Consider the following 56,121-nt stretch of genomic DNA (forward strand, 5'->3'; position numbering starts at 1 on the left):
CACGCTCCTCGAGTGCAACCTTGGGTCGAATTCGATGCATGCCTGAAATACCCAGCGCTTCATCGAACTCTGGGGCGTCGAACTCCACGTTCTCGAAGTCATGCCCATCGAACCAGGGTTCTTCGACGAACTGATACACGAGTCGCAAGACCTGAGCCGGTGCGCGCGCCAATAAATCATAGTCCACCAGCAGCAGATTGCTTGCGTGAGGGCCGTAGTAAGCCTCCTTCAAGGCTGCCCAAGGAAACCCAATGAGGCGGTCATGCCGCGCCAGTGCAGCCATGCGGCTGTAAACGGTCATTCGTTCGGATTCACTGGAGAACAGCTTGGTATTCTCGAACGGGTTCTGCTGCAGCAGACGTTCGATACTGTCCATGATCCACGGCACGTCGCGCACGCAGGCGATGACTTTGGCCTGCGGGAACATCTCATGGATTAGCGGCATCCTGGCGCACCACATGCGGTTGGTGTCGAAGACGACTTCCTGCGTCCGATCGCCGTGGTAGGAGTCAAACATCCCTGCGAGGATTTTGCGGCGCTGCTGCGCATCGACCAGCAGGCCGACCTCGCCACCGCTGCTCATAAGCTTGATGTTGGCCGACACCAGCGCGCCCACGGGGCTGCTCATGCTCGCGTGAAAACGAGGGTTCTGACGCAGCAGCGCCGACAGTAGTGTGCTGCCCGAGCGAGGCAAGCCAGAAATGAAGTGGTAGTGGGGTAAGTGCTTCATAGGGGAAGTGTTCGCCGGAAAGGTCAATGGTCAGACCGCGAGTAGTTGCTGCACGGCCATGTGTGGTTCGGTCTGGCTGGTGTCGATGCGCAACATAGGTGCCAGGGGGATTTCATAAGCAGCGTGCACTCCCGTCATCTGCGCCAGCTGATTGTTCCGGGCGCGGGCATACAGCCCCTTGGGGTCGCGCTGTTCGCACACGTGCAGTGGAGTGCTGACGTGGATTTCCTTGCAGCGCTGTAAGCCTATGGTTCTGTAGGCCGCTTCACGCGCGCGCGCAGACGGAGAAACCATGGCGACTATTGCATGGATGGCATTGGCATTGAGCAACCGCGCCATGTGTGCGGCACGGCGTACGTTTTCTGCGCGGCTGGCGTCATCAAAGCCCAGGTCTTCGCAAAGGCCGGCGCGCAGTTCATCGCCATCGATGACACAAGCGGCATCTCCGCGCTCACGCAAGGCTGTCGCCAGAGCCTGGGCAAGGGTGCTTTTACCTGCACTCGGTAGGCCTGTAAGCCACCAAGTCGCAGCTTTTAGTTGTGCCATGAAAGAAGTTCCGGGAGAGCACTTATTTATTTTTTGTGTGCTTGAGGTTTAAGCGAAAGTATCCTTTTCTCATGACATCTTTCAATATTGATCGTGTATCCGCCGTCTGCGAAAATGTACCTGGCCTCTTTTTTCTCAGTCACTGATATGACGATAAACATCCAGGGTCTGGCCAGCGCAGCGCGCCCAGGAAAAGGCCTTCGCTCGCTCAAGCCCTGCGGCGGCAAAGGCCGCGCGGGCGTCGTCGTGCTCCAGCAGCCATTGCATGTATGTTGCGAGCTGTTCCACTGAACCGTGCTCGACAAGCAAAGCGCTGTCGCCGGTTATTTCGCACATGGAGGTGTCCTGGGTGCAGATCACCGGTACGCCACTGTTCATGGCTTCCAGTACGGGCAGGCCAAAACCTTCGTAATGTGAGGGGTAGACGAATGCCTGGGCGCCGGCATATAGCGCCGGCAGGGCGCTGGCCGCTACGTAGTTCAGGTGGCGCAGGCCGCGTGTCTGCTGCAAGTGGGCGATGCGCGCTAGTGTATCGGCGTTGCCCCAGCCGGGTGAGCCGGCAAGTACCAGGGGGAAAGCTTCGGTAAGCGCAGACGGCAGGCTGCTCCAGGCATCAAGCAGGGTGTCTAGACCTTTGCGAGGCTCCAGCGTACCGACGAAAAGCAGGTACTGCCCGTGGCGTAGTTTGAAGCCGCTCAGTACCTCCTGTGTCTGCTGCGCATCTTGTGGGGTGTAACAGGCTGCAGCGCCCAGATGAATGGTGTGAACGCGCTGTTCATCCACGCCGTACAGTTCGATCAGTTCCTTGCGAATGTATTCGGAATCGGTAATCAGCGCATCCGCCCGCGCCAGCGTTTTCGGCAGTTCGCGGCTTAGCCACGCGACGCGTTTGGCTGGGTGGAACTGCGGATGGTGGATAAAGGACAAGTCATGAATGGTGGCGACACATGGCCCCTTATGGGCGCGCAGAATGAAATTCGGTTCGTGATAGACGAGGTCTTTCAACCGCGCTGACTGCAATCGAAGCAGGTTGTTTCGCAGCACTTCGCGTGCGCGGTAGGCCAGGCTCGAGTTGCGCAGCAGGCGATGCAGGTGGCCCTTCGACGGGAGTGAAGACGCGTCGCCCGATAGTGCGCGGGCATGACAGTCATGCAGGGTCTGTGTGGCCGAGGCGAAGTGGTGTCCAGAGAAGCATTCGATGCTTTCAAGCGCCCGCATCGCGACGAACTGTTCAAGCAGGTTCTGAGTGTAGGTACCAATACCTGTCAAGGGTGGTAGCAGCGATTCGGTGTTGATCAACAGCTTCATTGGGTGCTTTACCTAAGGCGTATCGTATGGCGAGCATGTGAGCTTGGGGGTTGTATCAGCCTGGTTCGCGGGTCAGGCACACGAACGGAGCCATGTCGATGGCCGGGGCATGAGTTGTTGGGCGTAGCCGGCTTAAGCTGAAGCCGGCCTGCCGAGGCGGGTAACGATATAGGGGTGAGTGACCACGGTCAGCGGCCAGCGGCTACCTCGGCGCGCCAGTAGTCGAGCAGCGCCTTCAGGGTTTGCGATAACCCTATAGAGGGCTTCCAGCCTAGGTTCTGACGTAGGCGCTGGCTATCCCCAGCTGCGTATGGGATATCCGAGGGACGCATTCTTTCCGGGTCCTGTTCGATCCTGATCGTGGCGCTGCTCATTATCAGCATCATCTCCAGTACCTTGGCGATCTGGTGGGTCTGGCCCGAAGAGATATTGAAGCAACGCTGATGTTCGCCGGAGCTGTCGGCAAGTGTCAGCAGCAGTTCGTATGCCCGACAGACATCGGCCACGTCGAGGAAATCGCGGCTGGCTTGCAAACCGCCGACTTTCAGTACCGGTTCCTGCTTGCTCGCCTCGATCAGAGCGATCTGGCGAGCGAAGGAGGCCGTTACGAAGTCAGGCGACTGATGCGCGCCGATATGGTTGAACGGTCGTGCCACCACTCCACGTGTTCCTCGACGGAAATACTCGTTGAACGCCGTTTCGGCGGCAAGCTTGCTTGCGGCATAGGGGTTCTGCGGCAGGCAAGGAACATCCTCTCCGAGCGGGATGTTCTGCTTGAAAGCGGCCCCGTAAACGTCTGCTGAGCTGACGAACAGGATGAAGCATTCCGGAGCGAATGTGCGCATGGCTTCTAGTACGTTGATGCTGCCCATCACGTTGGTCTGCCATGTGAGTTGTGGCGCCTCGAAACTTTTTGGAATATGCGTGATAGCCGCCAAGTGCACGATTTGAGTCGGAGAGGTGTCACGTATGATTTGCGCAATGCTTTCGGCTTCGCGAATGTCACAACTGACCGTTTCGTTGGCAAAGGCTACGGGGTGGTCCGCATGTGACGACACAGCAATCACATGCTGCCCGGAGTGCTGGAGCGTTCTGCAGAGCTGCCGTCCAACGAAACCGTTGGCACCTGTAATTAACGTGCGATGCATGATCTTCTCTCTGGCCCACGAGCGCGGAGGGTAGTTTACAGAGTGTGCAGTGGGCATGCGAGCCGGAAGTCAAGTCGCCGTTATTAAGTTGACGTAGATAAGCAGTAGGACGGGCCTTGTTCGCGGGCGTGGCCCGCTACTAACTAAGGGGCGACGTGCCGCGCTGCGCACGGACGTTGCATCATCGCGGGGTCGATTCGATAATGCGAGACTTTTTCATTGACGGCTTCTTGGAGTTTTTATGTTCACGCCCGTAATCCTCGCTGGCGGCAGCGGCTCGCGCCTTTGGCCGCTATCGCGCCAGCGTTTCCCCAAGCAATTTTTGGAGCTTGACGGCGAGCTTAAAGGAACTATGTTTCAGCGTACTCTGGCCCGGTTGGACGGGCTGGCACATGCGTTGCCGCTTGTTGTGAGTAATGAAGAACATCGTTTTGTAGTGGCCGAGCAGTTGCGTCAGGTGAAGCGTTCGAGTCGGCGTATTATCCTTGAGCCTATGGCTCGCAATACGGCTCCTGCCATTGCATTGGCGGCGCTGGATGCCAGCCGCAACGGTGACGATCCGGTATTGCTAGTACTCGCAGCGGATCACTATATCTGTGACGAGAGCGCTTTTCGGGAGGCTGTCAATCTTGCGCAAATCCAGGCTCGTGAAGGGTGTCTTGTGACCTTTGGTATTACGCCAACTCAGGCAGAAACAGGGTTCGGATACATCCAGTGTGGTAATGAGCTGCAAGCTGGGGGGTTTAGTATTGCAGGCTTCAAGGAAAAACCTTCTACAGAGTTGGCTGAGCATTATTTAGCTGCGGGTAACTACCTTTGGAACAGCGGCATGTTCATGTTCCGCGCTTCACGCTTTCTAGAGGAGTTGGAGCGTTTTCGCCCGGATATTCTTGCTGCCTGCCGCTGCGCTCTCGACGGTTCTGAGGAAGACAGTCATTTTTTGCATATACCCCCTGAGCAGTTCGCCCTTTGCGATGATGAATCGGTGGATTATGCGGTGATGGAACATACCGACGTTGGTGTGGTTATACCCTTGGATGCTGGTTGGAGTGACCTGGGTAGTTGGGCGGCGATATGGGGTGTCAGAGCGCAGGATTCTGAAGGCAATGTTTTGCAGGGTGATGTCCTGTCGCTCGACACTCATAATACGTTGGTGCAATCGCATCATCGTTTAGTGGCTGTAGTGGGCGTCGAGAATTTGGTGATTATCGAAACCAAAGACGCTCTGCTGGTTGCGCATCGCGACAGGTGCCAGCAAGTCAAAGAAGTCGTTCAGCAGCTGCAGGCCGAGCAGCGTGAGGAGTTCATTAGTCATCCGTTGGTTAGTCGCCCTTGGGGTCATTACGACACAGTAGATCGTGGCGAGCGCCATCAGGTTAAGCGCATAACCGTGGCGCCTGGCGAGTGTCTGTCATTGCAGTTGCACTACCATAGGGCAGAGCACTGGATTGTGGTGTCCGGTACAGCCAAGGTGGTCTGTGGCGAGAAAGAGCTGATTCTTTCAGAGAACCAGTCCACTTATATTCCGTTAGGGGTCAAACACTCACTTTCCAACCCCGGTAAGGTGCCGTTGGAGTTGATTGAGGTTCAGTCGGGTGTTTATTTGGGTGAAGACGACATTGTGCGTTTCGAGGACCGTTACGGGAGACGCTGAGTGTATGCTCACGCTTTGACTTTTGAGGGGGCGATGATGTGTTTCCCTTTTAATGTTGAGCGCTGCTAAGCGCAGGCCGTTTCTCTCTGACGCCACCCTTGAAAATAAAATTCAAAAGACCATTTATGCGACCGATTGTGCATGCAATCAGCTCTTACATTTGGTCCTTAATTTGCAGCTGGGTACTTTTAGAACAGGATGAGTTTAGTAGAGCCGTATTGGTTACCGGTGCAACGGGCCGGGATGCAATCCGAGAGGGCCATTTCTGCGGTCGATTGTACCGGATTGCTTCCTTACTACGGATTGGCTGCATTCATGCAGTTGTAGCCGCGACAATAGCGATACAGCTCGCCGCTAAAGCGCCTCCCACACCGGTGCGTAGCGCGGATCAGCTACGCCGTTCGACGATATAACGCGCCAGCTCACGCAGCGGCTCGGCGGCTTGGTCGAAGGGGCGCAGAGCATGCAGCGCCTGCTCGCACAGCTCTTGGGCGTAGACCTTGGCGGCGTCGAGGCCGAGCAGGGCGGGGTAGGTGGGCTTGTCGTGGGCCTGATCCTTGCCTTGGGTCTTGCCCAGGGTTGCGGTGTCGCTTTCCACGTCAAGGATGTCGTCTTGCACCTGAAACGCCAGGCCAATCGCGCGGGCATAGCTGTGTAAGGCTTTCAGGGCATGTTCGTCAGCCTGGCCGCTGGCTAGCGCGCCGAGCTGCACGCTGGCCTCGATCAGCGCGCCGGTCTTGTGCCGGTGCATGGTTTCCAGGGCGTTTTGGTCGAGTGCTTGGCCGACCGAGCCGAGGTCGATCGCCTGGCCGCCCACCATCCCCGCCGGGCCGGCTGCACGCGCCAACGCGCTGAGCATGGCCAGGCGCAACTGCGCGTCATGCGGGTTGTGTGTGGCGTCGGCGAGCACTTCAAAGGCCAGGCTCTGCAGACCGTCACCGGCAAGAATTGCGCAGGCTTCGTCGAAGGCTTTGTGGGTGGTCGGTTGACCGCGGCGCAGGTCGTCATCGTCCATCGCCGGCAGGTCGTCATGCACCAGGGAATAGGCATGGATCAGTTCTACGGCGCAAGCGGCCGCATTGGCACGTTCCGGCTCGCCGCCAAGGGCTTCGCAGGCGGCGTAGGCGAGTAGCGGGCGCACGCGTTTGCCGCCATTGAACAGGCTGTAGCGCATGGCGGCATACAGGCGTTCCAGCTCCGGGCGTGGGCTGCTCAGGAGGGTTTCCAGGGCGCTATCGACGCGCCGTTGGCAGTGGCTTTGGTAGGTCGCGATCATGCCTGCTGATCCGCGTCGAAAGGGGCTTCCTCCAGCGCGCCGTCACGTTCCATGAGGATTTGCACTTTCTGTTCGGCCTGAGCCAATGCCGTTTGGCAATCGCGGGTCAGGCGTACGCCTTGTTCAAAGGCAGTCAGCGAGTCTTCTAGCGACAGCTCGCCGTTTTCCAGACGTTCGACCAGGTTCTGCAGATCGGTCAGGGATTGCTCGAAGTCGAGCGCGGCTTTTTTGCGGGCGGCCATAGCGAATTTCTCGGGGGCGGATCGGCGGAATCGGGGGATATGCAACCGCGCGACACTAGCAGAGCGGGGCCGTGCGGGCAAATCAGCGGGCGGTATCTGGACGTGTGGGCGGCGTTTTAGCGGCGAGCGACTATCGCGGCTAAAGCCCCTCCCACAACACGGTTGCTTAATTAGCTGGCAGTCAGCTGCTTACGCCATAGCCGCGGGCCATCAGCACCGCCAGTAATGGGATCACCAGCAGCAACAACAGTTCCAGGCGAATCACCCCAATCACCAGGCGAGCCTGGCGGTTGCTGACCTGTGGCACTTCGCCGGCCTTGAGGCTGTTGCGCCAGTTGAGGAAAACAAAGGTCGGCACCACGGAAATCAGCCCGATGAAAATAAACAGGCCGACTTTGGCGTGAAACAGGCTGTTGCCCAGGTAGTAGTCCAGGCCCTTGCCATACCAGAGCACCCGCGCCAGGCCGCTGAATAACACCAGCCCGGCACACACGCCGTAGGCGATGTCGGTGATGATCAGACCACGTGCCCGGCGCAGATCCAGCGGCAATTTAAATTGCACGTGTTCGATGCTGAGCAGGGCGAACAGCAGGAAGATCGACAGGTAATGCAGGTAGGCAACAAGTGCTTGGCCCATGCTGGCGTCCTTTCACAGAGGGGATTCAGTTAGCGAATTCGACCCGGTTACGGCCATTGCCTTTGGCCTGATACAGCGCCTGGTCGGCGCGCTTCAGGGCATCGTTCGGCGCATCTTGAGCGGTACGCAGGGTGGCGCCGATGCTGATGGTCAGCTTGATGTACAGGCCATCGATATCCAGCGGCTTATTGCTCATGGCACTGCGAATGCGCTCGGCAATCTGCAGCAGTTCTTGCTGGTCGTGCACCTGCAGCACCACCACGAATTCTTCGCCACCGCTGCGTGTGACCACGTCCTGCGGGCGCACGGCGGCGCTGATGCGTCGCGCGGTTTCCCATAGCACCTGGTCGCCAGCGGCGTGACCATGGCTGTCGTTGATCTTCTTGAAGTAATCCAGGTCGCAAAACAGCACGCCCAGTTGCAGGCCTAGGTCGTCGGCCTGTTGCTGGTGCCGAGGCAGAAAGTGGTTAAGGCCGGCGCGGTTCCACAGCTGGGTCAGGGGGTCGAGCATGGCCTTGCGTTGTTCACGGCTTAGCGCCGCGCGTAACTGCGCGGTTTGCTCACTGTCGTTACGCAGTTTCAGGTAGCCCTCGACCAGTGCGGCCATGTCGCTAAACAGGCTTTGTTGTTTGGCCGTGAGTTTCTGTGGCTGCGGGTCGATCAGGCACAGGGTACCCAGTGCCTGGTTTTCCGCGGAGAACAGGGGGTGCCCGGCGTAAAAGCGGATATTGGGGTTGTTGAGCACCAGCGGGTTGTCGTTAAAACGCGGGTCGTTATGGGTGTCTTCGACAATAAGTGCCTGGGTACCCAAAATTGCGTGGCCGCAGAAAGAGATGGCGCGTGGGGTCGCGTCTGCTTCCAGGCCGATGCGCGCTTTAAACCACTGGCGATCATGGTCGATCAGGCTGACCAAGACGGTCTTGACCGCAAATACCTCGCGCACCACCCGCACCAAGGTGTCCAGGTAGGGATCGGCCGGCGTGTCGAGTAACTCGTTATCGTCCAAGGCCTGCTGGCGCAGCGCTTCATCGCTGGGTATTTCAGGGCTGAGCATGGGGAGCTCCTGATGGGCTGGGGGCGAACCATTGATCGGCCTTGGTCAGACGGTAAGCATAGCCCCCAAGGCACAGGCTGCGCAGCGCCATAAAACTGAGAAAGGCCAACCACAAGCCCTGGTTGCCCAGCGGTTGCAGGGCCCAGGCCAGTGGCAGGCTGAGCAGCAGCGCCAGGAGCATGGCGTCGCGCATTTCGCGGGCGCGGGTGGCGCCGATAAACAGACCATCGAGTAGGTAGCTCCAGACCGCGATCAAGGGGAGCAGGGCGAGGTACGGCAGGTAGATGAATGCCGCTTCGCGCACCGCGTCGATATTGGTTTGCAGTTGAATAAACCACTGCCCTCCGAGCAGAAAGAACAGCGCGAAACCGCTGCTGGCGAGTAGCGACCAACCACCGGCCACAATCAGCGTGCGCCGCAACGCATGGCGATCACGGGCACCCAGCGCATGCCCGCACAGGGCTTCCAGGGCATGCGCCAGGCCATCAAGGGCGTGGGCGGCCAGCAGCAGGCCGTTGAGTAGCAGGGCGTTGGCCGCCACGGTGGCATCGCCCAGGCGCGCACCCTGCACGGTAATCAGGAAGAACACCGCCTGCAGCGCCAGGGTGCGGATAAAGATGTCGCGATTGACGGTCAGCAACGGTCGCCAGTTCAGCCAGCGGCGCAGCGCGGCCCAGTCCAGCGTGCCGGCATAGGTCCGCAGTGCGCGCCGCGCCAGGAACAGGCCGAGCAGCGCGCCGCTCCATTCGGCAAGCACCGAGGCCCAGGCGGCGCCCGCCACGCCCCAGTGCAGGCCGAGCACAAACAGCAGGTCGAGGGCGACGTTGAGCAGGTTAGTGGTCAGCAGAATGGCCAGCGGGCCACGGGCGTTCTGCGTACCGAGCAACCAACCGACCAGGGCGTAGGTGGTCAGCGCGGCGGGCAGGCCGAATAGGCGGATATGCAGGTAGTTGCGCGCCAGCTCATCGAGTTGCGCCGAAGGGTTCATCAGGCTCAGTGCGGCGCTGCTCAGGGGGATGGCCAGGCTGATCAGCAGTGCAGCCAGCAGCACACCAAGTAGCAAACCTTGCACCAATACCTGGCGCAGCGCACCGCCATCCTTGCGCCCGGCCGCCTGAGCACTGAAGCCGGTGGTGCCCATGCGCAGAAAGCCCACCGCCCAGGTCAGGAGGGTATACAGGCTGCCGCCCACGGCCACTGCGGCCAGTTGGTGAGCATGCGGCAAATGGCCAATCACCGCACTGTCGACCAGCGCCACCAAGGGCACGGAGAGGTTGCACAGGATCATCGGTGCAGCCAGCGCCCAGACTCGACGATGAGTGGGGGCGTGCTGCCAGGCATCGCGTACGGCGTTTATCAATGCGCTTCTCGGTCTGAAAATTAAAATGCCTGCAACTCAATGCGCGAGCGTGTGTCACAGACGGGCTATTAAACACGGATCGGCCGGCGCGCGCTGCTGAGCCGTTTTGCGTGCGCAGGCTTAGTTGTGGGTGAGTGCCTCGACTATAGTGTCAGGCCTGTGCATCTACCCCTGTTGGAGCCCGCAATGCCGAAGAATGGACTGCTTCTGGCACTTGTTCTGAGTCTGCTCAGTGCCTGTGATTCATCCACCCCTGGGCCGGCCGAAGTGACGGCCAGCCAAACCCCGCCGGTGATTAGTCCGGCGGCCAAGCCTGAGGTTGACCGCGCGGCGCTGGCCGAGCGTTACGCCGGCCGTGAGCTGAGCGTGGTGGATGTCTCGGAAGTGCAACTGGATGGGGCGAGTACCTTGTCGATCAGCTTTTCGGTGCCGCTCGACCCCGAGCAGAAGCTCGTCGAGCGTTTGCACCTGGTCGATAGCAAGAGCGGCAAAGTGGATGGCGCTTGGGAGCTCAGCGACAACCTGATGGAGGTGCATCTGCGCCACCTGGAGCCGCAGCGCAAGCTGGTGCTGACGGTGGATGCCGGTCTGCTCGGGCTGAATGGCAAGAGCCTCGCCGCCGAGCAGGTCACCCGCCTGGAAACTCGCGACCTGCAGGCCAGTGTTGGCTTCGCCAGCCGTGGTTCCTTGCTGCCCACGCGCCTGGCCGAAGGACTGCCGGTGATCGCGCTGAACGTCGACAAGGTGAATGTCGAGTTCTTCCGCATCAAACCCGAATCGCTGCCGGCCTTTCTCAATCGTTGGGGCCGTTCGAGCAATCTGGATAACTGGGAAGCCCGCAGCCTGCTGCCGATGGCCGATCTGGTCTACGGTGGCCGCTTCGACCTGAACCCGGCGCGCAACACTCGCGAAACCCTGCTGCTGCCGATTGCCGGCCTGGAGCCGTTCAAGCAACCCGGCGTTTACCTGGCGGTGATGCGTGAAGCGGGCAGTTACGCCTATTCACAGCCCGCCACGCTGTTCACCCTGAGTGATATCGGCCTGTCCGCGCGGCGCTACCAGAACCGTATCGATGTCTTCACTCAAGCCCTGGCTGGCGGCGCTGCGCTGGGCGATGTACGCCTGGAAATTCTCAATGGCGAAGGCCAGGTGCTGGCCGAAGGCAAGACCGATAGCGCCGGCCATGGCGAACTGCCGCTGCCACCGAAGGCCGAAGTGCTGCTGGCCCATCAGGCGCAGCAGACCAGCTTGCTGCGCTTGAACAGCTCGGCGCTGGATCTGGCCGAGTTCGATATTGCCGGGCCTGCCGCCCACCCGTTGCAGTTCTTCGTGTTTGGCCCGCGTGATCTCTATCGCCCGGGTGAAACCGTGCTGCTCAATGGCCTGCTGCGCGATGCCGATGGCCGCGCGGTAAAAGCCCAGCCGGTGAATGTTGAAGTGCGCCGCCCGGACGAACAGGTCAGCCGCAAATTCGTCTGGCAGGCCGATGACGCCGGTTTGTATCAGTACCAGCTGCAACTGGCTGACGAAGCCCCGACTGGGCGCTGGCAGCTGCTGTTTGAGCTGGGTGATGGCAAACCGCAATTGTATGAATTCTCTGTGGAAGACTTCCTGCCAGAACGTATGGCATTGGAAATTAAAGGCAGCGAAGAACCCTATACCCCAGCGGAAAACGCACAGTTCGAGGTCACCGGACGTTACCTGTACGGCGCGCCGGCGGCGGGTAATCGCCTCAGTGGTCAGCTCTATGTGCGCCCGCTGCGTGAGGCGGTGGCCAGCCTGCCGGGCTACCAGTTCGGCTCGGTCACCGAAGAAGAACTGAGCGAGGACATCGAGCTGGATGAAACCAGCCTGGACGAGCAGGGCAAGGCTAATCTGGATATCGAAAGCCGCTGGGCCGATGCCAAATCGCCGCTGCGTTTGATTCTTCAGGCCAGCCTGCAGGAGTCTGGTGGTCGTGCAATTACCCGGCGAGTGATTCAACCCGTATGGCCCGCCGACCGTCTGCCGGGAGTGCGCGGGCTGTTTGATGGCGAGGAGGTGGATGCCGACAGCCTGGCTGAGTTCGAAGTGCTGGTGGCCGACGCCGAGGGCAATAAGCTGGCCGCAGATCAGCTCAGCGTGCGCCTGATTCGTGAGCGTCGTGACTACTTCTGGAACTTCTCCGAGAGCGATGGCTGGAGCCATAACTACACCGAGAAATTCCTCACCCTCAACGAAGAAACCCTCAAAGTCGCGGCTGGCGGTACCGCCAAGATCAGCTTCCCGGTGGAGTGGGGCCCGTACCGCCTTGAAGTTATCGATGCGCAAACCGGCCTGCTCAGCAGCATGCGGTTTTGGGCGGGTTACCGCTGGCAGGACAACGCCGACGGCGGCGCGGTTCGACCGGATCAGGTCAAGCTGGCGCTGGATAAACCGGCTTACGCCGATGGCGAAACCGCCCAGGTAACCGTTACCCCGCCGTCTGCGGGCAAGGGCTACCTGATGGTGGAGTCCAGCGAAGGGCCGCTGTGGTGGCAAGAGATCGACGTACCTGCCGAGGGTAAGACTTTCGACATTCCGATTGCCAAGGATTGGGCGCGGCATGACCTGTATATCAGCGCACTGGTGATTCGCCCCGGCGAGCGCAAGAGCAACGCCACGCCAAAACGCGCGGTCGGCTTGCTGCATCTGCCGCTGGATCGCGCGCCGCGCAAACTTGCACTGAGCCTGACCAGCGCCGAGAAAATGCGCCCCAACCAGCCGCTCAAGGTCAAGGTACAGGCGCGTAATGCCGATGGCAGTATCCCGAAACAGGCGCAGGTGCTGGTGGCCGCGGTGGATGTCGGCATCCTCAATATCACCGAGTACGCCACGCCCGATCCATTCGCCAACTTCTTCGGCCGCAAGGCCTATGGCGCAGACCAGCTGGATATCTATGGGCAACTGATCGAAGCCGGGCAAGGCCGTGTGGCCAAGCTGGCCTTCGGTGGTGACGCCGCGCTGGCCGCTGGCGGCAAACGTCCGGACACTAGTGTGCTGATCGTCGCCCTGCAGAGCCAACCGTTGCAGCTGAATGAGCAAGGTGAAGGCGAAGTCAGCCTGGATATTCCGGATTTCAACGGCGAACTGCGGCTGATGGCGCAAGCCTGGACCGATGACGCTTACGGTATGAGCGAAGGCAAAACGGTGGTCGCCGCCCCGCTGATCGCCGAGCTGTCGGCCCCGCGTTTCCTCGCCGGTGGCGATGAAACCACTCTGGCCCTGGACCTGAGCAACCTGTCTGGGCGCGAGCAGAAGTTGGATGTGCAGCTAAGCGCGGAAGGCCAGCTACGTCTGGCGCAGAGCCCAGGCACGGCGGTTGCACCGATCACCCTGGCCGATGGCCAGCGCAGCATCTTGCGCATCCCGGTGACCGCCCTTGGTGGTTATGGCCAGGGCCGCTTTACGGTCAAGGTGAATGGCTTGAGCCTGCCCGGTGAAGAGTTACCTCCGTTCAGCCGTGAGTGGACCCTGGGCATTCGCCCGGCCTACCCGGCGCAGCTGCAGCACTTCCGTGCGGTGCTAAAAGGTGACAGCTGGCTGCTGCCAGCCGATGCTCTGAGCCGTTTTGAGTCTGCCGGCCTGGAAGCGCGTCTGGCGATTTCCAGCCGTCCGCCGCTCAACCTTGGCGAGCAGATCCGCGCACTCAAGGCGTATCCCTACGGCTGCCTGGAGCAGACCACCAGCGGCCTGTATCCATCGCTGTACGCCGATGCGGCAACGCTGAAGCGCCTGGGTGTGGAAGCCGAGCCCGATGAGCAACGCAAACGCTCCATCGAGCTGGGCATCGAACGTCTGCTGAGCATGCAGCGTTACAACGGTAGCTTCGGCCTGTGGGGCGCGGACAGCGATGAGGAGTACTGGCTGACCGCGTATGTCAGCGACTTCCTCCTGCGTGCTCGCGAGCAAGGCTTCGGCGTACCCGAAGAGGCGTTGAAAAAGGCCAACGAACGTCTGCTGCGCTATTTGCAGGAGCGCCAGCTGATCGAGGTCAACTACAGCGATAACGCCAACCACAGCCGCTTTGCCGTGCAGGCTTACGCCGGTTACGTGTTGGCGCGCAGCCAGCAGGCGCCGCTGGGTGCCCTGCGCAGCCTGTATGAGCGACGCAGTGATGCACTGTCCGGTTTACCGTTGGTGCACCTGGCCGTGGCCCTGCAGAAAATGGGTGATCAGCCGCGAGCAGATGAGCTGCTGACCGCAGGCCTGGCCCGTGGGCGCGAGAGCAATACCTGGTTGGCGGATTACGGCAGCCCGTTGCGCGACCAGGCGCTGATTCTGTCGCTGTTGGAAGAGCATGATCTGGCCGGCAATCGCCGCGAAGAGCGCCTGTTCAACCTCGCCGATGAAGTGGCCAGCCAGCAGTGGCTGTCGACCCAGGAGCGCAATTCGCTGTACCTGGCCGGGCGTAACCTGCTGAGCAAGCCAGAGCCTAACTGGAGCGCCGACCTGCAAAGCGGCAGCCTGGCCTTTGAACTGAGTAATGCCCAGTCGGGCCTCAAGCTCGATGGCAGTGACCTGGCTGCGCCGCTGAGCATCAGCAATTCCACCGACAAACCGGGCGATACGCCGCTGTATCAGCAACTCACCTTGTCCGGCTACCCAAGCCAGGCGCCTGCGGCGGGAGGTGAAAACCTCAGCATCTACCGCGAATACCTGGGCATGGATGGTCGCAAGCTTGATCTGAGTAACCTGCAGAGCGGCGAGCTGGTGCTGGTGCACCTGGCTGTGGAGGCCAAGCAGCGGGTGCCGGATGCTTTGGTGGTCGATCTGCTGCCGGCGGGCCTGGAGCTGGAAAACCAGAACCTGGCACAAAGCTCGGCCAGTCTGGACGATGCCAGCAGCGCGGTGAAGGAGTGGCGTGAGTCTATGCAGAACGCAGCAATCAAGCATCAGGAATTCCGTGGTGATCGTTACGTCGCGGCGCTGGATGTAAACGGCTACGACACCACCCACCTGCTGTATCTGGCCCGCGCGGTTACGCCCGGCAGTTACCGCGTGCCGCCACCGCAAGTGGAGTCGATGTACCGTCCGAACTGGCAGGCACTGGGCGAAAGTCCGGGTCGTCTAGTGGTTAAAGAACGCTAGAAACAACAAGGCCCGCCAATTAGGCGGGCCTTGTTGTTTAGTCAGTGTGTCTTAGCTGATCAAGCCACTGAGCAACCACAGCCCCAGCACCAGCCAAACCATTCCGGCAATGATCGAGCGGCGGATAAAGGCGCGTACTGCCAGGTACAGCAACCACAGGCCGACCACCAGCACCACAATGCTGAGCAATGACGGCGTTACCCCTAAGGCCTTGGACATGCCCGCGATAAAGCTGCTGACTGCACCGCCGAGCATGCCGAAAAAGCCGCTCATGCCCTCGACGATAAAGCGAATCACCGAGCCAACTGCCTCGCCTAGCGATTCAAAAAAACCTTCTACACCCATATTTCCCGTTCCACCCGAATCGGCTTTGATTGCTGCTGCGCGCCAGTGTGCCAGTCATTTGGCAGAATGGCAGCGCTGTTGGTTAGGCGCGTCGCTAATTAGCAGAACACGTCCGCGATGCAAGGAATGGATCAGCGCATGACCCGCGTTAAGCAGTTCTACCTATTGGCCTTGTCGGTTTGGCATAACCGCGTGTGGCCGTTGCTGCGCCGCCCCTGGCTGGGTGTTGCGCTGTGCCTGGCGTTAGCGCTGGCGCTGGCTGATCGACTGTTCCCGTTGCCTTTGCCGGCGGATGACCTGGCTCGCGTGGTGCTGGCCAAGGATGGCACGCCGCTGTGGCGCTTCGCCGACCATGACGGTGTATGGCGTTATCCGGTACGCCCGGATCAGGTGTCGCCTTATTACCTAGAGGCGCTGCTGACCTATGAAGACCGCTGGTTTTATCAGCATCCCGGGGTCAACCCGCTGGCGCTGGGCCGCGCTGCCTGGCAGAACCTGCGGGGCGGGCGGGTGCTCTCTGGCGGCAGTACCTTGTCGATGCAGGTGGCGCGCCTGCTTGATCCGCACGCGCGCAGCTACCCCGGCAAACTCAAGCAGCTGTGGCGCACGCTGCAGCTGGAGTGGCATCTGTCCAAGGATGAAATCCTCACCCTGTACCTCAATCGCGCGCCCTTTGGCGGCACGTTGCAGGGGGTGGCGGCGGCCAGTTGGGCGTATCTGGGCAAATCCCCCCGCCAATTGACTCGTGCTGAAGCCGCGTTGCTCGCGGTGCTGCCGCAAGCCCCCAGCCGCTTGCGTCCGGATCGTCATCCCGAGCGCGCGCAGGCCGCGCGAGACAAAGTGCTGAAGCGCCTGGCCGATTTTAGCGTATGGCCGCAGGCATCGATTGATGATGCCCTGGAGGAACCTGTGCTGCTTGCGCCGCGCCAGGAACCGCGTCTGGCTCCGCTGCTGGCGCGGCGGCTGAATACGCGCGACAGTCCGCCGCTGATTCACACCACGCTTGATGCGGCCTTACAACGTCGCCTGGAAGACCTGCTGCTCGGCTGGCGGGCGCGTTTGCCGGAGCGTACCTCGGCCGCGATTCTGGTGGTTGAGCAGCCGAGCATGGCGGTGCGGGCCTACCTGGGCTCGGTGGATATCAGCGACGCCAAGCGCTTCGGCCATGTCGACATGATCAGCGCGGTGCGCTCACCGGGTTCGACGCTGAAACCGTTTCTCTATGGCATGGCCCTGGATGAGGGGCTGATTCACTCCGAGTCCTTGCTGCAGGACGTGCCACGGCGCTACGGCGATTACCGGCCGGGGAATTTTGCCAGTGGATTCAGCGGCGCGGTGTCGGCCAGCCAGGCGTTGGCCACCTCGCTCAACCTACCCGCCGTACAACTGTTGGAAGCTTATGGGCCGAAGCGCTTTGCCGGTGAGTTGCGCAGCGCCGGGGTGCCGTTGTTGTTGCCACCCTTGGCTGAGCCTAACTTGGCGCTGATTCTCGGCGGCGCCGGCAGCCGCTTGGAAGAACTGGTCAGCGGTTACAGCGCTTTTGCCCGGGGCGGTATGGCTGCGCGATTGCGCTTTCAGCCACAGGCGGGCCTGCATGAGCGGCGTTTGTTGTCGCCTGGCGCCGCCTGGATTGTGCGGCGGATTCTCAGCGGCCAGGCTCGCCCGGACCGTGATCCGCGTGCGCAGCTGGTGCAGCGCCCGAGCCTGGCCTGGAAGACCGGCACCAGCTACGGCTTTCGTGATGCCTGGGCGATTGGTGTGGCGCCGCGCTACCTGATCGGTATCTGGATTGGCCGCCCGGACGGTACACCGGTGCCGGGGCAGTTCGGTTTGGCCTCGGCCGCGCCCTTGCTGCTGCAGGTGCATGATCTGTTGGTCAACCGCGACAGCCAGCGCGGGATTGCTCAGCCGCTTGATCCGCAACCGGCTGAGGTAGGCGTGGCGGCGATCTGCTGGCCGCTGGGGCAACCCATGGACTCACAGGACCCCAACTGCCGCCGCCAGCGTTTTGCCTGGACCCTGGCGGGTACCACGCCACCGACCTTACCGGCACCAGATCAGCCATTGGGTTTGGGGCTGCAGGAACGTATCTGGACCAATGCCGCCGGGTTGCGCGTGGATGCCAGTTGCCCCGGCGCCACGTTGCAGCGCCTGGCCTTGTGGCCGGCCCCGCTGGAGCCCTGGTTGCCCCGGCGTGAGCGGCGCAGCGCCCGTATGCCAGCGGTTGATGTGCAGTGCCCGCCGCAGCATGTGCCCGCCACCGCGCCGCTGTCGATTGTCGGCGTGCGTGAGGGGGATCGTTTACGTCGCCCAGCCGGCAGCGCCGAGCCGCTGCGCTTGCGCTTGTCGGCCCTGGGCGGCAGTGGCCGACGCTGGTGGTTTGTTGACGGTCAACCGGTGGCCGAAACCAGTGCCGACGCGCCGATTAGCCAAAGTTTTGCGCGTGCGGGGCGTTACCAGCTCAGCGTGCTCGACGAAAGCGGGCAGACCGCCCAGCTGAGCTTCAGCCTGCAGAACTAACGGCGGGCCCTTATGGCGGAGGTCATGCTGCTCGACGCCTGTCCAGCCCCGCCTGCGCCGTCTCGGCGGCGGCGATTAAAGCCGGCACGCTGGTTGGCCGATAGCGGTTATACGTCGGTAGAAATTGAATTTGTATACAAAATTGTATTCAATTGTGTTCTTCCAATAATAACTAAAAGGTAACCTCCATGGGCTTGTGGAAACGCAGCATTCAGTGGCAGCTGATTCTCAGCATGGGCACCGCCCTGCTGGTCAGTATCCTGATCGTAGTAGGCGTCTACTCCGCGGTGGTTAATCGCCTGAGTGAGCGCTTTCTGGTCGAAGAGGCCTTGCCGGCCAAGGTACTGGCAATTCGCAACGATCTGGAGCGCGTGCTAACGGCCCCGATCACGGCCAATGCCGGGATTGCCGCCAACGTGTTTATTCAGGACTGGCTGGGCGCGGGCGAAGACCCTGGGCTGCGTGATGCCGTGGCGCGCTACCTGGAGGGGGTGCGTCAGCAGCAAGACGCCATGACCACTTCGGTGGCCGTATTGGCCAGCGGTAACTACTTCACTGGCGATGGGCTGAGCCGGGTGATTAATCGCAATCAGCCCGAGAATCAGTGGTTCTACCGGCTGGTCGATGGCAGCCGTGACCAGGTCATGGAAGTGGATATCGATAAGGCCACGCGCTTGCCGACGCTGTTTATCAACCAGCGGATCAAGCAGGACGGCAAAGTGCTTGGTGTAGCTGGCCTGGGCTTTAGCCTGAAAGCTATGTCTGAAATGATTCGTGACTTTCGTTTTGGCGAGCGCGGTCAGGTATTTCTGACCGACGCCAAGGGCGCGATCAAGGTGCACCCGCAAGCTGAATTGAGCGGCAGTGGCAGCCTCGCTGCGTTATTCGGCCAAGAGCCGGCCGAGCAACTGCTGAACACTGAGGGCAAGGCGGTGCGCTTCGAGCGTGACGGTGAGGTCTACCTGGCGCTGACGCAGAAACTTGGCAGTATCGACTGGCTGCTGGTGAGTGAAGTGCCGGAGGCGGAAATCTATGCCGAAGCGCGTCAGGCGCTGTTGATGACCAGCGCCATCGGCGCGGTGGTGGCGTTGTTTTGCCTGGGCCTGGTGGTGCTGCTGGCGCGGGGTTTGGTGCGGCCGATCCGCCAAGTGACCACCGCATTGGTGGAAATTGGTGGAGGCGGCGGTGACCTGACTCGGCGCCTGGATGAGTCGCGCGAGGATGAACTGGGCGATCTGGCGCGCGGTTTCAACCGCTTTATTGGTGGTCAGCGCAACTTGATCAGTGCTGTGCTGGCCACCAGTGAGCGCCTGCGTGCTTCGGTCGGCCAGGTGGCGCAGGTGGTCGATAACACGGCCGCGCGTTCCAGTCAGCAGCAGGAAATGACCGACATGGTGGCCACCGCGGTTCACGAAATGGGCCTCACCGTGCAGGAGATCGCGCGTAATGCCAGCAGTGCCGCACAGGCCTCGCAAACCGCGCGGAGCGAGGCGCAGGGTGCGCGCAATGAAGTTGGCCAGTCGATTGGTCATATCGAGAGCATGTCCACCGATATTGGCGATGCGGCGGCTGCCGTGAGCGAGTTGGCCGAGCAGGTGGCATCGATTGACCAGGTGTTGGCGGTGATTCGCGGCATCTCCGAGCAGACCAATTTACTGGCCCTCAACGCCGCTATCGAGGCGGCGCGCGCTGGGGAAATGGGCCGGGGCTTTGCTGTGGTGGCCGACGAGGTGCGCACCCTGGCCAGCCGTACACAAAGCTCCACCGATGAAATTCAGCAGATGATTCAGCGCCTCAAACAGGGCGCGGAAACCGCCGTGAGTTCCATGCATGCCGGGCAGAATGCCACGGGTACCGGCGTTGCGGCGAGCCAGCGCACTGGGCAATCACTCAGCGCCATCACCGAGCAGATTGAGCGCATCAGTGACATGAACACCCAGGTGGCCACCGCGACGGAAGAGCAGTCCTCGGTAACCGAAGAGATCAACCGTAACGTGCAGGGCATTGCCGACCTGGCGCATGCCACCGCCGGTGAGGTCGGGGTGTGTAAAGAAGACTGCAAAACGCTGCGCGGTCTGGCAGATGACCTGGCTCAACAGATGGGCAGCTTCCGTCTGTAAGTGAGGGAGTCGCGGCCAAGGCGCTCATTGGCCCGCCAGCAAGGGCGGGCATTGCTTTGGCTAGGTTGCCTTAAGCAACATCCGCCTGCCTGTGCCGCCGAACTCAGGCCAGGTTCAGGCGGTTGCGACCTGCCGCCTTGGCTTGATAGAGCGCGTCATCGACCCGCTTAAAAAATCCTTCGGCACTGTCGTCGCGGTGTGTGTCGTAACAGCCCACGCCCAGGCTGGCGGTCAGCGGCAGGGTTGCGCCCGGTACATCAAAGGCTTCACGCTCTAGCGCCTGACGAAACTGCTCGGCCAGCAAACGCGCCTGTTCCAGCGGGGTGTTGGGCATCAAAATACCGAACTCTTCGCCGCCGAGGCGCAGCAAAGCATCGCTGTCGCGGCGGAAGTTCTGGCGCATGCGCTCGGCAAAGTCGCTCAGGCAGCTATCGCCACAGGCGTGGCCGTACTTGTCATTGATCCGTTTGAAGAAGTCGATATCCAGCAATACCAGCGACAGCGGCTGGCTCTGCCGTCGGGCGTTGGCCACCATCACTGGAAACAGGTTATTGAATTGGTAGCGATTGCCCAGTTGGGTCAGGCTATCGGTGCGGCTGAGGTGTTCGAGGCGTTCCTGCTGGTCGAGCAGTTGCAGCTCCAAGGCTAGGGTGTTGTGGTACTCACGATGGCTGCGGTTCAGTGCCAGCAGCAGGTAGCTCAGATAGATCGCCAGGGTAATCACCATGGCGTGATGGGTATGCCAGTCCAAGGCCAGGCCAATTAACCCGGGCAGGTAAAGCAGCAGCAGGGCCAGGGTCGCGCGACGCTTGCGCATTGAGAAGGTAAATACCATCGCAGTGCTGAAGGCGATGGTGCTGAGGGTGGCGATGATTGTCGAACTGCTGAATGCTGGGTGTGTCTGCGCCAGCGCATGGGCCAAGCCCCAAAGAAGTGCGGTGCTGAGAATCAGCAGCCAGTGGTAGTTGAGCCAGCGCTTCAGCGCTGCGGGCGTTTGCTCGTCTGGTAGGCGATGGAGCAGGCGCAGCGCCAGCAGTAGCGCGAAAATGGCGACGCCGATCAACCCTATCGGCAGCTGCTGTAGCGGGTTGTTGCTGAACCCCCAGGTGAGCAGCCAGGCCAGCAGGTAGTAAATACCCCCCAGTGGCGTACGGGTGCGCGTGTCTTGGGCTTCACGCCAGAGTGAGAAAGCCTGCGGCTGATGGGGGACGTTGGAGTCAGTCATAGCTTGTGATCACAAAAACAACGTCACTGCAGCATAGCGCGTTCCTCGTGAAAAAAACTGTCAGAGTGCCAGTATGTCGTGCGGGCGACGACGAGGGGCGTACCAGCCTTTTTGCACTGTTACGCCTGGGCGTTAACGCAGGATCAGCAGTGCACTGTTGCTGGTGCGTAGCAGGGTGCTGGTGGTGCTGCCGACGAGGAACTGACGAATCCGCGAGTGGCCGTAAGCGCCCATGGCCAGCAGGTCGATGCCTTGTTCACTCTGATAGGCGTGCAGCGTGGGTTCGACTTCGCCGGCGCGAATGGCTAGATGTACTTCGCTGGCCGAGTCTTGCACCACGCGGGCTGCCGCCTTCAATTGTTCGCGGGCATCGTTGGTATCGGCGCCGACCATCACTAGGTGACATGGCAAGCCTTTGAGCAGCGGGCTGGCGGCGATCATCTCCAGGCTCTTGTGCGCGGTGGCGCTGCCATCATAGGCGAGCATGTAGCTTTTCGGCGGCGTGAACGCGCCACAACTGACCAAGATTGGCCGTTGCACGGTGCGAATCACGTTTTCCAGATGGCTGCCCACCAGTTGGCTAAGGCTGTCGCTGGTCTTGCCCTGGCGGCCGATCACCAGCAGGCGGATATCGGCCTCCAGCTCGTGCAGACAATCCACCAGATCACCATGGCGCTGGCGCAGTTGTGCGGGCTCGACGCCATCGGCTTGTACCCGCTCGCGCGCGGCTTCAAGCATCAGACGGCCTTGCTCCATGGCTAGCGCGTGGCGTTGCTGGTCGAGGCTGGCCAGCTCTTCGAGCAAATGCTCGCGGCTGCCCAGGCCGATAGCGCCGGACAGGTCCGCATGAACGGGGTACTGAACCTCGCCCAGTACGTGCAGCAGGGTCAGTGGCGCACTCAGGCGCTGGCTGGCCCAGGCTGCGTAATCGCACACGGCGCGGGTGGATTGCGAACCATCAATGCATGCCATTACGTGAGTCATAGAACGCTCCTGTTAGTGGCCGGACAGCAGGTCGGTGGCGTTGTCCTTGTCGTGTACCCCGAAGCGGTCGACGATGGTGGCGCTGGCTTCGTTAAGGCCCAGCACGTCGACTTCGGTGCCTTCACGGCGCAGTTTGATCACCACTTTGTCCAAGGCCGCGACGGCGGTGATGTCCCAGAAGTGTGCGCGGGAGAGGTCGATGGTGACCTTGCTCACGGCCTCCTTGAAATCAAACGCCGCCACGAACTTGTCGGCGGAACTGAAGAATACCTGGCCAACCACGGTGTAAGTGCGATGGCTGCCATCACTGCTGGCGTCGGAGTTGATATAGAGGAAGTGGCCGATCTTGTTGGCAAAGAACATCGCCGCCAGTAGTACACCGACGAATACACCGTACGCCAGGTTGTGGCTGTAGACGGTCACCGCCACGGTGGCGAGCATCACCAGGTTGGTCGACAGTGGGTAGTTTTTCAGGTTACGAATCGAGTCCCAGCTGAAGGTGCCGATCGACACCATGATCATCACCGCCACCAGTGCCGCCATAGGGATCTGGCTGACCCACTCGGACAGAAACACCACCATCAGCAGCAGCACTACGCCGGCCACCAGGCACGACAGGCGGCCACGGCCACCGGATTTCACGTTGATCACCGACTGACCGATCATCGCACAACCGGCCATACCACCCAGCAGGCCGGAGGCGATATTGGCCACACCCTGGCCTTTGCATTCGCGGTTCTTGTCGCTGGTGGTGTCGGTCAGGTCATCGACGATGGTGGCGGTCATCATCGATTCCAGCAGGCCGACCACGGCCAGTGCGGCGGCGTAGGGGAAGATGATACCCAGGGTTTCCAGGTTCAGTGGCACGTCTGGCCAGAGGAAGATCGGCAGCGTGTCCGGCAGCTCGCCCATATCACCGACGGTGCGGATATCCAGGCCGAAGTACATCGCCACGGCGGTCATCGACAGGATGCACACCAGCGGCGAGGGGATCAGCTGGCCGAGCTTCGGCACATAGGGGAACAGGTAGATGATGGCCAAACCCGCGGCGCACATGGCGTACACGTGCCAGGTGACGTTGGTCAGCTCCGGCAGTTGCGCCATAAAGATCAGAATCGCCAGGGCGTTTACAAAACCAGTGACCACCGAGCGCGAGACAAAGCGCATCAGGCTGCCGAGCTTGAGGTAGCCGGCGCCAATCTGCAGCACACCGGTCAACAGCGTGGCGGCCAGCAGGTATTGCAGGCCGTGTTCCTTAACCAGCGTGACCATCACCAGCGCCATGGCCCCGGTGGCCGCGCTGATCATGCCCGGGCGGCCGCCGACGAAGGCAATCACCACGGCGATACAGAACGAGGCATACAGGCCGACTTTGGGGTCGACGCCAGCGATGATCGAGAAGGCGATGGCTTCCGGGATCAGCGCCAGCGCCACCACCAGACCGGCGAGCACATCGCCGCGGATATTAAAGAACCAGGTGTTTTTCAGGCTTTGTAGCATCGTGGGTTCCAAGGGCTGGAGTCCGCAGGTGCATGCAAAGGCAGAGCGGACCGGCTAATAAAAGACTGGGTGCGTCGAGCTTAGCGCAGCCTATAGGCCAGTATGTTTAAGTGCGGGCCTACGCGCGGGTTTAAGCCTTGCAGGCGCTGTGCAGCAGGACGAGGTGCTAGGGCGTGCCGGCAGCCCGCGTGATGCTTGACGCGTGGGCCCGCTGCCGCTATCCAGTCGGGCAAACAAGGCGGTCACCTTAACATAGCGCCCCTGCAGCCACCCTTGCCTGCCGGGGGCCTAGCCGCGCCGGATCAGCCAGATGCCGGCGACGATCAGCAGCAGGCCGCCGACTTTACCCGCCGTAATTGGCGCCTCACGGAAACCAGCCCAGCCGAAGTGGTCCAGGGTCAGGGCCATGCTCAGTTGCCCGGCGATCACCAGGGCCATAAACAGCACCGCACCGACCTTGGGGCCGGCAAAGGCGGCGGTGGCGATAAACATCACCCCCAACAGGCCACCGCTCCAGTGCCACCAGGTCAGGCCTTTTAATGCGCCGAGGCTGGGGAATTCACGTTGAGCGAGTACCAGGAGTAGTAATGCCAGGGTGCCGACCGCAAAAGAGACCAGCGAAGCGGCCAATACACTCGACACCTGTTTGGCCAGCTGGCCGTTGATCCCTGCTTGTAGCGGCAAGCAGGCGCCAGCGACAAAGGGCAGGGCAAGTAACCACCAGATTGGGGCGGGCATGGGCATCTCCAGGCAGGTACAGGGCCAGCGATTATGCCGCAAAAGCAGCTTGCCCCGTCTGTTGTGGGCTGCCCGCGCGAGCTGTCGGCTGTTAGGTGATGCCTGGGTGCTCATGCTTCGGCGGAGTTAGCTATATAGGCTCCGCCGCGTCAGCGTTGAAACGTCGCGACGTTAACGCGGCGGGTATTGGCTTAAGACTTTGGCCACCGTGCTGCGAATCGATGCTTCGCGCTCGCTCGGGCTGGGCTGAGAGTTGCGTAGTACCTGTTCGGCACTGCCGCGCCAGACCAGCTTGCCGTCTTTGCCGTCGAGCAAATCGATCTGCAGGGTGCCGACCTGATAGTCCAGGGTGCGGGTTTCCACGTAACTCGGGCCTCCCCAGAAGCCGCCACCCCAGGGGTTGCCCCAGGCGCCGCCCATCTGTGTGCTGACCTGCTGCTGGCGGTTGTCGACGATCAGCCAGACCTGCACCTTAATGTCGCCAGGGGTGGCTGCAGTTGCGGCGCGGAGGCCGCGTTGTTCGAGTTGCTCGCTAACCGCTGCGCGAATGCGCTGGCTGGTCAGGTCGCTGTTGATGCGCGGGTCATTGGGCTTGAACTGCACGGCGGGTTCTTGCCAGCTCCAGCTGCGGTAGGCGGCAAAGTCTCGGCTGGGATCGAAGTCGCGCTCCAGTCGTGGCGTTTGGCAGGCGCTCAACAGCAGTAGCAGGGGCAGTAACAGCAGTGATGCACGCATGAGTGTTCTCCTTGGGGCCGCAGTCAGTTCGGTGGATAGGCTGCCAGTGCTTGCTGTAGCGCATTGCGCAGGGCGGTAGCGCGTTCACTCTGGCTGCCGCTGCTGAGGGTTTCGGCGCTGGCGCTCCAGATCGGCTGGCCGTCCTTGCCATCGAACAGCTCGATGCGCACCACCATCACTTCTTCGGTATAGCTGCGCACCAGCGGCGCGCGGCCCCATAGCCCGTATTGATTGCCATAACGGTTGTTGCCGTAATAGCTGCCGTAGTTCTCTGTCACTTGGCGAATGCGTTGCTCCAGGCGTAACTCGGCGCTGACGTGCAGATCAGCCGTTGCGCCGCTGCGATGCGGGCGCAGGCCGCGTTGGTCGAGGGCATTGCTCAGCGCTTCCTGAACCTGCTCCGAGCTGGCCCATGCCGTGCCAGCAGGTAGGCGTTGCCAGCTCCAGGTGCGGTATTGGCCGTAGTCGCGCGGTTTTGCCGGGTAGGCGCTGAGGTCCAGTTGCTGGGCCGCCTGCACGGGCGCTGGCGGCAGCGGTTTGCTGTCGGCGACATAAGGGTTCTGGCTCTGGCAGGCGGCGAGTGTGGCCAGCAGCAGTAAAATGCTGAGTTTGTGCATGCGCTACCTCCTGAGTCGCGAGCGTTAAATCAATGGGGTCGGCAGATCCAGTGTAGATAACGACCCAAACCGGCAAAGCTGGGGTGACGGCGGTAGGCCAGTTCCATTTCCAGCAGATCAATCAGCTCGGCCTTGGCTTGAAACGGCTGCGGCATGTAGTCGTGGAACACCCGCACACCACTCTGGCTTTCGACCTGCCAATTGGGCTCAAGTTGCGCCGCCAGCTCGCGCGGATCAAGCGGCATCTGCGGAGTGAGGCTTTGTTTTTCTCCGGCGAACTCGGCTTTGCGCAGTTTGCGGAAATGCCCCTTGAGCAGGTTGCGGTAGATCAGCGCGTCTTTGTTGTAGAACGCCAGCGATAGCCAGCCGCCGGGCGCGCACAGCTGGTGCAGCACGGGCAGGATGCTGTGGGGTTCGGCCAGCCATTCCAGCACCGCGTGGCAGATCACCAGGTCATAGGGCTGTTCAAGTTGGCCGAGCAGGTCCTGCCAGGGCGCTTGAATAAAGGTGGCCGGTTGCCCGGCCGTGGCAAAGCGCTCGCGCGCACCGGCGAGCATGGGGGCGGCGGGTTCTGCCAGGGTTACCTGATGGCCGCGCTCGGCCAGCCACAGCGACATATGGCCTAGCCCCGCACCGATATCCAGCACCCGCAACGGGCGTTCAGGCAGGGCTTCGGCCAGGTCGGCCTGGAGCACGGCGAGGCGAATGGCGCCCTTGGCACCACCATAAATCTTCTCGGCGAAGCGGGTGGCCAGTTCATCGAAGTGCCGATCAGTCATGGTGAGTGGCTCCTAGAAAGCGTTTTTCGTTGTCGGCCAGTTTGGCGCGCACCACCTGCTCCATATCCAACCCCAGCTCACTGCACAGCAGCACCAAATAGAGAATGACATCGCCGACTTCTTGGCCGGCGTGAGCGAGTTGCTCTGCCGGCAGTTGGCGCGACTGCGCCTCGGTCAGCCACTGGAAGATTTCCACCAGCTCGGCCATTTCCACGCTGGCGGCCATGGCCAGGTTCTTTGGGCTGTGGAATTGCCGCCAGTCGTTGTGATCACGAATAGCGTGCATGCGGGTGGTCAGTTCGGCGAGGTTCATCAGGCGCTCCAATCAACAGGCGCATAGCTTCGAGGGTTCACCCCCGCTGTGCAAGCGGCGCTGGAGCGGCGGCCAAGTATCTGCTGTGGCATGCACCGCGAGGGAGGGCGAGTGCGGCGGTGGAGCGGCGCCTAACGCGCACGGTTATGCGCTCAGACGCCGGGTTGGCGAAACACCGCTGGTGTTTGGCTAACCCGGCAAGGCAGGGCCCTGATTAATGGGCGAAATAGGTGGTCCAGAAGTAATAGGCGGTCATGCCGCTGCCCACCGCGATCACGAGTGCGCGCAGAAAGCTGGCGGGTAAGCGCTGGCCCAGTGCGCCACCGACATAGCCGCCGACAGTGGCGCCGACCAGCAGAATCACCAGCTCATACCAGCTGACCCGGCCGGCGATGATAAAGGTGGCGGTGGCCACGCTGTAGATCACTGCCGAGATCAGATTTTTCAGGGCGTTGGAGCGTGCCAGTGGGTGGCCTTCGATGGAGAAGGCCGCCAGTTGCAGGATGCCCATGCCTGCGCCGAAGTAGCCGCCGTAAATCGACACGCCAACGTGGGCCACCAGCGACAGTGGCGAGTGCGGTGGCTGCGCCGCCTCGCCACGCCGCGCGGCCAACCAGCGGCTGAGCCAGGGGCTGGCGGCAAACAGCGCGGTGGCGAGCAGTAGCAGCCAGGGAATCAGCTTGGCAAATACCGCATCACCGCCCACCAGCAGGAGCAAGCCGCCGAGCAGGCCGCCCGCCAGGCCGGCTATCAGCAAGGGCACTAAATAACCGCCCAAGGGCCGCAGTGAGGCCCGTGCCGCCCAGGCGCCCGCCAGGCTGGCGGGCCACAGCGCCACGGCATTGGTGGCGTTGGCCGTGACTGGCGGCAGGCCGGCGGCGAGCAAGGCCGGGAATGAGAAAAACGTACCGCCGCCGGCCAGCGCATTCATCCCACCTGCCGCAAAACCGGCAAGCACCAATAGCAACATATCGGAAACAGGCATGGCTATCCCTCGCACAATAAAGGGGCAGCATACCCAGGCCGGGGATGTTCGGCCATGTCGATCAAGGTCTTAGAGGGGTGACTCAGCTGCGTTTGTGCAGGACATACAGGCGCCGCATGGCCAGGCCGGGAATGAAGTCACGGTGACCGGTGATGTGAAAACCTGCATCGGTGAACTCGCGCTCGATCTGCGCCCGCGCGTGAACCGGGCCGTTGCGCCGGGTGAGGGCTGTTTGGCGTGCGGCTTCAAGGTTGCCATCGACCCAGACTGAAACGATCACGCAGTCGCGCGTAACCCGGTTGAACTCGCGCAGCGCGGCCATCCTGCGCAGTGGGTCGTCGATTTGCTGCAGGCCGTGCATGGAGAAAATACAGTCCACCGCATTGGCACCCAGATCAATCGCGAACAGCGAGGTTTGCAGCGGGTGCACCCGCTGGGTGAAGGCCGCGTGCAGCCCTGCCAGTGCCGCTGCCAGGTGTTCGGCATGGCTGTTGGCGGCAATCACCACACGGCTCTCGCTGGTGCTCAGCAGCGGCCATAAACCCTCGGCGGCGCAGGGTAGGTCGAGCACCAGGCTGGGTTCGCCGGCCAGTTTCAGCGCGCTGTTGATCAGCTGCCCGGCGCGCCACTGGGCCACGCGCTGGGTAATGCTGCTCAGCATGCGCCCGGCGGGCGGCTTGCCCACCTCGATGTGCGGTCGCTGCGGTGTGCTGTGCGGGTGGCTCGACATAGGGCTGTCCGGGTTATCTCGATCACGGCGACGTTATGGGCTGTTTTTTGCGGCGGTCTGGCGCGTGTTGGGTTGCGTATCGCCGACCCCCGCGGTGTTGCCCAACAGGCTTTGCGTGGCGACCTGCAAAAAGGCCTGCAGGCGCGACAGCAGGTGATCTTGCAGTGCGGCGTTGTCGGTGGGCTGTATGCCTGCATTCTCATGCAGCTGGTAGTCATACAAGCGCGGCGCGCCGTCACGTGGCTGAATCAGCAAGTTGCTGCCGGAAACCAGGGCGACGGTTTGATCGCTGCCGGAGGGCTTGATCACGCCAATGCCCGGGTCAGCCGAGTCCAGCGCCAACAGGTCACGGCCCCAGCATTGCTGCTGCACGGGGCCGCCAAGCCGGCCCATGATGGTGGGGACGATATCCAGCTGAGTGCCGGCAATGTCATTGCGGGTGCCGAATTGTTCTTGAACCCCGGGGGCAATCACCAGCAGCGGCACGTGGAAGCGGTACAGGTCGATGTCGCTGAGCTGCTCGGGGCTGCCAAAACCATGGTCGCCGACGATCACGAACATCGTGTCTTTAAAGTAGGGGGCTTTGCGCGCCTTCTCGAAAAACTGGCCCAGGGCCCAATCCGAATAGCGCATGGCCGTGAGGTGTTCGTCGTTGGAGCCGAAACCGCTGACCGGCTCGACCGGCAGTGGGTCGGGCAGGGCGTAAGGCGTGTGGTTGGACAGGGTTTGCAGCAGGGCATAAAACGGCCGCTGGCGGTCCAGCTTGCGCAGCTCTACGTCGGCGCGGTCAAACATGTCCTGGTCGGAAACGCCCCAAGTAGGGTCGGAAAACACCGGGTCGACATAGTCGTTGCGGCCAATGAAATTACTCATGCCCTGGTTGCCGAAGAAGCCCTTCTGGTTATCCCAGCCAAAGTCGCCGTTGTACACGTAGAGGTCGTCAAAACCGCGATCACCCAGCAACTGCGGTAGCCCAGAGAAGTCATGCGCGCCTTCCGGGCTCTGCATCAAGTACTCGAAGCCGGGCAAGTTGGGGAAGCAGGCCATGGTGGCAAACATGCCTTGATGGGTGTGGGTGCCGTTGGAGAAGTAACGGGTAAACAGCAGCCCTTCTTTAGTCAGACGGTCGAAGTTGGGGGTGATGTCGCCGCCCGCACCGAGCGCGCCGACATAGTGCCCGGCGAAGCTTTCCATCAGGATCACCACCACATTGCGTACCGGTAACTGCAGGTGTGGCTTTGGTGTGCTGATCCTGCGGATCGCCGCCTCGCCGCTGTCGATCAGCAGATCCTGCGGGGTCAGCAGCATCTGCCGCACCAGGGCTTGCGCTTCTGCGCTGGGCAGACGGGCCTTCCATTGATTGTCGCGGTGGTCAGACCAGCGCGCTTTGCCGGCATCGATCAAGGTCAGGGTGCCGTTGAGGCCCAGTTGGTTGGCAAATACCGATTCGGTGGTGCTGGCGTCGCCCCAGCGCAGCGGTGGGCCCTGGCGCAGGGTGCCGCGCACCGCGAGTACGGCGATAAACAGGCAGAGGGTGAACACGCTGATACGCCAGTACCAGCGCTCGCCTGCCGCCGCACCGAGGCTTGGGTCGGCTGGCGGGGCCAGGCGATGGATGGCTTGCAGAGCTTTGAACAGCAGCCAGCTGGCCAGTGCCCAGGCGATCAGGTAACGGCCGACCGGAAAGCCATGCCAGAGCATGCTCATGACCGTGGCCGGGTCTTCACCGAGGTATTGAAACACCAGCGCGTTGAGGCGCTGGTGAAATTCGCGGTAGAAGTCCAGCTCCAGCACGCCGAGGAACAGGGTGAGGCTGGCCACCACGCTGAGCCAGGTCTGCTGCCAGGTGCGCGCCGCCATCAAGCGCCGGCTGCCGATCACCAGGATCAGCGGCGCGAGGGCAAAAGCGACCAGGCGCAGGTCAAAGCGTAGGCCGTTACCGAAGGCTTCCAGCAGGTCGTTGGCCGTGGTTTGGCCAATCAGCTCATGGTTATAAACCAGCAACGCCACGCGCAGCAGGCTGTACAGCACGATTAACAGGACACCGCTTAGGGCCGTGAACAACAGGTGTTGACGCAAGCCGTTGCGGCCTGAGGCAGAGCGAGTAGACGTGACGGGCATCAATTAGTTTCCTGTGGGTCGCGTTGTAGGCTCAGCACGCGGTTGCGGCCTTGTTCGGCCAATAGATAGTAGCCTGGGCGCGTTTCAATCAGGGTTTGTGCCGAACGCAGGTGTGACAACACGATATGTAACTGGCCGTCCGGGGCCAACCGCAACAGGCGGGCCATGTGCGTGGCATCTTCGGTGATCCACACCCCCTCGTTGTTGCACAGCAGAAAGCCGGGTTGGTTAAGGCCCGTCAGCACCACGCTGTCATGACCTTCTGCGTGTACCTGAGAAACCGTGCCGCTGCGCTTCTCGCTATAAAACAGGCGGCCGTCGGGGCAGGCGGTAATGGCTTCGGCTTGATCCAGGCCGGTGCGCAGTACCACGGTAGTGTCGTTGCTGGGGTCGTAGCGCAACAGGCGGCCATCGCCATGACGGTCTTCGATGGCATAGAGGTAGCGGCCATCATTGGTCAGGCCCTCAACATTGCTACCGGCAAACAGCTCGACGGTGCGCTCTGGGGTGCGCCAGAGCACCGCCTCATCGCCTTGCTCCTGGCTGAACACCACGCCACCGCGGAAGCTGACCATGCCGTCTGGCTTGGACAAGCCAGCTTCTACCGGCTCAAGGCTGCCATCGGCGCTGTAACGCAGAATTCGCCCCTCACCACTCTGCAGTTCCTCGCTGAGCAGGAGGCCGCCTTCGGCATCCAGGGCGATGGCGCTGACTTTTTCGATGTTGTTGAGCAGAACCTCATAGCGCCAGCCGGTTTCGGCCACCGCAGGGTACAGGTGACGCCAGCCCATGTAGCTGAACGTCGCCAGCAGCACGACCATCAGTATTTGCGCCACCCGCAGCCAGCCACGTTTGCCGCGCAGGTTGAGGCCATGCAGCAAGCCGGAGTGAGTCGGCAGCGGCTTGTCGAGTAGTGAGGTGGGCAGCATGGGCAATATCCATCGGCAGACAGTGCTCGCATCCTAGAAGGTAGGCATTCAATTCCATGTCAAAAGAATGTGAAAAATTCGTGAGTTTTGGCCCGCTCATGATGGGGGGTATTCGCGTGGCACGCGCTGACCAGTGAAGCGCTGCCGTGATCACTCAACGGTTTTTTCACATCCGCCCGACAGGCATTTCACATCTGCCTGAGTAGATTTGCGGCAGTTTCGTTATCTACCCAGGTGCTTTGTGCGCGAATCAATTCTTAAGCGTGTGGCCGTCAGCCGTAACGTGCTGACCATGCTGGTTGCCTTGTGGCTGATGCTGACCATGAACCTGCCGTTCTGGCGCAGTGTCTGGCAGGGCGTGGGCGGCATGAGCAACGACAGCCCGTTGTTCCTGCTCAGCTTGCCGCTGTTTGTCTGGATCTGGCTGTACGTACTGCTCAGCCTGCTGGCCTGGGGGCGGCTGACCAAACCGGTGCTGGGCGGGCTGGTGCTGGTGTCGGCCGGTGCCAGTTACTTTATGAACAGTTACGGCATCGTCATCGACTACAACATGCTCACCAACATGCTGCAGACCGACGTGGCCGAAGCCACGGAGCTGTTCAATGCTCGCCTGCTGCTGTGGTTTTTATTGTTGGGCGTGCTGCCTGCGTTGTTGATCAGTCGTATGCCGACTCGCCCCCTCACATGGCGGCGGGAGCTGGCTGGCAAGCTGGGCAGTATGGCGGCTCTGTTGGCGGTGTTTGCCTTGCTGGTGATGAGCCAGTACCAGCCGTATGCCTCACTGATTCGCAACCACCGCGAAGTGCGCCTGATGCTGGTGCCGTCGAATGTGGTCGGGGCCGTGCACGGTTACCTCAAACGCGAGTTGGCCGCGCCGGCTGTGCTGGAAGTGGTCGGCGCGGATGCCCATCGCATCAGCGCCGTCAGCACCCCGCAGCGGCCGCGCGTCACCCTCTTGGTGGTGGGTGAAACGGCGCGTGCGGCGAACTTCTCGCTCAACGGTTATGCGCGCCCGACTAACCCTGAGTTGGCTAAGCGCGATGTGATCAACTACCCGCAGGCGTCTTCCTGCGGCACCGCCACGGCGGTCTCGGTGCCTTGCATGTTTCAAGATGTAGGCCGGGCGGACTACCAGGACTCGATGGCCGGCAATCGTGAAGGCATGCTCGACGTGTTGCAGCGTGCCGGCGTGGATGTGCTGTGGCGCGATAACAACTCGGGTTGCAAGGGTGCCTGTGATCGGGTGCCCAACGAGGATGTTTCACACCTCAACCTTGTGCAGTTCTGCGCCGATGGCGAATGCCACGACGAGGCGCTGCTGCATAACTTGCAGGCGTACCTCGACGGCCTGACCCGTGACACTGTGGTGGTGCTGCACATGAAGGGCAGCCACGGCCCGGCCTATTACAAGCGCTACCCGGCGGCGTTTGAGCGCTTTACCCCGGTGTGCAAGGAGGTGCAACTCGATCGCTGCGACACCGCCAGCATCGTCAATGCCTACGACAACAGCCTGCTCTACACCGACCATGTGCTGGCCGCCACCATCGACTTGCTGCGCAGCAATGCGGCGCGTTTGGACACCGCCATGCTCTATATGTCGGACCACGGCGAGTCCCTCGGTGAGCTCGGCATGTACCTGCATGGCGTGCCCTACGCCATGGCGCCGAGCGAGCAAACCCATGTGCCGATGGTGCTGTGGTTCTCCGACGGCATGCAGCGCAGCAGCGGTATCTTCGCCGATTGCCTGCGCCAGCAGGCGGGCCAGCCGGTGTCGCAAGACAACCTGTTCCACTCGGTGATCGGCCTGATGGGCGTACGCACCTCGGTCTACCAACCGCAGCTGGATATCTTCCGCCGCTGCCGACCGGCTGCGGTTGCCGTGCAGAGCAAAAGTACTGAGCTGCGGATCGACTGACTCAGTAAGGTCGGCTCGATAGCCTGAGATAGAGGCTCTGGTTGCTGTCAGCCTGGCTGAACGCCAGGCCGGTAGGCTTATTTGGTCGCTTTAAGCACCACAAACTTCGGCGTGGCCGCGACCTGTTCGACGCCGCGGAACAGGCGTTTCAGTTTGGCGTGGTAGCCCAGGTGACGGTTGCCGACGCTCCACAGTTCACCGCCGGCCACCAGGGCGGCACGGGCCTGTTGGAACATGCGCCAAGCGAGGAAGTCGCCGACCACTTGCTGTTGGTGGAAGGGCGGGTTGCACAACACCAGGTCCAGCGAATCCGCCGCCTGTTCGGCCAGCCCATCGCCGGCGCGGATCTCTAACGGGCGTTCACCCAGCGCCGCACGCCAGTTTTCAGCGGCCGATTGCACGGCCATATAGGACTCATCCACCAGCGTCAGCTCAGCCTGCGGGCTGCCCAAGGCGTAGGCGATACCGAGCACGCCGTTACCACAGCCGAGATCGGCCACGCGCAGGCGGCTGAGGTGCTTGGGCAGGTGCGGGAGGAAGGCGCGGGTGCCGATATCCAAGTCTTCGCGGCAAAATACATTGGCGTGGTTGCGCAGCTCAATCGCCGGTTTATCCAGGCGGTAGGCCGTGGGGTAGGGCGATACCGGCGCGGGTTTGGCGGCTGGCGTGGCGAACAGCAGGCGGGCTTTTTTCACCGCCAGTGAGGCCTGCACCGGGCCGATGTAACGCTCCAGCAGATCACCCGCCGCGCGCGGCAGGTGTTTGACCATGGCTGCGGCGATCACCTGTGCGCCCGGGGCGAGCTGGCCGTGCAGGCGAATCAGTTGTTCCTCCAGCAGCGCCAGGGTTTTTGGCACGCGGATCAACACCAGGTCAAACGGCCCTTGCGCGCGCTCACTGCTCGGCACAAAGCGCACGGCCTCCGCTGGCAACTGGTTGCGCTGCAGGTTGACCTGTAAACCGAGGTGGCCGAGGTGCGAGTCGCCGCTGCTGGTGATGTCGGCCCGGCCGGCCAGGCTGGCCGCCAGCGCACCGAAACTGTCATTCAGTACCAAGATACGCGCTGCGTCCGGTAACCCCTGCTCATGCACATGGTTGAGCAGATATTCATCGGCGGCATCAAACGCCTGCAGCGGCTCATGCAGTTGGTCGGGTTGGCGGATCAGGTCGAGCTGGGCGAAAGGCGTAACGAATATAGGCATATAGGCTGCTGGTGTTTGTTCGAGTCGGTTTGCGGGACACTGGGGCGACGTCACCGCAGTGGAGCCAGTATGACTGTCAGCGAAGACAAGTTCACCCAGCAAACCCTGAGCGCTATCCAGGTCTGGTCGCCCAGCCTGTTCAGCCTGCGCTGTAGCCGCGATCCCGGGTTTCGTTTTACTGCCGGGCAGTTTGCCCGCCTGGGCGTGCAGAAGGCCGATGGCACGCGGGTTTGGCGTGCCTATTCGATGGCGTCGGCGCCCCACGATGAATTTCTCGAATTTTTCTCCATCGTGGTGCCGGGCGGCGCGTTCACCTCCGAGCTGAGCCGGCTGCAGGTTGGCGACAGCCTGTTGGTGGAAAAGCAGGCGTTGGGCTTTCTCACCCTTGACCGTTTTGCCGATGGCCGTGATCTCTGGCTATTAGCCAGCGGCACCGGTTTGGCGCCGTTTTTGTCGATTCTGCAGGGGCTTGAGGTGTGGCAGCGCTTTCAACGGGTGGTATTGGTGTACAGCGCGCGCACGGCCAGCGAGTTGGCCTATCAGCCGTTGATTCAGGGCCTGATGCAACAGGAACATCTGCAGGAGTTTGCCGGGCGCTTTACCTATCTACCGCTAGTGACGCGTGAGCAGGTGCCCGGTTGCCTGCATGGGCGCATCACTACACTGCTGGAGAATGGCGAGTTAGAGCGTGCAGCGGGGCTGAGCCTGGACCCCGCCGATTCACGGCTGATGATTTGCGGTAACCCGCAGATGATCGACGACACGCGGGTGCTGTTGAAACAGCGCGATCTGCAGCTCAGCCTGACCCGACGGCCGGGACAGGTGGCCGTCGAGAACTATTGGTAGCGGTTATTCCTCGCGGATAGCCTTGATCCGGTGCTCCCAGCGGCGCTTGGCAAAGCGGCGCATATTCGGGATGTCGTCGGTTTCGTCGAGGATCGGCTTGCCGATGATGGTCTCCATGATGTCTTCCATGGTCACCAGGCCGCGGCAGCTGCCGAACTCGTCATACACCAGGCACATGTGCTGACGTTCTTGCATCATCTGGGTCATCAGGTTCTCGACGTTCATGCTGTCGGAGACCACCTTGAGCGGCTTGAGGATGCTCGACACCGGCGCGTCATCAGCCTCGGCCGCCAGAGCGTCATAGCGGAACACCACACCCAGCGGCGACTCATTCTCACCGATCACCGGATAGCGGGAGAACTGGCTCTCTTTCACTCGTGCCTTGAATGCGCCGAGGGTGTCATCGGGGGCCGCAAACTCGCAAACAATCCGTGGCGTCATGATGTCGCGCAGCTTGATTTCGTGCAGGTCGAGAATATTGCTGATGACGCGCTGCTCATCCTCATCCAGCTTGCCCACTTCACGGCCGAGCAGGGTCAATGCTTTGATCTCTTGGCGGATGTCGTGCTCGGGTTCCTTGCCGCCAAACAACCGCATGATCAGGTCGGACATGACGATAAATGGCTTGAGCAGCAGGATCATGCCGCCCAGCAGGCCAGGCAGGTACGGTGCCAGGGTGGGCCAGTAACGTGCGCCAATGGTCTTGGGCAGAATTTCCGAGAGCACCAGGATGAGCAGTGTCATGACCGCCGAGGCGATGCCCAGATAACCGTCGCCAAATATTACCGTGACTTGCGCGCCAACGCCCGTAGCACCGACGGTGTGGGCCACTGTGTTGAGCGTGAGGATCGCGGCAAGGGGCTGGTCAATCTTGTCTTTCAGCCCTTTCAGCCGCTCATAGAGCTTGGGCTTGGTTGCCTTCTGCTGGGCAATATAGCTGGGCGTTAGGGAAAGCAACGCCGCTTCAAGAATGGAACAGATGAATGAAACGAGGATGGAGAGAGCGGCAAACGCAATTAGGAGTGTCATTGAGGGGGGTAAGTAACCAAGGGATGCTCAATTTACACGAACTGGTTGCGAACGCCGCGCGCGGCCAATGAGCAAGCTGCAACAAATCGTGTACGGGAGGGCGCTTGCCCTCCGCAAGGGGGAGGGCTCAGTCTTTGCTTTGCTGAGCCTTGAGCAGGTCACGGATTTCGCTCAGTAGCTCCTGCTCCTTGCTCGGCGGCGCTGGCGCGGCCGGGGCAGCTTCTTCTTCGCGTTTGAGTTTGTTGATCACTTTGACGCCCATAAAGATGGCGAAAGCGACAATCAGGAAGTCGAGAATGGTCTGGATAAATTTGCCATAACCCACAGTTACAGCAGCGACATCGCCTTCGGCGGCTTTCAGCACAATCGCCAGATCGGAGAAATCTACACCGCCAATCAGCATGCCCAGGGGCGGCATCACCACGTCACCGACGAAGGACGAGACAATCTTGCCAAAGGCCGCGCCGATAATGATGCCCACGGCCATGTCGACCACGTTGCCTTTGACCGCAAAGGCCTTGAATTCACTGATTATACTCATGCTGCTTTCCCTGATAGGTGAGGTTGCGCTGAGTGTAATTCAGCGCTTGCTGCTTGCCAGTCAAATTTTAGCTCGGGTAATGCACGTCCGGCAGGGACTGGAAGCCCGGTTTGGCCAGCAGATAGCCCTGGAAGAGCTCCACGCCCATGGCCTGCAATGTACGCAATTCGCCAAGGGTTTCGATGCCTTCGGCAATCACCCGGATATTCAGTTTGCGGCACATCTGCAAGGTGGCCTCGACCAGCGTCTGCCGCACGCTGTCTTGGTCGATATTGCGGATCAGTTGCATGTCGAGTTTGATCAGGTCGGGCTGAAAGTCGGCCAGCAGATTCAGGCCGGCATAACCGGCGCCGAAGTCATCAATTGCTGTCATGAAGCCTTGCTTGCGGTAGGCGCGCAGGATACCGGTGAGGTGGTCGATATCCAGCACCTGCTCCTGTTCGGTGACCTCGAAGATGATCCGCTCCAGCGGGAAGTTGAAGCGCTCTGCCGCCTCTAGCGTGGCGCGGATACAGGTTTCAGGCTTGTACACCGCGTTGGGCATAAAGTTGATCGAGACCATGGCCGGCACCTGCAATTTAGCCGCCCATTCCAGGGCGGTAATTCGGCAGGCTTGATCGAACGGGTAGAGGTTGTCTTTATTGAGCTTGCCCAAGAGGCTGCCGGCGGATTCGCCAGCTGTGCCGCGTACCAGGGCTTCGTGGGCGAATACCGTGCCCGTACTCACGTTAACGATTGGCTGAAAAGCCATGCTGATTGGAAAACCAAGTCCCTGGCCGTCGCGGCAAGCCGCGCATCCGGTTGTTGTGCCCATTACCTATTCTCTGATTTTTTGCAGATGATGCTCACGATAGCAGAAGTTGCTTTGCAAGCCTCAGTTCAGCGTGTCACGGCAGAGCCTGCGGGGCTGAACTAGGCTCTACTCAACCCCACGCCTGAGGATGCCGTTATGCCCCTGGAACATCACCCACTGAACCGCGAGTTTTCCGAGTTCAAGACACAGTTACACGCCTTGTTGTCCAGTGATGGGCACTTTGTGCGCTTGGCTGAGGAGTACGAAGAGCTCGATAAACGCATCTATGAGGTGGAAAGCGGGCGGGTGGCCATGGATGAGGTTCTGCTGCTCGGCCTGAAGATGCAGCGTGTCAGCCTTAAGGATGAACTCTCCGCCTATCTGCACAAAGCCCGATAACCGTGCTGGCTTGATCCGGGTCAAGTGTTCAGCCCGGGCCAGGGGATAGGCTGTAGGCAGTGACTATCCCCTTAGGAGTGCCAGCATGCACGTTGAACACCATCCGCTAATCAAAGACTTCCCCGAACTGCGCGGCGCCCTGCATGAGTTGCGTCTGGGCGATAGCAACTTCGCGCGCCTGGCCGATAGCTACGAAACCCTGGATAAGCGCATTTGCCGTATTGAAGCCGGCAGCGAACTGCTGGCAGACGATGCACTGCTGTCACTCAAGCAGGAACGCGTCGGCCTCAAGGATGAACTGGCGCGGCAGCTCAAACGGGCGTCGGGGCAGTGTTGTGGGTGTGGCAATGGCTGCAAAGCCTAAGAGAGCTTTAGGCTCTGCTGCGCGTTGAATCGGCTGCGTTAAAACAGGCTCGTCGGACTCGAGTTTGCGAGAGGTGAAGCCGATTCTGCGTTCATTTAACTGTGAATATATCCAGCTATTTCGTATGATCCGGGCTCAGTGTCTATAGGAGTCCGGCATGGCCAAGGCCAAGCGCATGTATGGCTGCACCGAGTGCGGCGCAACCTTCCCCAAATGGGCTGGCCAGTGTGGCGAGTGTGGGGCTTGGAATACGTTGGTCGAGACGCTGCTCGAAGCCAATGCAGCCACCCCCAGCGGGCGTGCCGGCTGGGCCGGTGAACAGGCGCAAATCAAAACCCTGGCCGAGGTCAGCGTCGCGGAAGTGCCGCGGTTTTCCACCGCCTCTGGCGAGCTGGACCGGGTGCTTGGTGGTGGCCTGGTGGATGGCTCAGTGGTGCTGATTGGCGGTGACCCCGGCATCGGCAAATCGACCATCCTGCTGCAGACCCTGTGCAATATCGCCACGCGCTTTCCTGCGCTGTATGTCACCGGCGAAGAGTCCCAGCAGCAGGTAGCCATGCGCGCCCGGCGCCTGGGGTTGCCGGAAGACAAACTCAAGGTGATGACCGAAACCTGCATCGAAACCATCATCGCCACCGCGCGCCTGGAAAAACCCAAGGTGATGGTGATCGACTCGATCCAAACCATCTTTACCGAACAACTGTCCTCGGCGCCTGGCGGCGTGTCCCAGGTGCGCGAGAGTGCGGCGCTGTTGGTGCGCTTTGCCAAACAGAGCGGTACGGCGATCTTCCTGGTCGGTCACGTGACCAAGGAAGGTGCCCTGGCCGGGCCGCGCGTGCTCGAGCACATGGTCGACACCGTGCTGTATTTCGAGGGTGAATCGGACGGTCGCCTGCGCTTGCTGCGTGCGGTGAAGAATCGCTTTGGCGCGATCAACGAACTCGGCGTGTTCGGCATGACCGACAAGGGCTTGAAGGAGGTCACCAACCCTTCGGCCATCTTCCTTACCCGCGCCCAGGAAGAAGTGCCCGGCAGTGTGGTAATGGCCACCTGGGAAGGGACCCGGCCAATGCTGGTGGAAGTGCAAGCGCTGGTCGACACCAGTCACATGGGCAACCCGCGGCGTGTAACCCTGGGCTTGGATCAAAATCGCCTGGCCATGCTACTGGCGGTATTGCATCGCCATGGCGGGATTCCCACCTATGACCAAGACGTTTTTCTTAACGTGGTCGGCGGAGTCAAGGTGTTGGAAACCGCCTCTGACCTGGCGTTGATGGCGGCGGTAATTTCCAGCCTGCGCAACAAACCGCTGCCGCATAATCTGCTGGTGTTTGGTGAGGTCGGCTTGTCTGGCGAAATACGCCCGGTGCCGAGTGGCCAGGAGCGGCTGAAAGAGGCGGCTAAGCACGGCTTCAAACGCGCCATCGTACCCAAGGGCAATGCCCCGAAAGATCCACCGCCGGGTTTGCAGGTCATTGCTGTAACGCGCCTGGAGCAGGCGCTGGATGCGCTGTTCGAGTAATCGATCAGATGGGTATGAAAAAGGAGGCCGAGGCCTCCTTTTTTCGTTACTGGTCTTCGCCGAGTGCGGCGAGTTCGCGTTCGAGCAGGCTTTCATCGCCGAGGTTGAGTTCCACCAGTCGACGCAAGTGGCTGATCGAATCGAGGTCGATATGCCGGCAGACAAAACCGAGCAAGTCCGCTTGGGTGCGGGTCAGCACCACTTCCATCTGTACGCGGGTGTCACCGGCCAGTTGAATATTCGCCTCAAACGGCAGGTTAGGGTCACCGTTCCAGCCGGCGGGGCGCTTGATCAGCAGGCCCTTCAGCGAAACGTCATGCAGTTCGACTGCCCAGCGCCGTTCGCCTTGCACAATCTCGGTGGGGGCGTCGAAAGCGATGCGGTGAAAGCGCCGACGCTCATTGGCTGTTTCGCTCATGCAAACAAACTCCTGCGAGGTTTCATCCACTATAGCCAAGGCTGCTGCCAATGGCTTGGTTTTATCTGCGCCAGCGACATCGCATCGTAGCTGCCAGAAACAACGCCTGCCTTAAATGGCAGGCATAAAAAAGCCGGCTTGTGGCCGGCTTTTAGGGGACGGTCTCGGCTTATTTTTGGTAAGCAGCGACTGCCTTAAGAATTAGATCGCGGGCTTCATCAGCGCCGCCCCAGCCTTCAACCTTAACCCATTTACCTTTTTCGAGGTCTTTGTAGTTCTCGAAGAAGTGCTTGATCTGTTCGATCAGCAGGTGCGGCAGGTCGGTGTATTCCTGAACGTCTTTGTACAGCACGGTCAGTTTGTCGTGCGGCACGGCAACCAGTTTGGCGTCGCCACCGGCTTCATCGCTCATGTGCAGTACGCCAACCGGACGGGCGCGGATGACCGAACCTGGGGCAACTGGGTATGGCGTCACAACCAGTACGTCGAGGGGGTCGCCGTCGTCAGCCAGGGTGTGCGGGATAAAGCCGTAGTTGGCCGGGTAGAACATCGGGGTGGCCATGAAGCGGTCGACCATCAAGCAATCGATGTCGTGATCGATTTCGTATTTGATCGGCGCATGGTTGGCCGGAATCTCGATGGCAACGTAGATGTCGTTCGGCAGGTCTTTACCGGCCGGGATCTTGCTGTAGCTCATGGGGCGACTCCCGAGGGGTGGGCCAAAAAAGTGGCGCGATTATAGGCATATTCCCTAGGCGTTGCTACGCCGGCTTATCTAGCCATTAGTCGCGAGTACGCTGTCTTTGGTCTTGGCGGGGTAAGCCGAATGGCGCCGCTGAAGTTGTTGCAGTCGCGCCAGCGGGTCCTGGCGGTAGAACAGGGCCAGTTGCGCGTAGACCGTAGGGAAGGCTTTGGCGAGCCGGTCCGGGGCGCTGAAGAAGTATTCGCTGGTGACCGCAAAGAACTCCGCTGGGTTTTCCGCGGCGTAAGGGTCAATGGCGGTTTCGCGTCCTGGGTTAGCATCCAGTTCGGTGTTCAGCTGGTCAAAGGCGCTCTGCATGGCGTTGGCCCATGCTTCAACATGCATGCTGTTATGCAGCGGTGGCAGGCCGTTGGCGTCGCCATTGAGCATATCCAGTTTGTGCGCTAACTCATGGATCACCAGGTTGTAGCCATCCCACTGGCCGCTGGCCTGCACCCCGGGCCAGGCCAGAATAACCGGGCCCTGCAACCAGGCTTCGCCGCTGTGCGCACCGTCCCATTCATGCACCACGCCGCTGGCATCGCGGTGGCGCTGTGGGCTGACGAAATCGTCTGGGTAAAGCACGATCTCATGGAAACCCTGGTACCAGTTGAGGTCCGCCAAGTGCAGCAGGGGGAGCTCGGCCTGCACGGCCAGTAGCAAGCGGGCGTGAGTATCCAGTTCGAGGCCGGGCAGTGGGCTGAGGTGCTTGTGTTGTAAGAACAGCACGGCCCGTTCACGCAGGCGCTGCTGTTCGGCAGCGTCCAGGCCGTCGAGGATCGGCAGTTGGCGCACGATGGCGTCCCACTGAGCGCTGCTCACGGGATGACGGGCAAGGATGCGCTGGCGACGCCAGGCACGTAGCGACCACATGGGTTCTGCTCAGGCTCTAGGAAGCGGCCACCATAAGCCCGGCGGCGGCGCTGGGCAAGTCGGCACAAAGGCTGCACTGACAAACCTATCCGCGACCTGGGAGGGCTGCCAATGTCGATTGAGCGTCTCGATCATCCCGCCATCAAACTGCTCTGCGGCCACGGTTTTGACCTGCCGGGTCAGGCTGCGCGGACGCGCGCGATCTGCTTGCCAGGGCTTGAAGGGCGGCCGCCTGTGCTCGTGGTTGCGCTGCTTTGGGCGCGAGAGTGCCCCGATGTGGTGCGCACACTTGAGGCTTACCTCGACGGTCTACTGGCCGATTGCACGTGCACGCCCTCGAGTTGGAGCGAAGCCCAGGCCGCGCGGCAGGTGCTGGCAGGGTTTAACCAGCAGCTGTTTCGTCAGCGCCAGGGCGGACGCAACCTGGCTCAGGTGAATGCCGGGCTGTTGCTGCTGCAGAAAGCCGATGCGCAGTTTCTCCAGGCCGGCGCCATCGGTTTAGTGCGTTATCAGCAGGGCAACGTGCATTGGTTGGTCGGCGTTGAGGGGCTGCCGCTTGGTGCGCAGCCTGAGCTGGCGCTGGTGCAGCACAGCTTGGTGCTCAGCCCGGGCGAGTTATTGCTGCTGGCGCCGCAGCCGTTGTTGGATGTGGCGGATCTGCAGGGCTTTCGTGGCGCGGACGAGCCACTGCCTGAGCTGCTCGCGCCCTTGTTGCAGGCGCCAGGTGCGGCGGCATTAGTGCGCCTCGGCGACGCTGACAACACGCCGGTGCTGGCTCCGCGTGCGCCCTGGCCAGCGGTGGTTAATGCGCAACCCGGACTGCAGCTGGATGGCTGGACACTGCTCTCGGCTTGTCCGTACGGGCCGCCGGGGCGGGTGTTTCGCGCGACGGACCCGCGAGGGCGCGAGGCCATGTTGTGGTTGGCCGAGCAGGCGGCGGATGAAGTCTTTCGGCAGCGCGAGTGGGCGCTGCGGCGCAGTCCGGTGGCCAGCTTGCCGCAGGTAATGTCCGCGCATCAGCCGCGCAGCCATGCTTTCTTGCTGTTTGAACCGGCCAGCAAGGGCATGCGTAGCCTGGTCGATTGGTTGGCGTCGCATGGGGCGCTAGACGGTCTGACAGTCCTGGCTTTGCTCGGCCAACTGATTGCCGCTGTGCGTGGCTTACAGCGGCGCGGCATGCAGGGGCTGTGGTTGGACCCGCGCAGTATCCTGGTGGACGACGCCGGGCGTGTATTGTTGCTGCCTGAATATGCTGCGTTGTTGCCGGGTGTGCCGCCGCAGCCCTTACCTGAACAGGCGGTGCCCTTGGCGCCAGAGGCGCGTAGCGGACAGGCGCTGGATGGTCGCGCTGACCAGTTCGCTCTGGCGGCACTGGCTTACTGGCTGATTGGAAGGCGTTGGCCCGAAGCGGCGCAGGTGGATGCTGACCACACCAGCCGTTATGTGCCGTTGGCGCAGTTCAATGTGCGTGTGCCGGCGGGGTGGGACGGGGTGCTGGCGCGGGCCTTGGCGCCCAAGCCGCAGGCGCGCTTTGAGGCGCTGTCGGCGTTTCAGCATGCGTTGCAGCAGCCGTTGCGGAATCAGCTCCCGGCCTCGTCACGCTCACGGCATTATCGGCAGCCCTGGCATCTGGCTGCGCTTAGTTTGCTGGTGTTGCAGTTGGCTGTGGGCTTGTGGCTAAGCCTGGAAGGCTGATGCACTGAGCCAGGGCGAGTGGCGCGCTGGCTCAGTTGCAGGCTTACGGCGCGGTGAAGTCTTCGGTGATCGGCAGGACAAAGCTCTTGAACTCGGTGTCTTCTTTAAAGCCAATGGATTCGTAAAGCTTGTGCGCGACTTCGTTGTCGACGCTGGAGGCGACGCGTAAGCGCACGGCATTGGTCTTGAAGGCCATTTGCTTGGCCGTCTGGATCAGGCGATCAGCCACCAGCTGGCGGCGCGCGTCCTGGCAAACGTAGATGTCGTTGAGAATCCACACGCGCTTGAGCGACAGCGAGGAGAAGCTCGAATAGAGCTGGCAGAAGCCGAGAATCTTGTCTTCGTCATCGGCCATGGCCAGATAGATCACTGACTCTTTACGGCTGATGCGGTTTTCTAGAAATTTCCGTGAGGAATCAGGGTAAGGCAGCTGGCCAAAGTGTTCGCGGTAATTGACGAACAGCGGAGTCAGTTGATCCAGATGCTCCAGGGTCGCTTGGACGATGCGCATGGTGAGCCTCTACTTCAGTCGTGTGGATGGCTTCGGCAACACGGCAGCGCTGCCTGCGAACGCTCCCGATGCTGCCTAAAGCTTTTTGAAAGTGCAATCCAAACAAGCGTTTGGTTGTAATCCCCTGATAGCGCGGCTATTTCAGGAGAAAGTTCGTCTGGCTTGCGGCACCTGCCAATACTGGCACTTCGGCTTCGTCTTTCAGGTTGACCCCTGACAGCTGGCGCCGCCACGCCTCGCGCATCAGGTACAGCAGGCGATGGCTGGCCATGGCGTAGCTCAGACCCTCCAAGCGCACGTTGGAAATGCAGTTGCGCTGCGCGTCGGTCAGGCCGACTTTAGGGGCGTAGGTGAAGTACAAGCCCAGGCTGTCCGGCGAGCTAAGCCCTGGGCGTTCGCCGATCAGGATCACCACCATCTTTGCCCCCAGCAGCTCGGCCACTTCATCGGCCACGGCCACCCGGCCCTGGGTAACCATGACGACAGGGGCCATACGCCAGTTTTCGGCCTGCGCCTGTTCGCTTATGCGTTCAAGCATGGGCAGCGCATGCCGGTGCACGGCCAGGGCGGATAGGCCGTCCGCAACGACAATGGCCAGGTCGTAACCGTCCGGGTTGTTCTCGCGGTGCTGGCCCAGTAGCTCGGCGGATTCGTGGCTTAAGCGCCGACCCAGATCCGGGCGTTGCAGGTAGGTGTCACGGTCCTTGGCGGCGCTGTGCAGCAGCAGGCTCTGGCGATGCTGGCTGGCCAGCCCCGTGGCGAGTGCGGCGTGATCGAACGGCAGGTGCACGGCATCACGGGCCTGGGCGTGGGCAAACTGGAAATCCAGCTGCGCGCGGGTCGGCAGGCTGGTACCGGCGCGGCCCAAGGCGATGCGCGCCGGGGTCAGGTTGCGCAGTTGCTGCCAGGGATTTTCACTGGCACCGCTGAGTGGACTGTCATCGTACATACGCGAATCCTCTGCTAACCAAGCTGCGCCAGCGCCTGACGAAACGCCGGCGGCAGGCTGTTGCTCAGACGCGGGCGGCCATCGGCTTGGGTGAAGATGCCCATGCGCTGCAGCCAGGCTTCGAACTCGGGCGCCGGCCTCAGCCCCAGGCTCTGGCGCGCATACAGCGCGTCGTGGAAGGAGGTGGTCTGGTAATTGAGCATGACGTCATCGGAGCCGGGGATGCCCATGATGAAGTTGATGCCAGCCACGCCGAGCAGGGTCAGCAGCACGTCCATGTCGTCCTGATCGGCTTCGGCGTGGTTGGTGTAGCAGATGTCGCAGCCCATCGGCAGGCCCAGCAGCTTGCCGCAGAAGTGGTCTTCCAGGCCGGCGCGGATGATCTGCTTGCCGTTGTACAGATACTCCGGGCCGATAAAACCGACCACGGTATTCACCAAAAATGGTTTGAAGTGTCGGGCCACCGCATAGGCGCGGGTTTCGCAGGTTTGCTGGTCGAGGCCGTGGTGGGCGCCGGCCGATAGCGCGCTGCCCTGGCCGGTTTCGAAGTACATCAGGTTGTCGCCAAGCGTGCCGCGTTTGAGACTCAGGCCGGCGTCGTAGCCTTCCTGAAGAATCTTCAGGCTGACGCCGAAGCTGGCGTTGGCCGCCTCGGTGCCGGCAATCGACTGGAACACCAAATCCAGCGGTACGCCACGGTTGATCGCCTCGATCGATGTGGTGACGTGGGTCAGCACGCAGGCTTGGGTGGGGATTTCATAGCGCTGAATGATGCCGTCGAGCATGCGCAGCATCTCGCAGATCGATTGGGTGCTGTCGGTGGCGGGGTTAATGCCGATCATGGCGTCGCCATTGCCGTACAGCAGGCCGTCGAGAATGCTCGCGGCGATCCCCGCAGGTTCGTCCGTTGGGTGGTTGGGTTGCAGGCGGGTGGACATGCGCCCGCGCAGGCCGACGGTGTTGCGAAAACGGCTGACTACGCGGATTTTCTGCGCCACCAACACCAGGTCCTGCACGCGCATGATCTTCGACACCGCCGCGGCCATCTCCGGCGTCAGGCCCGGGAGAGGGAGCGAAGGCCGGCTTCATCAGCGCTGTCACCGAGTAGCCAGTCACGAAAACCGCCGACGGTCAGGTGGCTGACCGGGGCGAACGCGGCGGCGTCATGGCTGTCGATAATAAGCCGGGTGACTTCATCGTCTTCATAGGGGATCAGCGCTTCCTGGAGAAACTGCTTGAGCGGAATATCGGCGAGGGCCATCTGCGCCGCGACCCGTTCGCCAGCATTGCTCGCCGCCACACCGGCGAGAAAATCGCCGGAGCGTGCGGGGCTGGCTTTGGCCATCACCTCGGCAAGGCTGTCGAAGCGGTAGGTTTCACCGCCAACGCTGTGGCTGTATGCGGGCATTGAGTTCCCCTTGAGGGCTTGGCTGCGCCAAAGCGGTGCTGCAGTTGTCATGTATGCACTGGAATAAACAATGCTGTCGATGGCAGGGCAGAAATTAAATAACGACGGGCCTCTTGGCAAAGGTTCAGCAACCCCTGTGCCAGAACCTGGCGCGCGGGCTGGGCCTCTGCTGGGCGGCGGCGCTGTGCTAACCTGCGGCCAGTTTTTAGCGCGCCTATTCACTGGTTTTTGAGGGCACCTTCAAGGTACATCATGCATATTCATATTCTCGGCATCTGCGGCACGTTTATGGGCTCGCTGGCGGTGCTGGCCAAAGAGCTAGGCCACCGTGTGACGGGCTCTGACGCCAATGTTTACCCGCCCATGAGTACCCAGCTGGAAGCTCAAGGCATCGAACTGACCCAGGGCTATGACGCCGCGCAACTCGACCCTGCGCCCGATCTGGTGGTGATCGGCAATGCCCTGTCGCGCGGCAACCCGGCAGTGGAATATGTGCTGAACAAAGGCCTGCCCTACGTCAGTGGTCCGCAGTGGCTGGCTGATCACGTGCTGCAAGGCCGCTGGGTACTGGCCGTGGCCGGCACCCATGGCAAGACCAGCAGTTCGAGCATGCTCGCTTGGGTGCTGGAGCATGCCGGCATGAGCCCAGGCTTTTTGATTGGCGGCGTGCCGCAGAATTTCGGTATTTCCGCACGCCTCGGCGGTACGCCGTTCTTCGTGGTCGAGGCCGATGAGTACGACAGCGCCTTCTTCGATAAGCGCAGCAAGTTCGTGCACTACCGCCCGCGTACCGCGATTCTGAATAATCTGGAGTTCGATCACGCCGATATCTTCCCTGATCTGCCAGCCATCGAGCGGCAGTTCCACCATCTGGTACGCACCATTCCCGGCGAAGGGCTGATCATTCACCCGACCACCGAGCCGGCACTCAAACGAGTGATCGAGATGGGTTGCTGGACGGAGGTCGCAACCACCGGTGAAGGCGGCCAATGGCAGGCACGCCTGCTTAGCGCCGACGGCTCGCGTTTCGAGGTGAGCTTCGAGGGCAAGGCAGCAGGTACCGTGGATTGGCAACTGACCGGCCAGCACAACGTCGCCAACGCCCTTGCGGTGCTGGCGGCGGCGCGGCATGTCGGTGTGGTGCCGGAGCTGGGCATCGCTGCGCTGTGCAGCTTTATCAACGCCAAGCGGCGCATGGAGAAGGTTGCCGAAGTCAATGGCGTGACCATCTTCGATGACTTCGCTCACCACCCCACGGCAATTGCTACCACCTTGGACGGCCTGCGCAAACGCATCGGCGACGCCAAGTTGATCGCCATCGTTGAGCCGCGCTCCAACTCGATGAAGCTCGGCGCGCACCGCGACGGTTTGCCCGAGTCCGTGGTGCAGGCCGACTCGGTATATTGGTACGCGCCACCAAACCTGGGCTGGGACTTGGCCGGCACGGTGGCCACGTCAACGGTGCCGACTCAGGTGTGCGATTCGCTGGAGGCGATCATTGCCGGGGTCAAGGCAGAAGCGGCGGCTGGTACTCAGATCGTGGTGATGAGCAACGGCGGCTTCGGCGGCCTGCATGGCAAATTGGCTGCGGCCCTGGCTGAGTAATCAGTGCGTAGCCCGGATGCAATTCGGGACAAGGGTCACCCGGATTGCATCCGGGCTACGTGGTTGCTGTGTGGCTAGCCGCGCAGTAGTTTCCCCAAAAATCGAGGAGCTTCGATGAGCGGTCCAGAACGAATTACTTTGGCCATGACCGGTGCCTCTGGCGCGCAGTACGGTTTGCGCCTGCTCGATTGCCTGGTGCGGGAAGACCGCGAGGTGCACTTTCTGATTTCCAAGGCCGCGCAGTTGGTGATGGCCACCGAAACCGATGTCAGCCTGCCGAGTAAGCCGCAGGCCATGCAGGCGTTTCTCAACGAGTACACCGGCGCGTTACCGGGGCAGATTCGCGTGTATGGCAAGGAAGACTGGATGGCCCCGGCGGCCTCCGGTTCCGGTGCGCCCGCGGCGATGGTGGTGGTGCCGTGTAGCACCGGCTCGCTGTCAGCGATTGCCAGTGGTGCCTGCAATAACCTGATCGAGCGCGCGGCGGATGTGGTGTTGAAGGAGCGTCGCCAGCTGATTCTGGTGCCGCGTGAAGCGCCGTTCTCCAGTATTCATCTGGAAAACATGCTCAAGCTGTCGAACATGGGCGCGACCATCCTGCCGGCGGCGCCGGGCTTTTATCACCAGCCGCAGACCATTGATGACCTGATCGACTTTGTCGTTGCGCGCATCCTCAACTGCCTGGGTGTGCCTCAGGACATGCTGCCGCGCTGGGGCGAACACCATCAGATTACCCCGGATGAATAAGCCCCTGCTGCGCGCTGCCGCCGCTGTGCTGGCGTGCCTGACCCTTAGCGGTTGCGCCACCGTGCGCACTCTGGATGCGGCCAAACCGAATGCGCCGGTGGTGTACGCCGGCACGCGTCTGGATTGGTATGCGTTGCAAGGGGGCTGCTGCGCCACGGATCGCTTCGGAGCTGAAGCGCCGGCTTACCCGGCGGTTGATCTGCCGGTCAGTGCCTTGCTCGATACCCTGTTGCTGCCGCTGTCCCTGGCCACCGCCATTGGCCTTAATCTGGGCATTAGCGGCGGCTTGTAAGGGGCGCTCAGCGGTCCAGCTGGCAGGCTTGGGGCATGGCCTGCTGCAGGCCGTAGCGGCCTTTTTCATCACGGCTTACACGGCCCATGGCGGTATCCGGGTCGTGGGTAAACACCAGGCGTCCGCCACGGCCATGCAGATCGGCCAGCAGGGCTTCTTTCTCTTCAATCAAGCCTTCGGGGAAGCGGTCGTAACCCATGGTGATCGGCAGGTGCACCCACGGTGCGCCAGGGATCAGGTCGGCAGGGAACACCACTGGACCATCGGGCATGGCGACTTCGGGGATCAACTGGCCAGGGGTGTGACCGTCGCTCCAGTGCAGGCGCCAGTCCGCGCCCAATAGTTCGCAGTGCTCGGTTTCATCGATCAGGTGCAGGCGGCCGCTTGCTTCGAGCAACGCCAGCAACTCCGGGACATAGGAGGCGCGGTCGCGGGCATGGGGCTGGCAGGCGCGCTGCCATTGGCGCCGGCCGGTTATGAACTGCGAGTTGGGGAACAGCAGGCGCGCTGGTTGGCCGTCTTCCCAGGCCGCGAGCAAGCCGCCGGCATGGTCGAAGTGCAGGTGGGTGAGCACCACGATGTCGATATCGGCATCACTCAGGCCGGCGGCGGCCAGGCTGTCGAGCAGCACGTGGCGCTCTTCTTGTACGCCAAAGCGCTGTTTCAGGTCGGGGCTGAAAAACGCGCCAATGCCGGTTTCAACCAAAATATTGCGGCCTTCCTCTTGCACCAGTAGGGCGCGGCAACCGAGGTCGATGCGGTTCAGTTCGTCCGGTTTCATCCAGCGTTGCCACAGGGCTTTCGGCGCATTGCCGAACATGGCGCCGCCGTCGAGTTTTTGGCTGTTGCCGGTCAGGGTGGTCAGGGTTCGCATGGGCTTCTCTTATTATGGGTAAGTCGCAACAGGGTGGCGGCTGCAGCGCGGGTGAGCCATTGCACCTTCGGTTGATAGGTGTTCGATTGCTCTGCTGTGGCAGTGCGTGGTGGATCGGTAACGCGTGATCCACCCTACGAGTCATGTCGACGTAGGGTGGATGTCGCTTTTTACATCCACCGCGCCGTTTAGCGCTCGATGGCCAGCGCCACGCCTTGGCCGCCACCGATGCACAGGGTGGCCAGGCCTTTGTGGGCGTCGCGGCGGATCATCTCATGGATCAGGCTGACCAGAATGCGGCAGCCCGACGCGCCGATCGGGTGGCCGAGGGCGATGGCGCCGCCGTTGACGTTGACCTTGGCGCTGTCCCACTGCAGTTCGCGGCCGACCGCAATGGCCTGTGCTGCGAAGGCTTCATTGGCCTCGATCAGGTCGAGTTGTTCCAGGCTCCAGTTGGCTTTCTCCAGGGCGCGGCAGGTGGCGAATACCGGGCCGATGCCCATGGTCGCCGGGTCGACGCCGGCACTGGCGTGGGCCTTGATTCGCGCGAGCACCGGCAGGTTCAGCTCGGCGGCTTTAGTGGCGCTCATCAGCAACACGGCGGCCGCGCCGTCGTTGAGGGTTGAGGCATTGCCAGCGGTGACGCTGCCGTCGCGCTTGAAGGCCGGGCGCAGTTTACCCAAGGCTTCCAAGGTGCTGCTGGCGCGCGGCTGCTCATCGGCGGCGATGATCAGGCTGTCACCTTTGCGCTGAGGGATCTCAATCGGGGTGATTTCGTTTGCAAAGCGGCCGGCCTCAATGGCGGCGCAGGCGCGCAGCTGCGAGTGCGCGGCGAAGGCATCCTGCTCGGAGCGGCTGATGCCGTATTGCTCGGCCAGGTTCTCGGCGGTGATGCCCATGTGGTAGTCGTTAAAAGCATCCCACAGGCCGTCGTGGATCATGGTGTCGACTAACTGGCCGTGGCCCATGCGCAGGCCATTGCGTGAGCCGTTCAGCACGTGTGGAGACTGGCTCATGTTTTCCTGGCCGCCAGCGATGATCACCTCGGCGTCGCCACAGCGAATCGCCTGGGCCGCCATGATCACGGCCTTGAGGCCGGAGCCGCAGACTTTGTTCAGGGTCAGCGCGGGTACTGTGTGCGGCAGGCCGGCTTTGAGTGTGCTTTGACGGGCCGGATTCTGCCCGGCACCGGCGGTCAGTACCTGGCCGAGTATCACTTCGTCGATCTGTTCGGCGGGCAGGCCGGTGTCGGCGAGCAGGCGGCGGATAACGGCAGCGCCCAGATCAACAGCGCTCACGCTGCTCAATGCACCCTGAAAGGCACCGATGGCGGTGCGGGTGGCGGCGACTATAACGACTTCTTGCATGTGCTTCCTCGTGCTGCCGGGGCAGCCAGTGGCTCGAATAAAAAAACGCGACGTCCTTAATGGACGCCGCGCAAACGCTCAACCGGTGTTCGCAGTTCCCGCCATGCAGGGGCGGGTTGGCGTCAGAATTGCTCGGCGCGCAGGCCGTACAGTGCGTCGCTGCCTGCGCGAATGCTGGTTTCCAGGGTCAGGATGCGCGGCAGCAGGCGGGCGAAGTAGAACTCGGCGGTGGCCAGCTTGGCGCTGTAAAACGCTTCGTCTTCGCTGCACTTGGCCTGCGCCACGGCGGCCATGCGCGCCCACATCCAGGCGTAGGCGGTGTAGCCGAACAGGTGCAGGTACTCCACCGACGCTGCGCCGGTTTCGTGCGGGTTGCCCGCGGCACGTTCCTGCAGCCAGCTGCTGGTGCGCTCCAGGCGCTCAATTGCATCCAGCAGCGCGGCGGCATACGGCGCATCGGGCTGCTCGGCGAAGCGGCGAATCTCGGCGGTGAACTGGCGCAGCGCTACGCCACCGTTGGCGATGATCTTGCGCCCGAGCAGGTCGAGGGCCTGAATGCCGTTGGTGCCTTCGTAGATTTGCGCGATGCGCACGTCGCGCACCAGTTGCTCCTGGCCCCACTCGCGGATGTAACCGTGGCCGCCGAACACCTGTTGGCCATGGATGCAGCTGTCCAACCCCGTGTCGGTAAAGAACGCCTTGGCCACTGGCGTGAGCAATGCCACCAGGGTTTCGGCTGTTTGACGCTCGCTGTTGTCGTCGCTGAACTTGCTCAGGTCGAGCTGTTGGCCGACATAGCAGGCAAACGCGCGGCCGCCTTCGGTAAGGGCTTTCATGGTCAGCAGCATGCGCCGTACATCGGCGTGCACGATGATCGGGTCGGCGGCTTTGTCCTGGGCTTCTGGGCCAGTGGCTGCGCGGCTTTGCAGGCGCTCGCGGGCGTAGTCGCGGGCCGCCTGGTAAGACGCTTCGGCGCAGCCGATGCCCTGGATGCCGATGGACAGGCGCTCGTAGTTCATCATGGTGAACATCGCCGCCAGGCCTTTGTTCGGCTCGCCGATCAGGTAGCCGGTGGCGCCGTCGAAGTTCATCACGCACGTGGCCGAGGCCTTGATGCCCATCTTGTGTTCGATCGAGCCGCAGCTCACGGCGTTGCGCGCGGCCAGGCTGCCGTCGGCATTGACCAGCACCTTGGGCACCAGAAACAGCGAGATGCCGCGTGCGCCAGCGGGGGCGTCGGGCAGCTTGGCCAGCACCAGGTGGATGATGTTTTCGGTGAGGTCCTGCTCGCCGCCGGTGATAAAGATCTTGCTGCCGCTGATCTGGTAGCTGCCATCGGCTTGCGGTTCGGCCTTGGTGCGGATGATGCCTAAGTCGGTGCCGGCATGGGCCTCGGTCAGGCACATGGAGCCTGCCCAGCGGCCTTCGTACATTGGCGGCAGGTAGGTGTTTTTCAGGTCTTCACTGGCGTGCGCGTCGATGGCCAGGCAGGCCCCGGAGCTCAGCGCTGAGTACAGTGCGAAGCTGGAGCCGGCGGCGTAGAGCATCTCTTCAAATGCCACGGCGAGCATTTTGGGCATGCCCATGCCGCCGTAGGTTGGGTTACCGGACAGGCCGACCCAGCCGCCTTCAATGTAAGTGGCATAGGCTTCTTTGAAGCCTGCCGGGGTGCGTACATCGCCTGCAATCCATTGCGCGCCTTCTTCATCACCGCTGCGGTTGAGCGGGGCGATCAGGCCGCCAGTCACCTTGGCGGCTTCTTCCAGAATGGCATCGGCAGTATCGGCGTCGACGGTTTCAGCCAGTGCCGGCAGGCGAGCCCATAGGCTCGGGGCATCGAACACTTCATGGAGGACAAAGCGCAGGTCGCGCAGCGGGGCGTTGTACTCAGGCATCGGCAGTTTCTCGCACTGATGCCGCGCAGAGCGCGGCGATTAAAACGCCCCTGGCGTTATTGCACCCGGGGCGTTGCAGGAATAAGCAACACGGCCCGCAGCGCGGCGGGCCGTGTACGGTCACTCGGCCTCGGCTGGGCTTTTGACGGTGTTTTTAGTGGTGAACTTGAGCAGGTGAGTGCGCTCAACCAGGATGTACAGCGCCGCACCTGCAGCCAGGCCCCAGCCTGCGCCGTAGACGGCCAGTACCACACCCATGGTGCCGGCAACGCCGCGCTCGGTGTTGTTGCTCAGCTGTTCGAAACCGACCATCAGGCAGATATAGCCGGTGAGGATCAGGGTCAGCGACAGGGCAATCGGCAGTACCGGCTGGAAGAAGCTCACCAGCGGCAGGGCGAACAGGGCGATAAAGCCGGTGATCCAGAACGTGCCCGCGCCGCTGTAGATCGAATCCATGGCTTTGCGGCCGTACTTGTAACGCTCGGCCATGGTTGCCGCGACGGCTGTCCACAGCGGCCCAGCCAAGCCCGGATACGGCGCGAAGAAGGCGTGCAGGGCGTTGCGCAGGGCGGTGACCAAATGCACGCGGTCGATGTTGTTCTCGATCACTTCGTCAGTGCGCAGTTCATCGGCGCGCTGCATCAGCGACTGGCCGACGATGATGTCGCCAAACGCGATGACATAAGCGATAACCGCAGTAGGCACGGCCAGCAGGAACACATCCAAACCCGGGAAACCAACGCTAAACGGCAGGTAGTTCCACATCTCGGCGAAGGCTGGCGCGGTGATGCCGAATTTCACGTCGGGCATCTTGTATTCGCCTACGGCAATGCCGATGAAAATCGCGATCAACATACCCGGCACCATGCCGTAGTTGACGATTTTGCGCGCCAGCGGCACGCGCTCGGTGAGGCCTTTAAACGACACTGAGAACATCAGGTACAGGCAGATCAGGCTGCCCAGCACCAGGGAAATCGGCGTGTTGGCCAGGCGACCACCGGTGGAGATTTCGCCCATCAGTGCCGCAATACCCGCACCGATGATGATCCCGCCCTTCATCGAGTTGGGAATCAACTTCACCAGGGTGCTGCCCAGGCGCGTGACGCCGAGGAACAGGAAGATCACGAAGACCAGAAATTGCAGGGCAAACAGTGCCTGAATGGCTTCGGGGCCGGGTTTGAAATTGCCGAGAAACAGCAACACAACTGGAATGCCGGGAGTGATCCAACCGGGCACGAAGGGCACGCCGAGCAGCGCCGGCAGCATAAAGCCGACACCACACACCACGACATAGGCGAGGGCTACGTCGTAGGGCAGGCCGAGGTATTTTTCCAGCAGCGGAATCATCGCCAGGCTGACCACGAACATGATCAACGCTTGCAGCATCTCCGCGGTTTCCCAGCGGTAGTGGACAAAGGGCAGGCGCACTTTGAACGGGCCGACTGGCCAATAGGGTTGTTCATCCCCGTCACGGCGTTTAAATAGTTGCATTGAAGCTCTCCGTCGGCCAGTGGCCGGTTTTTGTTGTTGTGGAAACGGTTGTTGCTAACGCATTACTACGCCACCCAATGGGTGGCGCAGTGAGCGGTTAGGTGGCGTGGCGCCGTTACAGGGCCTTGGCCATATCGCGCAGAACGAACTTCTGGATCTTGCCGGTGCTGGTCTTCGGCAGTTGGGTGAAGACCACGGTTTTTGGCACTTTGAAACCGGCCAGGTGTTCGCGGCTGAAACTGATGATGTCCGCCTCGCTGACCTGCTGTTGGTCGGCCTTGAGGGTGATAAAGGCGCAGGGGGTTTCGCCCCATTTCTCGTCTGGGCGAGCCACCACGGCGGCTTCGAGCACGCCGGGGTGACGGTAGAGCACGCCTTCCACCTCAATGGTGGAGATGTTCTCGCCGCCGGAGATGATGATGTCTTTCAGACGGTCCTTGATTTCCACGTAGCCGTTGGGGTGACACACGGCCAGGTCGCCGGTGTGGAACCAGTCGCCGGCAAAGGCTTCGGCGGTGGCGGTGGGGTTCTTCAGGTAGCCCTTCATCACGGTGTTGCCGCGCATAAAGATTTCGCCGATGGTTTCGCCATCGCGCGGGGTCGGCTCCAGGGTTTTCGGGTCGGCCACCATTACCCCTTCCAGGGTGGGATAGCGCACGCCTTGACGGGATTTGAGTACCGCGCGCTCGTCCAGCGGCAAGGCGTCCCATTCGGCATGCCAGGCGCACAGGGTCACCGGGCCGTACACTTCGGTCAGGCCGTAAACGTGGGTGACCTGGATGCCCATTTCTTCGACCGCACCAATCACCTTGGCAGGCGGCGCAGCACCGGCAACCATGGCCTTGACTGGATGGTCGATGGCCGCTTTGGCTTCGGCTGGCATATTCACCAGGGCATTGAGCACGATCGGGGCGCCACACATGTGGGTGACTTGCTCG

At 61.7% G+C, this 56,121-nt stretch carries 49 protein-coding genes and 2 pseudogenes (2 of these 51 only partly in view); 14 read left to right on the forward strand and 37 right to left on the reverse strand.

Features of this window, described 5'->3' with window-relative positions; genetic code table 11:
* From ACEPAJ_RS02245 to ACEPAJ_RS02260, 4 genes are all read right to left on the reverse strand, one after another.
* Positions 1-730, reverse strand: the 5' portion of a protein-coding gene (locus ACEPAJ_RS02245) for a sulfotransferase (RefSeq protein WP_425913263.1). The gene continues 116 nt to the left of window position 1, outside the view; only the first 730 of its 846 coding nucleotides appear in the window; the start codon lies at positions 728-730; the stop codon falls past the left edge of the window.
* Positions 731-760: 30 nt separating this feature from the next.
* Positions 761-1,276 carry an adenylyl-sulfate kinase gene (gene cysC, locus ACEPAJ_RS02250; protein WP_425913265.1) on the reverse strand — a complete coding sequence of 172 codons (516 nt, stop codon included), beginning with the start codon at positions 1,274-1,276 and terminating at the stop codon, positions 761-763.
* A 135-nt stretch (positions 1,277-1,411) separates the two neighbouring features.
* A complete protein-coding gene (locus ACEPAJ_RS02255) occupies positions 1,412-2,584 on the reverse strand; it encodes a glycosyltransferase family 4 protein (RefSeq protein WP_425913267.1) in 1,173 nt (390 codons plus the stop codon).
* A 188-nt stretch (positions 2,585-2,772) separates the two neighbouring features.
* Positions 2,773-3,732 carry a GDP-mannose 4,6-dehydratase gene (locus ACEPAJ_RS02260; RefSeq protein ID WP_425913268.1) on the reverse strand — a complete coding sequence of 320 codons (960 nt, stop codon included), beginning with the start codon at positions 3,730-3,732 and terminating at the stop codon, positions 2,773-2,775.
* Between the two features lie 241 nt (positions 3,733-3,973).
* Here ACEPAJ_RS02260 and ACEPAJ_RS02265 point away from each other — a divergent pair, with 241 nt between their 5' ends.
* Entirely contained in the window at positions 3,974-5,386 is a 1,413-nt protein-coding gene (locus tag ACEPAJ_RS02265) for a mannose-1-phosphate guanylyltransferase/mannose-6-phosphate isomerase (RefSeq protein ID WP_425913270.1), read from the forward strand.
* 388 nt (positions 5,387-5,774) lie between these two features.
* Here the strand turns inward: ACEPAJ_RS02265 and ispA are convergent, their stop codons facing one another.
* From ispA to ACEPAJ_RS02290, 5 genes are all read right to left on the reverse strand, one after another.
* Positions 5,775-6,662: a (2E,6E)-farnesyl diphosphate synthase gene (gene ispA / locus ACEPAJ_RS02270; RefSeq protein ID WP_425913271.1), complete on the reverse strand. Its 888-nt coding sequence runs from the start codon at positions 6,660-6,662 to the stop codon at positions 5,775-5,777.
* A complete protein-coding gene (locus ACEPAJ_RS02275; RefSeq protein WP_274087749.1) occupies positions 6,659-6,904 on the reverse strand; it encodes an exodeoxyribonuclease VII small subunit in 246 nt (81 codons plus the stop codon). Before ACEPAJ_RS02275 ends, ispA begins: the two co-directional genes overlap by 4 nt.
* 181 nt (positions 6,905-7,085) lie before the next feature.
* Positions 7,086-7,541: a DUF2214 family protein gene (locus ACEPAJ_RS02280; protein WP_425913273.1), complete on the reverse strand. Its 456-nt coding sequence runs from the start codon at positions 7,539-7,541 to the stop codon at positions 7,086-7,088.
* A gap of 25 nt (positions 7,542-7,566) precedes the next feature.
* Positions 7,567-8,595 (reverse strand): sensor domain-containing diguanylate cyclase, encoded by a 1,029-nt coding sequence (locus tag ACEPAJ_RS02285; protein ID WP_425913275.1) that lies wholly within the window; start codon positions 8,593-8,595, stop codon positions 7,567-7,569.
* The gene (locus ACEPAJ_RS02290) at positions 8,582-9,952 is read right to left on the reverse strand and encodes an MATE family efflux transporter (RefSeq protein WP_425913546.1); all 1,371 of its coding nucleotides are present in this window, start codon (positions 9,950-9,952) and stop codon (positions 8,582-8,584) included. Before ACEPAJ_RS02290 ends, ACEPAJ_RS02285 begins: the two co-directional genes overlap by 14 nt.
* A gap of 189 nt (positions 9,953-10,141) precedes the next feature.
* Between ACEPAJ_RS02290 and ACEPAJ_RS02295 the strand changes: the two genes are divergently transcribed.
* Positions 10,142-15,064, forward strand: coding sequence for an alpha-2-macroglobulin family protein (locus tag ACEPAJ_RS02295; protein ID WP_425913277.1), 4,923 nt, complete (start codon positions 10,142-10,144; stop codon positions 15,062-15,064).
* 51 nt (positions 15,065-15,115) lie between these two features.
* Here the strand turns inward: ACEPAJ_RS02295 and ACEPAJ_RS02300 are convergent, their stop codons facing one another.
* The gene (locus tag ACEPAJ_RS02300) at positions 15,116-15,409 is read right to left on the reverse strand and encodes a hypothetical protein (protein WP_425913278.1); all 294 of its coding nucleotides are present in this window, start codon (positions 15,407-15,409) and stop codon (positions 15,116-15,118) included.
* A gap of 138 nt (positions 15,410-15,547) precedes the next feature.
* On the opposite strand from ACEPAJ_RS02300, the gene pbpC reads away from it, so the two are divergent.
* The 3 genes and pseudogenes from pbpC to ACEPAJ_RS02315 all read left to right on the forward strand — a co-directional run bounded on the left by pbpC (position 15,548) and on the right by ACEPAJ_RS02315 (position 20,049).
* Entirely contained in the window at positions 15,548-17,929 is a 2,382-nt protein-coding gene (gene pbpC / locus ACEPAJ_RS02305) for a peptidoglycan glycosyltransferase PbpC (RefSeq protein WP_425913280.1), read from the forward strand.
* 233 nt (positions 17,930-18,162) lie between these two features.
* Positions 18,163-19,179, forward strand: a pseudogene (locus ACEPAJ_RS02310) (cache domain-containing protein); the annotation flags it as partial.
* Between the two features lie 141 nt (positions 19,180-19,320).
* On the forward strand, positions 19,321-20,049 hold the full coding sequence (locus tag ACEPAJ_RS02315; protein ID WP_425913547.1) for a methyl-accepting chemotaxis protein: 729 nt from the start codon (positions 19,321-19,323) through the stop codon (positions 20,047-20,049).
* Positions 20,050-20,152: 103 nt separating this feature from the next.
* Here the strand turns inward: ACEPAJ_RS02315 and ACEPAJ_RS02320 are convergent, their stop codons facing one another.
* The 12 genes from ACEPAJ_RS02320 to ACEPAJ_RS02375 form a co-directional block, all read right to left on the reverse strand.
* Entirely contained in the window at positions 20,153-21,274 is a 1,122-nt protein-coding gene (locus tag ACEPAJ_RS02320) for a GGDEF domain-containing protein (RefSeq protein WP_425913281.1), read from the reverse strand.
* A 132-nt stretch (positions 21,275-21,406) separates the two neighbouring features.
* A complete protein-coding gene (locus ACEPAJ_RS02325) occupies positions 21,407-22,258 on the reverse strand; it encodes a universal stress protein (RefSeq protein WP_425913283.1) in 852 nt (283 codons plus the stop codon).
* 12 nt (positions 22,259-22,270) lie between these two features.
* Entirely contained in the window at positions 22,271-23,758 is a 1,488-nt protein-coding gene (locus ACEPAJ_RS02330; protein WP_425913285.1) for a SulP family inorganic anion transporter, read from the reverse strand.
* Between the two features lie 288 nt (positions 23,759-24,046).
* Positions 24,047-24,496 (reverse strand): DMT family transporter, encoded by a 450-nt coding sequence (locus tag ACEPAJ_RS02335; RefSeq protein WP_397494696.1) that lies wholly within the window; start codon positions 24,494-24,496, stop codon positions 24,047-24,049.
* A 171-nt stretch (positions 24,497-24,667) separates the two neighbouring features.
* The gene (locus ACEPAJ_RS02340) at positions 24,668-25,231 is read right to left on the reverse strand and encodes a DUF4136 domain-containing protein (protein WP_425913287.1); all 564 of its coding nucleotides are present in this window, start codon (positions 25,229-25,231) and stop codon (positions 24,668-24,670) included.
* Positions 25,232-25,254: 23 nt separating this feature from the next.
* Positions 25,255-25,848 (reverse strand): DUF4136 domain-containing protein, encoded by a 594-nt coding sequence (locus ACEPAJ_RS02345; protein ID WP_425913288.1) that lies wholly within the window; start codon positions 25,846-25,848, stop codon positions 25,255-25,257.
* 29 nt (positions 25,849-25,877) lie between these two features.
* Positions 25,878-26,627 carry a methyltransferase gene (locus ACEPAJ_RS02350; RefSeq protein ID WP_425913290.1) on the reverse strand — a complete coding sequence of 250 codons (750 nt, stop codon included), beginning with the start codon at positions 26,625-26,627 and terminating at the stop codon, positions 25,878-25,880.
* On the reverse strand, positions 26,620-26,940 hold the full coding sequence (locus tag ACEPAJ_RS02355) for a nucleotide pyrophosphohydrolase (protein ID WP_425913292.1): 321 nt from the start codon (positions 26,938-26,940) through the stop codon (positions 26,620-26,622). The genes ACEPAJ_RS02350 and ACEPAJ_RS02355 overlap by 8 nt, the downstream gene beginning before the upstream one ends.
* 214 nt (positions 26,941-27,154) lie before the next feature.
* Positions 27,155-27,925 (reverse strand): sulfite exporter TauE/SafE family protein, encoded by a 771-nt coding sequence (locus ACEPAJ_RS02360; protein WP_425913294.1) that lies wholly within the window; start codon positions 27,923-27,925, stop codon positions 27,155-27,157.
* Between the two features lie 82 nt (positions 27,926-28,007).
* Positions 28,008-28,655 (reverse strand): SAM-dependent methyltransferase, encoded by a 648-nt coding sequence (locus ACEPAJ_RS02365; protein WP_425913296.1) that lies wholly within the window; start codon positions 28,653-28,655, stop codon positions 28,008-28,010.
* A gap of 33 nt (positions 28,656-28,688) precedes the next feature.
* The gene (locus tag ACEPAJ_RS02370) at positions 28,689-30,776 is read right to left on the reverse strand and encodes an LTA synthase family protein (protein WP_425913298.1); all 2,088 of its coding nucleotides are present in this window, start codon (positions 30,774-30,776) and stop codon (positions 28,689-28,691) included.
* Positions 30,776-31,705 (reverse strand): hypothetical protein, encoded by a 930-nt coding sequence (locus tag ACEPAJ_RS02375; RefSeq protein WP_425913300.1) that lies wholly within the window; start codon positions 31,703-31,705, stop codon positions 30,776-30,778. Before ACEPAJ_RS02375 ends, ACEPAJ_RS02370 begins: the two co-directional genes overlap by 1 nt.
* A gap of 241 nt (positions 31,706-31,946) precedes the next feature.
* Here ACEPAJ_RS02375 and ACEPAJ_RS02380 point away from each other — a divergent pair, with 241 nt between their 5' ends.
* Entirely contained in the window at positions 31,947-33,620 is a 1,674-nt protein-coding gene (locus ACEPAJ_RS02380) for a phosphoethanolamine transferase (protein WP_425913302.1), read from the forward strand.
* A 77-nt stretch (positions 33,621-33,697) separates the two neighbouring features.
* Here the strand turns inward: ACEPAJ_RS02380 and ACEPAJ_RS02385 are convergent, their stop codons facing one another.
* Positions 33,698-34,822 (reverse strand): methyltransferase, encoded by a 1,125-nt coding sequence (locus ACEPAJ_RS02385; protein ID WP_425913304.1) that lies wholly within the window; start codon positions 34,820-34,822, stop codon positions 33,698-33,700.
* Positions 34,823-34,891: 69 nt separating this feature from the next.
* Here ACEPAJ_RS02385 and ACEPAJ_RS02390 point away from each other — a divergent pair, with 69 nt between their 5' ends.
* Positions 34,892-35,668, forward strand: coding sequence for a ferredoxin--NADP reductase (locus ACEPAJ_RS02390; RefSeq protein ID WP_322950416.1), 777 nt, complete (start codon positions 34,892-34,894; stop codon positions 35,666-35,668).
* Positions 35,669-35,671: 3 nt separating this feature from the next.
* Here ACEPAJ_RS02390 and ACEPAJ_RS02395 read toward each other — a convergent pair whose 3' ends face one another.
* The 3 genes from ACEPAJ_RS02395 to ACEPAJ_RS02405 all read right to left on the reverse strand — a co-directional run bounded on the left by ACEPAJ_RS02395 (position 35,672) and on the right by ACEPAJ_RS02405 (position 37,989).
* Positions 35,672-36,697: a CNNM domain-containing protein gene (locus tag ACEPAJ_RS02395; RefSeq protein WP_425913306.1), complete on the reverse strand. Its 1,026-nt coding sequence runs from the start codon at positions 36,695-36,697 to the stop codon at positions 35,672-35,674.
* A 127-nt stretch (positions 36,698-36,824) separates the two neighbouring features.
* The gene (gene mscL, locus ACEPAJ_RS02400) at positions 36,825-37,238 is read right to left on the reverse strand and encodes a large-conductance mechanosensitive channel protein MscL (protein WP_274087770.1); all 414 of its coding nucleotides are present in this window, start codon (positions 37,236-37,238) and stop codon (positions 36,825-36,827) included.
* 67 nt (positions 37,239-37,305) lie between these two features.
* Positions 37,306-37,989, reverse strand: coding sequence for an EAL domain-containing protein (locus tag ACEPAJ_RS02405; protein ID WP_425913308.1), 684 nt, complete (start codon positions 37,987-37,989; stop codon positions 37,306-37,308).
* 198 nt (positions 37,990-38,187) lie between these two features.
* Here ACEPAJ_RS02405 and ACEPAJ_RS02410 point away from each other — a divergent pair, with 198 nt between their 5' ends.
* From ACEPAJ_RS02410 to radA, 3 genes are all read left to right on the forward strand, one after another.
* Complete coding sequence (locus tag ACEPAJ_RS02410; protein ID WP_425913309.1) at positions 38,188-38,430, forward strand: YdcH family protein; 243 nt, start codon at positions 38,188-38,190, stop codon at positions 38,428-38,430.
* Between the two features lie 85 nt (positions 38,431-38,515).
* Entirely contained in the window at positions 38,516-38,794 is a 279-nt protein-coding gene (locus tag ACEPAJ_RS02415) for a YdcH family protein (protein ID WP_425913310.1), read from the forward strand.
* A 157-nt stretch (positions 38,795-38,951) separates the two neighbouring features.
* Positions 38,952-40,316: a DNA repair protein RadA gene (gene radA, locus ACEPAJ_RS02420; RefSeq protein ID WP_425913312.1), complete on the forward strand. Its 1,365-nt coding sequence runs from the start codon at positions 38,952-38,954 to the stop codon at positions 40,314-40,316.
* A gap of 46 nt (positions 40,317-40,362) precedes the next feature.
* On the opposite strand, the gene ACEPAJ_RS02425 is transcribed toward radA, so the two are convergent.
* The 3 genes from ACEPAJ_RS02425 to ACEPAJ_RS02435 form a co-directional block, all read right to left on the reverse strand.
* Entirely contained in the window at positions 40,363-40,734 is a 372-nt protein-coding gene (locus ACEPAJ_RS02425) for a PilZ domain-containing protein (RefSeq protein ID WP_274087775.1), read from the reverse strand.
* 169 nt (positions 40,735-40,903) lie between these two features.
* Positions 40,904-41,431, reverse strand: a complete 528-nt coding sequence (gene ppa, locus ACEPAJ_RS02430) for an inorganic diphosphatase (protein WP_425913313.1) — start codon at positions 41,429-41,431, stop codon at positions 40,904-40,906.
* Between the two features lie 78 nt (positions 41,432-41,509).
* Entirely contained in the window at positions 41,510-42,349 is an 840-nt protein-coding gene (locus ACEPAJ_RS02435) for a zinc-dependent peptidase (RefSeq protein WP_425913315.1), read from the reverse strand.
* A gap of 111 nt (positions 42,350-42,460) precedes the next feature.
* Here ACEPAJ_RS02435 and ACEPAJ_RS02440 point away from each other — a divergent pair, with 111 nt between their 5' ends.
* Entirely contained in the window at positions 42,461-44,044 is a 1,584-nt protein-coding gene (locus ACEPAJ_RS02440; protein WP_425913316.1) for a protein kinase, read from the forward strand.
* Positions 44,045-44,087: 43 nt separating this feature from the next.
* Here the strand turns inward: ACEPAJ_RS02440 and ACEPAJ_RS02445 are convergent, their stop codons facing one another.
* From ACEPAJ_RS02445 to ACEPAJ_RS02455, 3 genes and pseudogenes are all read right to left on the reverse strand, one after another.
* Positions 44,088-44,555, reverse strand: a complete 468-nt coding sequence (locus tag ACEPAJ_RS02445; RefSeq protein ID WP_274086447.1) for a GNAT family N-acetyltransferase — start codon at positions 44,553-44,555, stop codon at positions 44,088-44,090.
* A 136-nt stretch (positions 44,556-44,691) separates the two neighbouring features.
* Positions 44,692-45,504, reverse strand: coding sequence for an ethanolamine ammonia-lyase subunit EutC (gene eutC / locus ACEPAJ_RS02450; protein WP_425913318.1), 813 nt, complete (start codon positions 45,502-45,504; stop codon positions 44,692-44,694).
* Positions 45,505-45,518: 14 nt separating this feature from the next.
* Positions 45,519-46,912 (reverse strand): annotated as a pseudogene (locus ACEPAJ_RS02455) (ethanolamine ammonia-lyase subunit EutB).
* Positions 46,913-47,164: 252 nt separating this feature from the next.
* Here ACEPAJ_RS02455 and mpl point away from each other — a divergent pair.
* The 3 genes from mpl to ACEPAJ_RS02470 all read left to right on the forward strand — a co-directional run bounded on the left by mpl (position 47,165) and on the right by ACEPAJ_RS02470 (position 49,556).
* Complete coding sequence (gene mpl / locus ACEPAJ_RS02460) at positions 47,165-48,517, forward strand: UDP-N-acetylmuramate:L-alanyl-gamma-D-glutamyl-meso-diaminopimelate ligase (protein ID WP_425913320.1); 1,353 nt, start codon at positions 47,165-47,167, stop codon at positions 48,515-48,517.
* A 114-nt stretch (positions 48,518-48,631) separates the two neighbouring features.
* Positions 48,632-49,264, forward strand: coding sequence for a flavin prenyltransferase UbiX (gene ubiX, locus ACEPAJ_RS02465; RefSeq protein WP_425913321.1), 633 nt, complete (start codon positions 48,632-48,634; stop codon positions 49,262-49,264).
* Entirely contained in the window at positions 49,257-49,556 is a 300-nt protein-coding gene (locus ACEPAJ_RS02470) for a YceK/YidQ family lipoprotein (RefSeq protein ID WP_425913323.1), read from the forward strand. The genes ubiX and ACEPAJ_RS02470 overlap by 8 nt, the downstream gene beginning before the upstream one ends.
* Positions 49,557-49,563: 7 nt before the next feature.
* On the opposite strand, the gene ACEPAJ_RS02475 is transcribed toward ACEPAJ_RS02470, so the two are convergent.
* From ACEPAJ_RS02475 to ACEPAJ_RS02495, 5 genes are all read right to left on the reverse strand, one after another.
* Positions 49,564-50,430 carry an MBL fold metallo-hydrolase gene (locus tag ACEPAJ_RS02475; protein ID WP_425913325.1) on the reverse strand — a complete coding sequence of 289 codons (867 nt, stop codon included), beginning with the start codon at positions 50,428-50,430 and terminating at the stop codon, positions 49,564-49,566.
* A 188-nt stretch (positions 50,431-50,618) separates the two neighbouring features.
* On the reverse strand, positions 50,619-51,797 hold the full coding sequence (locus ACEPAJ_RS02480; protein ID WP_425913327.1) for an acetyl-CoA C-acetyltransferase: 1,179 nt from the start codon (positions 51,795-51,797) through the stop codon (positions 50,619-50,621).
* A gap of 122 nt (positions 51,798-51,919) precedes the next feature.
* Positions 51,920-53,692 (reverse strand): acyl-CoA dehydrogenase C-terminal domain-containing protein, encoded by a 1,773-nt coding sequence (locus ACEPAJ_RS02485; RefSeq protein WP_425913328.1) that lies wholly within the window; start codon positions 53,690-53,692, stop codon positions 51,920-51,922.
* Between the two features lie 120 nt (positions 53,693-53,812).
* Positions 53,813-55,183 carry a solute carrier family 23 protein gene (locus ACEPAJ_RS02490; protein WP_425913330.1) on the reverse strand — a complete coding sequence of 457 codons (1,371 nt, stop codon included), beginning with the start codon at positions 55,181-55,183 and terminating at the stop codon, positions 53,813-53,815.
* A 115-nt stretch (positions 55,184-55,298) separates the two neighbouring features.
* Positions 55,299-56,121, reverse strand: the 3' portion of a protein-coding gene (locus ACEPAJ_RS02495) for an acyl-CoA synthetase (protein WP_274086437.1). The gene runs 800 nt beyond the window's last position; the window shows 823 of its 1,623 coding nt (coding positions 801-1,623); its start codon lies beyond the right edge, outside the window — the gene reads right to left on this strand; it ends in the stop codon at positions 55,299-55,301.

The organism is Pseudomonas sp. GWSMS-1, from assembly GCF_049847425.1.
GTDB lineage: Bacteria > Pseudomonadota > Gammaproteobacteria > Pseudomonadales > Pseudomonadaceae > Aquipseudomonas.

Coding starts and splice junctions, on each gene's coding strand:
- cysC (WP_425913265.1), bottom strand. CDS start 1,276: ATGGCACAACTAAAAGCTGCGACTTGGTGGCTTACAGGCCTACCGAGT.
- ACEPAJ_RS02255 (WP_425913267.1), bottom strand. CDS start 2,584: ATGAAGCTGTTGATCAACACCGAATCGCTGCTACCACCCTTGACAGGT.
- ACEPAJ_RS02260 (WP_425913268.1), bottom strand. CDS start 3,732: ATGCATCGCACGTTAATTACAGGTGCCAACGGTTTCGTTGGACGGCAG.
- ACEPAJ_RS02265 (WP_425913270.1), top strand. CDS start 3,974: ATGTTCACGCCCGTAATCCTCGCTGGCGGCAGCGGCTCGCGCCTTTGG.
- ispA (WP_425913271.1), bottom strand. CDS start 6,662: ATGATCGCGACCTACCAAAGCCACTGCCAACGGCGCGTCGATAGCGCC.
- ACEPAJ_RS02275 (WP_274087749.1), bottom strand. CDS start 6,904: ATGGCCGCCCGCAAAAAAGCCGCGCTCGACTTCGAGCAATCCCTGACC.
- ACEPAJ_RS02280 (WP_425913273.1), bottom strand. CDS start 7,541: ATGGGCCAAGCACTTGTTGCCTACCTGCATTACCTGTCGATCTTCCTG.
- ACEPAJ_RS02285 (WP_425913275.1), bottom strand. CDS start 8,595: ATGCTCAGCCCTGAAATACCCAGCGATGAAGCGCTGCGCCAGCAGGCC.
- ACEPAJ_RS02295 (WP_425913277.1), top strand. CDS start 10,142: ATGCCGAAGAATGGACTGCTTCTGGCACTTGTTCTGAGTCTGCTCAGT.
- ACEPAJ_RS02300 (WP_425913278.1), bottom strand. CDS start 15,409: ATGGGTGTAGAAGGTTTTTTTGAATCGCTAGGCGAGGCAGTTGGCTCG.
- pbpC (WP_425913280.1), top strand. CDS start 15,548: ATGACCCGCGTTAAGCAGTTCTACCTATTGGCCTTGTCGGTTTGGCAT.
- ACEPAJ_RS02315 (WP_425913547.1), top strand. CDS start 19,321: ATGGTGGCCACCGCGGTTCACGAAATGGGCCTCACCGTGCAGGAGATC.
- ACEPAJ_RS02320 (WP_425913281.1), bottom strand. CDS start 21,274: ATGACTGACTCCAACGTCCCCCATCAGCCGCAGGCTTTCTCACTCTGG.
- ACEPAJ_RS02325 (WP_425913283.1), bottom strand. CDS start 22,258: ATGACTCACGTAATGGCATGCATTGATGGTTCGCAATCCACCCGCGCC.
- ACEPAJ_RS02330 (WP_425913285.1), bottom strand. CDS start 23,758: ATGCTACAAAGCCTGAAAAACACCTGGTTCTTTAATATCCGCGGCGAT.
- ACEPAJ_RS02335 (WP_397494696.1), bottom strand. CDS start 24,496: ATGCCCGCCCCAATCTGGTGGTTACTTGCCCTGCCCTTTGTCGCTGGC.
- ACEPAJ_RS02340 (WP_425913287.1), bottom strand. CDS start 25,231: ATGCGTGCATCACTGCTGTTACTGCCCCTGCTACTGCTGTTGAGCGCC.
- ACEPAJ_RS02345 (WP_425913288.1), bottom strand. CDS start 25,848: ATGCACAAACTCAGCATTTTACTGCTGCTGGCCACACTCGCCGCCTGC.
- ACEPAJ_RS02350 (WP_425913290.1), bottom strand. CDS start 26,627: ATGACTGATCGGCACTTCGATGAACTGGCCACCCGCTTCGCCGAGAAG.
- ACEPAJ_RS02355 (WP_425913292.1), bottom strand. CDS start 26,940: ATGAACCTCGCCGAACTGACCACCCGCATGCACGCTATTCGTGATCAC.
- ACEPAJ_RS02360 (WP_425913294.1), bottom strand. CDS start 27,925: ATGCCTGTTTCCGATATGTTGCTATTGGTGCTTGCCGGTTTTGCGGCA.
- ACEPAJ_RS02365 (WP_425913296.1), bottom strand. CDS start 28,655: ATGTCGAGCCACCCGCACAGCACACCGCAGCGACCGCACATCGAGGTG.
- ACEPAJ_RS02370 (WP_425913298.1), bottom strand. CDS start 30,776: ATGCCCGTCACGTCTACTCGCTCTGCCTCAGGCCGCAACGGCTTGCGT.
- ACEPAJ_RS02375 (WP_425913300.1), bottom strand. CDS start 31,705: ATGCTGCCCACCTCACTACTCGACAAGCCGCTGCCGACTCACTCCGGC.
- ACEPAJ_RS02385 (WP_425913304.1), bottom strand. CDS start 34,822: ATGCCTATATTCGTTACGCCTTTCGCCCAGCTCGACCTGATCCGCCAA.
- ACEPAJ_RS02390 (WP_322950416.1), top strand. CDS start 34,892: ATGACTGTCAGCGAAGACAAGTTCACCCAGCAAACCCTGAGCGCTATC.
- ACEPAJ_RS02395 (WP_425913306.1), bottom strand. CDS start 36,697: ATGACACTCCTAATTGCGTTTGCCGCTCTCTCCATCCTCGTTTCATTC.
- mscL (WP_274087770.1), bottom strand. CDS start 37,238: ATGAGTATAATCAGTGAATTCAAGGCCTTTGCGGTCAAAGGCAACGTG.
- ACEPAJ_RS02405 (WP_425913308.1), bottom strand. CDS start 37,989: ATGGCTTTTCAGCCAATCGTTAACGTGAGTACGGGCACGGTATTCGCC.
- ACEPAJ_RS02410 (WP_425913309.1), top strand. CDS start 38,188: ATGCCCCTGGAACATCACCCACTGAACCGCGAGTTTTCCGAGTTCAAG.
- ACEPAJ_RS02415 (WP_425913310.1), top strand. CDS start 38,516: ATGCACGTTGAACACCATCCGCTAATCAAAGACTTCCCCGAACTGCGC.
- radA (WP_425913312.1), top strand. CDS start 38,952: ATGGCCAAGGCCAAGCGCATGTATGGCTGCACCGAGTGCGGCGCAACC.
- ACEPAJ_RS02425 (WP_274087775.1), bottom strand. CDS start 40,734: ATGAGCGAAACAGCCAATGAGCGTCGGCGCTTTCACCGCATCGCTTTC.
- ppa (WP_425913313.1), bottom strand. CDS start 41,431: ATGAGCTACAGCAAGATCCCGGCCGGTAAAGACCTGCCGAACGACATC.
- ACEPAJ_RS02435 (WP_425913315.1), bottom strand. CDS start 42,349: ATGTGGTCGCTACGTGCCTGGCGTCGCCAGCGCATCCTTGCCCGTCAT.
- ACEPAJ_RS02440 (WP_425913316.1), top strand. CDS start 42,461: ATGTCGATTGAGCGTCTCGATCATCCCGCCATCAAACTGCTCTGCGGC.
- ACEPAJ_RS02445 (WP_274086447.1), bottom strand. CDS start 44,555: ATGCGCATCGTCCAAGCGACCCTGGAGCATCTGGATCAACTGACTCCG.
- eutC (WP_425913318.1), bottom strand. CDS start 45,504: ATGTACGATGACAGTCCACTCAGCGGTGCCAGTGAAAATCCCTGGCAG.
- mpl (WP_425913320.1), top strand. CDS start 47,165: ATGCATATTCATATTCTCGGCATCTGCGGCACGTTTATGGGCTCGCTG.
- ubiX (WP_425913321.1), top strand. CDS start 48,632: ATGAGCGGTCCAGAACGAATTACTTTGGCCATGACCGGTGCCTCTGGC.
- ACEPAJ_RS02470 (WP_425913323.1), top strand. CDS start 49,257: ATGAATAAGCCCCTGCTGCGCGCTGCCGCCGCTGTGCTGGCGTGCCTG.
- ACEPAJ_RS02475 (WP_425913325.1), bottom strand. CDS start 50,430: ATGCGAACCCTGACCACCCTGACCGGCAACAGCCAAAAACTCGACGGC.
- ACEPAJ_RS02480 (WP_425913327.1), bottom strand. CDS start 51,797: ATGCAAGAAGTCGTTATAGTCGCCGCCACCCGCACCGCCATCGGTGCC.
- ACEPAJ_RS02485 (WP_425913328.1), bottom strand. CDS start 53,692: ATGCCTGAGTACAACGCCCCGCTGCGCGACCTGCGCTTTGTCCTCCAT.
- ACEPAJ_RS02490 (WP_425913330.1), bottom strand. CDS start 55,183: ATGCAACTATTTAAACGCCGTGACGGGGATGAACAACCCTATTGGCCA.